The following is a 56854-nucleotide window of genomic DNA, read 5'->3' on the forward strand; positions in this document are numbered from 1 at the left end:
TCGATCGCCGGCCCAGCCTGAACATCACCAAGGACGCCACCGTCCCCGGAGGCACGGCCGACGCGGCGGGCGAGCAGATCAGCTACGTCATCACCGTGGCCAACACCGGCAACACCACGCTGGACGGCGTGACGGTCACCGACCCCTATGCCGACGCCGGCTCGATCATGCGCGGCGCCGACGTCGTGGGCGACAACGACGGCCTGCTGGAGGTCGGGGAAACCTGGGGCTACACGGCCAAGCACACCGTCACCCAAGCCGAGATCGACTCCAACGGCGGCGGCGACGGCGCCCTGGAGAACACGGCCACGGCCGACTCCAACCAGACGGGTCCCGACACCGACGACGCCAGCGTGCCCGTCGATCGCCGGCCCAGCCTGAACATCACCAAGGACGCCACCGTCCCTGGCGGCACGGCTGACGCAGCCGGCGAGCAGATCAGCTACGTCATCACCGTGGCCAACACCGGCAACACCACCCTAGACGGCGTGACCGTCACCGACCCCTATGCCGACGCGGGCTCGATCATGCGCGGCGCCGATGTGGTCGGCGACAACGACGGCCTGCTGGAGGTCGGCGAAACCTGGGGCTACACGGCCAAGCACACCGTCACCCAGGCAGAACTGGACTCCAACGGCGGCGGCGATGGACAGTTGGAGAACGTCGCCACGGCCGACTCCAACCAGACCGGACCCGACACCGACGACGCCAGCGTCCCGGTCGCCCCGCGGCCCAGCCTGAACATCACCAAGGACGCCACCGTCCCCGGTGGTACGGCCGACGCGGCTGGTGAACAGATCAGCTACGTCATCACCGTGGCCAACACCGGTAACACCACGCTGGACGGCGTGACCGTCACCGACCCCTATGCCGACGCCGGCTCGATCATGCGCGGCGCGGATGTGGTCGGCGACAATGACGCCTTGCTCGAGGTCGGCGAGACCTGGGGCTACACGGCCAAGCACACGGTCACCCAGGCAGAGATCGACTCCAACGGCGGCGGCGACGGCGCCCTGGAGAACGTCGCGACCGCCGACTCCAACCAGACCGGACCGGATACCGACGACGCCAACGTGCCCGTCGATCGCCGGCCCAGCCTGAACATCACCAAGGACGCCACCGTCCCCGGAGGCACCGCCGACGCGGCCGGCGAGCAGATCAGCTACGTCATCACCGTGGCCAACACCGGCAACACCACGCTCGACGGCGTGACGGTGACGGACCCCTATGCCGACGCCGGCTCGATCACGCGCGGCGCCGACGTGGTGGGCGACAACGACGGCCTGCTGGAGGTCGGCGAGACCTGGGGCTACACCGCCAAGCACACGGTCACGCAAGGAGAGATCGACTCCAACGGTGGCGGCGACGGCCAACTGGAAAATGTCGCGACCGCCGACTCCAACCAGACCGGACCCGACACCGATGACGCCAGCGTGCCCGTCGATCGCCGGCCCAGCCTGAACATCACTAAGGACGCCACCGTCCCCGGAGGCACGGCCGACGCAGCCGGCGAGCAGATCAGCTACGTCATCACCGTGGCCAACACCGGTAATACCACGCTGGACGGCGTGACGGTCACCGACCCCTATGCCGACGCCGGCTCGATCACGCGCGGCGCCGATGTGGTGGGCGACAACGACGGCCTGCTGGAGGTCGGCGAAACCTGGGGCTACACGGCCAAGCACACGGTCACCCAGGCAGAACTGGACTCGAACGGCGGCGGCGATGGACTGCTGGAGAATGTCGCCACGGCCGACTCCAACCAGACGGGTCCCGACACCGACGACGCCAACGTGCCCGTGCAACAGCGCGCCAGCATCGATATCGAGAAGTACGTCTCGATCGACGGCGGCGCGACCTGGAGCGACGCGGACGACCCCATGGGGCCGATCGCCACCTCCGGCGCCAGCATCGCCTTCAAGTTCGTGGTCGCCAACACCGGCAACGTGACCCTGACCAACGCCACGGTCACGGACTCGGTGTTCGACCTGAACGGCGCGGCGGCGGGCACGGCCCGGGCGCTCGGAACCCTGGCGGTCGGCGCCAGCACCGAGTTCCAGATCACCGCACCCTGGACCGTCGGCCAGCACGTCAACGACGCCACCGCGTCGGGGACCTATTCGGGCGGCACGGCCAGCGACCACGACCTGGCCTACTACTACGGTCTGATCGACTGCGTCGGCACCCGCACCCCGGGCTTCTGGCTGTCGCCCAACGGGCTGAAGTTCTGGGACGGCACCGTGGGCAACGAAACCAAGTCGGGCCCGGACTTCCCGAACGGCGAGCTGCTGGCCTTCAACAACAGCATCACCGACGGCCCCGACCCGGGGACCAGCAACAAGGAGGAACGCTACATCCTGCTGGGCGACTACAACGGCAACGGCGTCACCGACGTGGGCGAGGACACCCTGAAGATGTCGCTGGCCCTGGCGCTCAAGGTCATCGACGCTTCGCAGAAGCCCTCGCAGGACGCCCGCTACGTCCTGGGTCGCGACGTCATCGCCGCCTGGCTGAACTTCGAGGCCGGCAACGGGGCGGGCGGCGCGCTCGATCCCAACAGTCCGACCTACAAGATGAACCAGGCCATCGACTGGCTGCAGCAGTACGCCGACGCCAACCATGACGGCGTCGCCGACTTCAACGGCCCGGCGATCAAGCAGAACACCGCGGCCTGGCAAGGGTCTGGCGCGGGGCTGCACACGGCGCTCGACGAATACAACAACCACGGCACCATTAATGGCGTGGCCTACTCGTGCAGCGCCGACGACCACCTGTTCGTCACCATGCTGACCCGCTTCCACGAGGACACCCTCGCATGAGCGGCCGGGGCGGCGCGAACAGGGCGAGAGGCTCGGGACGGCGCGTCCTTCCCGAGCCGCTGGCCGACGCCTTCAGGACCTGCCGGCGGCATCTGCTGATCGCCGCCGGCTTCAGCGCCCTGGTCAACATCCTCTATCTCGCGCCGACCCTCTACATGCTGCAGATCTACGACAGGGTCCTGCCGACCAGCGGGCTCCTGTCGCTTGCGTTTCTGACAGTGGCTGTCGTCTTCGCCCTGGCCACCCTGGCCGTGCTGGACAGCCTTCGCCAGCGCATCCTGGTGCGGCTGGGCCTGCGCCTCGACCGCCTGCTGGCGCCCGAGGTGCTGACCCGCCTGACCGGGGGTCTTGGCCCCGACGCCGGACCGCGGCTGCGCCAGGCCATGCGCGAGTTCGACGCCTTCCGCAACGTCGTCTCCGGCTCGGCCGCCACGGCGATGCTCGACGCGCCCTGGACCCCGATCTACTTGGCGCTCTGCTTCGTGCTGCACCCCTTGCTCGGCGTGATTTCGGTGATCGGGGCAGGGGCCCTGCTGATCCTGGCGATCCTCAACGAGCAGGCCACCCGCGGCAAGCTGGAAGCCCTCAACGAGGCCTCGGCCCAGGCCTATGCGACCCAGGAGGCGATCGCCAGCCAGGGCGGCCTGGTCAAGGCGCTTGGCATGCGCGAGCCGCTGATCGTGCGCCAGCTGCTCGACCGGCGCGACGCCGTCGGCCTGCAGGCCGACGCCCAGTTCACTGGTGGGATCTATACCGGCCTGATCCGCTTCCTGCGGCTGACCCTGCAGTCGCTGGCGCTGGGCACGGGCGCCTGGCTGGCCGTGCGCCACGAGATCTCGGCCGGCGGCGTGATCGCCGCCTCGATCCTGCTCAGCCGCAGCCTGGCGCCCGTCGAGCAGATCGTCGGCGCCTGGAAGAGCGTGATCCAGGCCCGCGACGGCCTGCGCACGCTCGTCGACCTCTTCGAACGCGCCCCGGCCGCGCCGGCCCGCACGCTTCTGCCCGAACCCAAGGGCCGGCTGCGCGCCGAGCAGGCCAGCGTGCGCACGCCCGACGGCTCGGGCATGATCCTGCGCGGCGTCTCCTTCGACCTCAACCCCGGCGAGATCATCGGCGTGGTCGGCCCCTCGGGGGCCGGCAAGACCACCCTGGCCAGGGTTCTGGTCGGGGCGCTGACGCCGGATCTCGGCTGCGTGCGCATCGACGGCGCGGACCTGGCCGACTGGCAGTCCGAGCGCCTGGCCGCTCACATAGGCTACCTGCCGCAGAACTGCGGCCTCTTCGCCGGCACGGTGAAGGAGAACATCGCCCGCTTCGCCAGCATCATCGAGAGCGACCCGCGCGAGATCGACGAGCGTGCGGTGGCCGCGGCCACCGCGGCCGGCGCGCACGAGATGATCCTGCGCCTGCCGCAGGCCTACGACACGCAACTGGGACCGGGCGGGGCAGGGGTGTCGGCCGGCCAGGCCCAACGACTGGCCCTGGCCCGGGCTCTCTACGGCTCGCCGCAGGTGTTCGTCCTGGACGAGCCCAATTCCAACCTCGACTTCGAGGGCGAGACGGCGCTGGAGCACGCGATCGCGGCCCAGAAGGCGAGGGGAGCGGCCCTGGTGGTCATCGCCCACCGCCTCAACATCCTGGGCGTGGCCGACAAGCTGCTGGTGCTGCGCGAGGGCGCCGTGGACCTCTACGGGCCGCGCCGCGAGGTGCTGCAGGCGCTGGAGGCGAGGGTGGCGGGCCTGCCGCGCCCGGCCAACGCCTCGTCCGATCTTCGGGTTTCGGGGTGATCTCATGACCGGTTCGCTCGCCATCCACAAACCCGGCGCCCTGGTAACGGTCGACGCCTACAAGGAGCAGGGCCCGGCCGACGGCGCCCACTGGGAGCTTCGTGTCGGCCTGGCCGTCGCCGGCGCGTTCTTCGTCGGCTTCATGGGCTGGGCGGCCTTCGCGCCGCTGGACGCCGGCGCCTATGCGCAAGGGGTCGTCGTGGTGTCCGGCAGCCGCCAGGCCGTGCAGCACCGTGAGGGCGGAGTGATCTCGGCCTTGCGCGTGCAGGAGGGCGACAAGGTCCGCCAGGGCCAGGTGCTGCTGGAGCTCAACGTCCAGGAGGTCAGGGCGCAGGAGCGGGCGCTGGCCGCTCGCGTGTTCGCGGTCGAGGCGCGCCGGGCGCGGCTGATCGCCGAGCGCGACGGCCTGGCCGCGCCGGTCACGCCGGTCGCCTTCGCCGGCCTGTCGGCCGAGGACCGCGCGCTGGCCGACGAGGCCATGGGGCTGGAGCGACGGCAACTGGCCGCCCAGCGCGCGGCCCTGGCGTCGCGTCGCGGCGTGCTGGGCGAGCGCGCCAGCCAGCTCTCCGAGCAGATCAATGGCTACAACCGCCAGTTGGCCGCCAATCGCGAGCAGCAGCGGCTGATCGGCGAGGAACTGGAGGGCATGCGCAAGCTGGCCGCCCAGGGCTATGCGCCGTTGACGCGGGTGAGGGCGCTAGAACGGGCCGCGGCCGACCTGGTGGGGACCGACGGCGCCTATCGCGCCCAGGCCGCCAGCGCCCGCGAAGGCATCGGCGAGACCCGCATGCAGGCCCTGCAGGGCGATCGTGAGCACATGGACGAGGTCATCGCTGACCTGCGCCAGTCCGAAGTCGAGCTCAACGACCTCAAGCCCCGGCTGGCCGCCGCGCGCGACCAGCTGTCACGCGGCATGGTTCGGGCGCCGGCCTCGGGCCAGGTGGTGGGCCTCAAGGTGTTCACGGTCGGCGGCGTCGCCGCGCCCGGCGACGTCCTGATGGAGATCGTGCCCCAGCGCGCGCCGCTGGTCATCGAGGCTCGCGTGTCGCCGAACGACGCCGACGACGTCCATGTGGGCCAGAGCGCCGACGTCAAGCTGACCGCGTTCCACGACCGCCACCTGCCGCTGCTGCAGGGCACGGTCACCAAGCTGTCGGCCGACGGCTTCACCGACGAGAAGACCGGCGCGCGCTACTTCCGCGCCGAGGTCGCCGTGCCGCCTGAAGAACTGGCCGCGCTCAAGCAGCCCGGCCGCGAGGCGCCGGCGCTGAAGGCCGGCCTGCCGGTCGAGGTCGTCGCGCCGCTGCGCAAGCGCACGGCGCTGCAGTACCTGCTGGAACCGCTGCAACAGCGACTGTTCAGGAGCTTCCGCGAGCAGTGAGGCGGCGGGAATAGGAATATTTTCCTGAACCGCGATGCGCGCCGCTTCGCATCAACATACATCGCCTAAGGAATATTATCGGAAATAGTATATCGCGCGGACGCCTTCGACGAAACTTCGAGCGCCCCCTGTAGTTTCCTCATAATCAGATCGGTCTGAGCGAAGACCAACGCGACCCTAAAGCGGTTAGCGATTTTCGGAACATAAACTCCGCCCCGCAACAGCTACGTCCACATCACTTACGATCAAGATCGCCTAACTGATCGAAATTTACCTCGAGATAGTCCTCAAAGGCCTCAAATCCCTTCCTATCCAGAATGGAAATCTCACGTTTGCTAATGGGAAGCACCCATATCACCTGGGCCTCGCCGCCTTTGACGCGACGGAAAGACCACAGGTCATTCGGAAGAAAAATCGGCAACGTGAAGTAGAACCCGAAATACTTCGAGCCATCGATGACCGGTTCAGAGAACTCCGCATAGCTGCCCCTCAGAATGGCAGCCCCGGAGCCAGTGGCGAAGGCCACGGCGCGGTTCAGCATTTGGAGGGCGCTCTGGCTGTCAACCTTGGAGGAAAGGCGCGTCACGAACTCCGCATGGAGCTTCGACGCCCCACCCGAAGCAGGTAGATCGATGTTCGCGAGGCCTTCCGTCGCGTAGGCTACAAGCCCGCCGGATGGGGCAAAGCCTGCAGCATTTACCGCGAGGGGCAAGCTGAGGCTCCACGACCCCGTTCTCGGCGCCAGATGCTCGTAAAAATTCCTAATACTCATGTCCGAATAAGCCTTTGAAGCGAGCGTCGTTGGCTCCTCCGCTTCGATTGCAACCTATGCATTCGAGTCGCGTGCCTGTCTGATAGTTATCTATCACCTGCTGACGTGTCGTGCCGGGCGGGAAGTAGCGGTTGAACCAGGACGGATAGTGGCTGACGTCCCAGCCGCGTCGACCGCTCCCAGGGGCCCCGAACACTTCCGTGTTGCAACTGGGGCACAGTCGCCCGCCCCCCGGCCCCGGGGTGGCCGTGTTCCAACTGTCGCGCACCACGCTGGCCCGGAACGTGCTGCGGCTTCCCAACTGGCCTCGAGCATTTGTTCCGCCGAACCATCCTTGATAACGGGCTCCGGGCTGGTCCGGCGCCAGGGTGGCGCCGCGGCTGTTGGCTTGGCTGGCTTGGAACATGGCGAACCGTTCCTCCGCCGCCCGCACCGCCAGGTGGTCTGGATCACTGCCAATGTACGTGTAGCCTGCGTAACGCGAGTTGAGTGCGCGGCCGCGAGCATTCCAATTCGCAATCTGAGCCGCATTCGCAGCGCCCCAGACGGTTCGCGGCAACTGAGGCGGCGGCGCGGTCCGCGCCCTGTTCGTTCCCGTGGGATCGCTGTGGTTGACCGGGTCCCCCCCCACATAGGCATAGAGGTTCAGGTCATCCTTATCGCCGATCGGATCGGTCTGCAGGAACCAGCCGCGCTCGGGCTCATAGGCGCGGGCCTTGTAGTGATAGAGGCGAGCTTCCGGCAGGGCGATCTGCCCGGTGTATCGGAAGCGGCTGCCCGAGCCCCAGCGGTCGCCGGGCTCACCATAGGGGCCGTAGGTGTAGACGGCCTCGCGGGCGCCCGAGAGGTTGCTCCAGGCGACGATCGAGCCCTGCCCGTCGGCATGAAGCCAACGAGCATCGCCCGTCGTCGAGCCCTCATACCAGATGAGCGGATCGTCGGCGCCCGGGCCGTGCACGTAGCGGCGCAGCAGATTGCCGCTGGCGTCCATTTCAGCGACGAGCTGGTCAGCGCTGTAGAGGAAGCGCGTGACCTGACCGCTGTTGGTCACCTGCGCCAGACGCCCCGTCGGATCGTACGACAGCTGCAGGCCGCCGGCCGAGATCAGCCGGTTTTCCGCATCGTAGCCATAGCGACGGAAACCGTCGTTGGTCAGGTTGCCGTTGCAATCGTAACCCGCTCCGGCGACGCCGCAGGTCGTGGTCAGCGACGCGATGCCGGAGTCGCGATTGAGGCCATCCGCCGAAGCCGACAGCGTCAGGTTGGTGCCGACCCAGGCATAGTCCGCGTTCGAGATCGCGCGTGACATGACCTGCCCGGCCGGATTGTGTTCCGGCGTCCCGAACTTCACGCCTCGACCGTCGGTCAGGGCATGCTCCAGGCTCGTCATCCGCCCGGCGGCGTCATAAAGCGCCGTACTGTTGGCGCCGTTGCCGCGGTTCAGACCGGAAACGCGGCCGCTGGCGTCGTAGGTCGGCGCGAAGAGGCTTCGGCCGGTGCTCTCATAAACTGCAGTCAGGCGTTCGGCGGCGTCATAGTCGTATTGGACCGTCAGCCCGCCGGGCCACGCCATCGAGGTGAGGTTGTTGGCCTTGTCGTACGCATGGGTAACCGACTTGCCGTAGGTGGTCTCCTTGGTCGCGCGCCCGATATTGTCACGCTCGTACACGACCGACTGATCGTCGGACGCATTGGACGCGCCGTAGGAAACCTTGATGACCGCGCCGGTAAGATCGTAGCGGGTGAACACATCGTCGGCGAGCCCGGAGGTCGGGCAGCCCGCGACGTCGCGCCTGAAGCGGGCGATCTCCCGGTTGAGAGCGTCGTAGCAGCTCGTGAGCTTGGAGTTGTCGCGCTTCTTGAAGCTGGTCCGGTTGCCGTTGGCGTCGTAGCCATACTCCTCGTAGTCGGAGGTGCTGGCCTGGCCGACGCCGCGCGCGGTCACCGGATAGAACAGCCGCCACAGGCGATCGAGCTTGTCGTAGGCGAATTCGGTCCGGTTGCCGACGGCGTCGGTCACGGCCTTCTTCTTGCCGTTGGCGGTGTATTCGTAGGTCGCGTAGGTCCGCGAAAGGCTGGCGCCGCCGGCGTCGACCGCGCCGAACGCCTCGATGGTCTGCTCGACGTTGCCGGCCTTGTCGTAGATCGTCTTCACGATCCGGTCCGGCCCGAACGCCCCCGCGGCCGTGAGCTGGCATGCGTCCGGCGGCGTCGCCGCAGCGTGGATGGTCGCGAAGGAGTCGGGGTTCATCCGCGTCGCGACGCAGACTGCCCTCCCCTCAGCGTCATAGCTGGTCTGAACCAGCGAGGCGGCCTTGGTCAGTTCCGCGCCGCTCGTCTTGCTCGGATCGCTGGCGGCCACCGAGGTTGGCACGGTGTAGACCATCGTCTTGTTGCCGACGACGTCATAGCGCGTGTGGACCGTGTGCAGCAGCGTGAAGCCGGCGCCGGTTCCGTCGTTGACGAGGCCGACTTCCGTGCGGATCAGCTGGGCGTCCAGATCGTAGAAGTAGTGCTCCGCGGGCCGTCGGGCCGTGGTCAGCCCGCCATCGGGGTCAGGGCCGATCTTCCATTCGAGCAGATGCGCGGCGTTCCACTTGTAATAGTTGGTGAAATCGCTTCCCGACTGGGAGAATGCGGGCTGAGCCGCGGCGGTGCAGAGCGCCAATCCGGCGCCGACGAGGAGGCGACGCTTCCAGCCGCGCGGGAAGACTCGCTTGTTGGCGACGGTCATCAGCACACACCCCCACGCGGACCGGTGGTCTCGATCAGGCGACCGGAACTATCGAACTTGAAACAGGTCTTCGCCGCCGTATCGGCGGTGTCGACCGTCGCCGACTTCAGGACGAACTTCTGGGCGGTGTCGTACTCGTAGAGCGTTCTCTGCTCACGTCCGTCCGCGACCGTCTGCGACTTGCTCTTGAGCATCTTGAAGGTCGTGCCGCCCGTTCCGGCGAAGTCGTAGTAGTCCAGGCTGGTCCTGGCCTCGCCGCCCTGGGCGTCGAGGGGCGACTTCACCCATTCCAGCAAGCCGGTGGTGGTGTTCCAGCTGTAGGTCGTCGTCGCGTCCCTGGCGTCCGTTTCCGACGCGGGCTTGTTGCAACTGGCCGGATTGATGCAGATGCGCACCTTCGGACCTTCCTTGAAGGTCGCCGTTATCTCCGGATCCACGCTCGTGTCGCAGCCTCGCGGCGCGGCCTGCGGATCAGTCGGCTTGCCGATGTGGCAGGTCGAGATGACGTTGCTGCGCACGTCGTAGGCCGTGACGACCGCGTCGCCTTCCGGCGTCTGCGCACGCGAAACCCGCCCCGCGGCGTCGTAGGTGTTGACCGCCGTGTAGCCCAAGGGCGAGGTCACCCGCACCGGATTGTTGCGCCAGTCGAAGATGCTGGTGGTCGCCACGAAGACGTCCTGCCGCGGCGAGACGATCACCGCGCGGTTCCATTCCTCGCCGCCGGAGACCCCGCTCGAATAGACCCTGGCGACGTTGCTGGCGCGGTCGGTCAGCGACTTCACGCGATAGAGGTCGTCGTACTGGATGACGGCCTGCGGCGCGGTGGCCGAGGACGGCGCGTAGATCTTGCGCAAGCGGTAGGACGGTCGGGAGGACGACGCCGGGTTCGGCGAGACGCTGTCTGCCGCGTACGAGTAGGTGATCACGCGAGCGGCGCTGGACTCCGAAGGCAGGGTCACCTTCAGGGTGTCGCACAGCATCTTCTTGGAATTCATGCAGTTGGAGACGTCGTACTTCACCCGGTTGCCGGCGGCGTCACTGACGGCTTCGATCCGCCACATCGTGCCGGCGGCGTCTATCGTCTCGCCCCTGCTGTCGAAGCCGAGCCTCTGGCCCAGATTGTTGCTGACCGAATTCAGGAAATACTTCTTCGTGTCGTTGTAGATGTTGCTGTCGTATCCGAATGTGATCTTCACCCCATTGGGGAAGTCCCAGTTCAGCGGCCGGAACTGACGCAGATAGATCAGCTTGCTGCTGTTGGTGTAATAGGTCTGAGGGCCGAACTTCATGACGTCGCCGCCACGCTGCGTATACTCGATCCCCATGTTTTCGTAGTTGTAGACGACACCCTTGTCGACGCTGATCGGCCCGACGCGGCTGCCGGTGATCTTTACGCTGGAGCCCGACCCCATGGGCGGCACGTAGGTTCCGGACGGCGCCTTCACGAAGACTTCCGAACCCGTCGGGCTCGCCACGGCCACGGCGTTGGCGTTGATCTGGTCGTTCAACCAGTTGCTCACGAACAGCGCGGTCAGCCGTCGGTCGAAGTTGGGGCTTGTTCTGAGGTCGAACAGCGCGGCCAGGCCCGTGATCAGCGGCGTGGCGGCCAGGGCGCCGTTCCGCCCCAGAGCGCCGTCAAGGCTGGTCGTGAACGACGCCGAGTACGCGTAGTTGTGCGTCCAGCCGTTCGGCATGCGCAACCACAGGCTCGCATCCGGGCCTTCATAGGTCCAGCTGTTCACGCTGACCTGCGCCTCGTATGCGGGATTGTCCGTCGAATAGAAGCGCTGGAACGGCAGGCTGTAGGGAAACTCCCCCGCGCCCCCGGCGAGATCGGTGGCCGAGATCCGCAAGGAGCCGCTCGCCGCGTCGATGTCGCCGATCTTGACCTGACCTCGGTCGCCGTTGCCCGACTGCAGCGTGCGCATGGCGCTCGCCGTCGGCTCTCCGCTGAGGCTGGATCCGCCGCCCTTCATGGACGCCGCCACGAGAAGGGCGATCGCGCCGCTGTCGCCGACCGCGGGGCCGCGATAGCCGTAATACCCGGCCACTACTGTGGCTACCGTGCCGTTGTTGATCGAGATGTTGCCGCTGTCGGTGTTGCCCGGAAGGATGAAATCGTACCCTTCGGTGACGCGCTTCTGTATCCAGCCCTTGGCGTTGGGGTTGTATTTCAAGGCATTGGCGATGCTGTTCGCGACGCCGTTGGGGGCGTCGATGAACATGCGTCCATTACGGTTCAGGAGCGAGGTCAGGCCGGCGGGAGACGACGGCGTCCAGGCGTCTTCCGCGTACTGGATCGGACCGCTCTCGAAGAGCGACGCCAGCATTGTCGAGACTTCGAAACTGTTGGCGCGCTGCTCTTCGCTTGCGTTCACGGCCTGCGAACTCAGAGCCGTATGCAGATTGATGTTGGTGTTGCCGGAGCTGCCGCGAACCGGCATCACCGACCCGATGACGTAGTGCCGAGTGGTCGCGGAGCCCGCCAGGGTGTCGACGAAGTCGTTGGCCCGGCGCTGAGCATGCAGGACATCGGCGGCCAGACCGTGCAGGGTGGCGCCGCAGCCTGCGACGCAAGATTCCGACTGAACCGTATTGGGCCAGTCGGTGAAGAGCATAAGCCCGGCCGGCTTCGCTCTCTGCAGGTTCGTGTAATGATTGGCGCTGTGACTTCCGACGCCGCCGTACTGAATGGTCAGGTTGTAGGTAGCGGGGTTGTTAATGTCGATTTCGTTATTGGTATAGAGCTTGTTGCCCAGGAAGATCGCGTCGTCGCCATACGTGCCGGAATTGGAGGCGTACGGCGCATCGATTGTGATGGTGATGTCGCAGGTGTCCCAACCTCCGCACGCGCCGTCGGGATAGAGCGATTTGGGCGTCAGGATTCCAGCGTCCGCCTTCAGCGAGCTGGCCACCATCCACAGTCTCTGCCCGCCGATCTCGTCGCCGAACATCACGTAGGTCTTGCTGCCCATCGGGATGGAAAGTTTGGAGCGGAAGGCGTCGGGGATCTGACCGCCCCAGCTGTAGGTCGTCGAAAACGGGCGCAGCGAGCTCGCCGATGCGGTCGGACCGAACGACAGATCGATCTTGCGCTCGCCGATGATGTCTCCGAGCTCGGCCTCGGGCATGTTGGTCGCGATGTAGGTCTCGAGCGCCGTGGCCTGGGCCGTCAGGTTGGCGTTCAACGCCGTTTCGTTCAGCTTCTTGTAGTAGGTCTGGCCCTGATAGGTGCCGGTTTCGGCCGGGAGCGAAGTGTTGCGGATCAGGGCGGTGACGGCCTGCGCGCCGCAGCCCGTCCCGCAGCCAGGAACGGTGGTCAGGTTGATGCCGCTCTTGAATGACAGGCGCTTGAAGCTGGGGTCCAGGATCAGGCCGGCCGCCTCGACGACGATATGGCCGATCGTGACGCTGTCGCCGGCCCCGAGATCGCCGCTGAGCGCGTTGCAGTCGGTGACCCCCGAGCCGCCGACGTTCATCTGAAGCGGAATGGCGCCGTCGGCGAGGAAGCGGCAGACGGCCTTGGCGTTGACCGTGACGGCCTGCACGCCGTTGGCGTCGGCCGGCGAGAAACCGCTGACGACGCCCGTCCAGCGACCGAGATCCTGGGCGCCCACCTGCATGGAGCCGACCTTGTAGGTGGCCGCCACCCCGGCCTCGCGCAGAAGCGAGACTACCAGTTCGGCTTGGTCGAAGGGCGTCCCGGACTGATCGATGAGCGCGCCGCGCGCGCCCTTGCCCAGGCCGAATCTGAACTCGGTGGAGATGTTGTTGCGGACGTAGTCGACCACCGTCTGGGCGTAGGTCGCCGGGCTGATCTGCCCGGGTCCCGTCGCGAGCTGCTCCGCCCCGAGCGCTCGCGCGAGCGCCTTGATCTCAGGCGCGGTTCCCGGAATCGCTGCGGAACTGGTCGTCCGGGAGTTCAGCGACGGCTGGGCGTTGTAGTATTGCCAGGCTTGGTCGGGCGAGATCGCCGGCGCGCTCATCAGGCGTGTCGTGGGCAGCGTCGCATGGGCGGGAAGCGCCGTTGCGCTGATCGCGACGACAGACACGCTGGCGAAGAGGCCTGCGATGACGTGCTGGCTTCTGAATGACATCGACTGGGGCCCCGCTAAGCTTGTACGGAGCACGCACCGGGTCCGGCATCGGTCCCAGCGCGACCAGGGGCGCAGAGCGCCCATCACATCGCGTGAACCGTCCCAGATTCGCCCCAAGGCTGTGCTCGCAAGCTGCGCTTTAGAGGAGCCGCCTCAACTATCAATAGCAAAGTTTGTCTTCCGGCCATCCTGCGGTTTGTTGATGTCGTCGTGCGCCCGAATGGCTGCCCGCGACGCGTCTACAGGCCCCGACACATGAGGACGACGACCAGCGTTCGCGCTCAGACCCGCTGGGTGGTCAGCGACACGCGAAGACCCGGCGCGTTGTCGTCCAGCCGTAGCTCCGAGAAATGCGCCCGCGCCACCGCAGACGCGAGGCTGAGACCCAGTCCATGCCCGGCCGTGCTGCGGCTCTGCTCGAGACGCGAGAACCGTCGCAGCACGAAATCCCGGCGATCCGACGGGATGCCGGGACCGTCGTCAGCGACCTCCAGCGTGACCTGGCCTGCGACGGCGCGCAGTTCGACCACGATCCTGCTGCCGGCCGGCGTATGACGCGCGGCGTTCTCGATCAGATTGACCAGCAGCTGGGACAGAAGATGACGGTCGCCCTCGATCCTGACATCGGGCGCGATCTCGACGTCCAGCCCATAGCCGGCCGCCTCGACATCAGGCCGCAGCGCATCGACGCAGCGCTCGGCCAGCGCCGACAGGTCGAGCGGCTGGAAGCCGGCGCGGACCTGGAAGGTTTCGACCTCGGAAATGCGCAGCAGGGCCGTGAAAAGGTCCAGCAGGTCCTCGGCATGGGTCGAGGCCCGCGCCAGGGCGTCTTGCGCTCGCTCGGCGTCGAGGTCCTGGCGCATCGCCGCGTCCAGCACGTTGCGCAGCCGGGCCAGCGGCGTGCGCATGTCGTGGGCGATGTCGCTGGAGACCTGCTGGAGGTTCTCCATCAGCTCCTCGATACGGTCGAGCATCAGGTTGAGAGTGGCGGCCAGCTCGTCGAACTCGCGCGAGGCCGGATCGCGGGGCATGCGGCGCTTGAGATCGCCGTCGATGATCCCCTGTGCGGCGGCGTTGATCCGCGACACGCGGCCGCGAAGCACCGAGCCCAGCAGCCAGGCGCTGCCGACGCCCAGGACCAGCATCACCGAAAACGCCCCGGCGAAGACCGAGAGGATGGCCAGGTCGGCCTCGTCGATCGGCGTACGGTCGGCGGCGACCACCAGCAGGCCGCCGTCGGGCAACCGCGTCGTCAACGCCTGGGATACGCCACGGCGGCCGCCAGGCTCCTTCGAATATAGGAATTCCAGCCAGCCCGGCTCTGGGGGCTGCGCGCGCAGCGCCCCGGCCAGGCGACGCCCTGCGCGGTCGAGCAGGATGTAGCCCATGCCATCGCCCGCCCCCCTCGCCTCTCGCAGGCGGATAGCTTCGGCCACGGCGGCGTCGCCGGACTGCTGGCGGATCGACAGCAGCCCCTGGGTCTCGACCGAGATCCGATGATCCAGCTGCTTTTCCAGCGCCTCGTGCGAGACGCGGTAGACGATCAGGCCCAGGATCACCGTCGTCGCCGACAGGACCGCGGCGACCAGATAGACGAGGCCCGAGGTCGAGCGGGGCAGCAGCCGCATCATTCGCCGCGGATCATGTAGCCGGCGCCGCGCACGGTGACGATCGCATCCTCGGTGAAGCCTGAGTTCAGCTTGGCCCGCAGGCGGCTGATATGGGTCTCGACGATATTGGTGCGCGGATCGAAGTCGAAGTCCCAGACCTGCTCCAGCAGCATGGTGCGGGTCATGACGCGATGGGCGTTGCGCATCAGCACTTCCAGCATCGTGAACTCGCGCGGCTGCAGATCGAGGCGCCTGCCGCCGCGACGAGCGACGCGCTTTTGCACGTCGAGCTCGATGTCGAGCACGGTGAGCAACCGCTCAGGCTCGGCCGGCGCGGTACGCCGCGCGATCACGTTGAGGCGGGCGTGCAGTTCGGAAAAGGCGAACGGCTTGATCAGGTAGTCGTCGGCGCCGTTCTCCAGCGCGTCCACCCGATCGGCGATCCGGCTCTTGGCGGTCAGCATCAGGGCGGGCGTATGCACGCCGCCGGCGCGCAGCATCTTCAGCACCGACAGGCCGTCCAGCCCGGGCAGCATGCGGTCGAGCACCATCACGTCGAAGGTCTCGCTGGTGGCCAGGAACAGGGCGTCGTTGCCGCTGGCGGCGCGCGAGACCACGTGGCCCATCTCGCGCAGGCTCTGCAGCAGGTAGCCGGCGGTCTCTTCGTCGTCTTCGGCGATGAGGATCTTCATGACGATACTCTAGCGCTCCGCGACGGCGGCGCCATCCGCGACGGCCTCCCAGCCGCCGCCGAGCGCCCGAAACAGAGCCACCTGTGTGCGGGCGATGGCGACCTCCGCCGCGAGCGCCTGCACGGCGGCGGCGTTGCGGGTGCGCTCGGCGTCGATGACCACGAGATAGCTGTCGGCGCCGAGGCGATGGCGGGCCTGGGCGCGGCGTGCGGCTTCCTGGCTGGATCGCGCGGCGGCGGCCAGAGCGTTTTGGCGCCGGGTCTGGGCCTGAAGATCGGACAGCGCGGCCTCGACCTCCTCCAGGGCCCGCAGCACCGTGCCGTCCCAGGTCGCCAGGGCCGCGCGCTGGCCGGCTTGCGCCGCCGCCATCCTGGCGCGGGGGCCGGCCTGGTTGGGGAAGGCCCAGGTGACCAGGGGCGTGACGAAGGTGTCTGTCCCGCCGCCGATCAGGCCGCCCGAACCGCCCAGCTGGATGCGGGGATAGAGGTCGGCGCGGGCCACGCCGGTCCGCCAGGCCGCCGCGGCGATCCTGCGCTCGGCCGCCCGCACGTCCGGACGCCGGGCCAGTAGCGCTGCGCCGTCGCCGACCGGAAACGGCGCGGCGACGCGCGGCAGGCGCACGCAGGCGGCGTCGAAGCCAGCCACCGCAGCCGGCGGCCTGCCCTCAAGCGTGGCGAGCCGCAGCAGCGCCCGCCGCCGATCGGCCTCGAATCCGGGCACGGCGGCGGCGGCCTGGTCGCGCAAAGTGGCGGCCTGAGCCCGTTCCAGCGGCGAGGTCTCGCCGGCCTTCAGCTGTTCGTCGACCAGGGCGTAGGCGCGCTCCTGGGTGGCCATAAGCCCACGGGCCAGATCGAGATTGGCCCCGGCCGCGCAGAGGTCGAGATAGGCGGCGACGGTGTCGGCCGCGACCGTCACGGCGGCGGCGTCGCGGGCGGCCTGCACGGCTTCCGCGTCGGCTCCGGCGGCCAGGGCGGCCTGGCGCAGGCGGCCGAAGAGATCGACCTCGAAGGCGACCGTCGCGCCCAGTTCGTAGCCGCTCTTGGGCACGGCCGAGGTGCTGGGCTGGCGATCAGCCCGCTGCGGGCCCGCGCCGCTTTCCAGCACCGTGGCTGGCAGCCGGGCCGCGTCCGCCTGCCTGGCGACCGCCCTGGAGGATTCGAGATTGGCGAAGGCCACGCGCAGGTCGGTATTGGCAGCCAGCGCCCGCTCGACATGCGCGTCGAGCGCCGGGTCGTCGAACAGCCGCCACCAAAGGCTAGGCGCCTTGCCGGGAAGCCCGCCCGCCCCCTGCCCGCCCAGGAAGCCGCCGAGGGCTTCCGGAGGCGGCGTCGGCGGCTTGGCCACAGTGCCGGCGCAGCCCGACAGGGCCAGCGTCGAGATAAGAGCGAGGACGCGGGTCTTCATCGGGCGACCTCCCGGGTTTGCGGACGGCCGAAGCGGCCGTACAGCGTGGGCATCAGAAGCAGATTGAGCAGGGTCGAGCTGACAAGCCCGCCCAGGATGACGAGCGCCATCGGATGCTCGATCTCGTGGCCTGGCCGGTCGCCGCGCACCACCAGCGGCAGCAGGGCGAGCGCCGCGCACGACGCCGTCATCAGGATCGGAACCAGCCGCTCCTCGGCGCCGCGCAGGATCAAGGCCGGGCCGAAGCTCTCCCCTTCCTCGCGCTCCAGGTGCTGGAAGTGGCTCAGCATCATGATGCCGTTGCGGGCCGAGATGCCCAGCACCGTGACGAAGCCGACCAGCGAACCCAGCGACATGGTCCCACCCGACAGCAGCACGGCGGCCACTCCGCCCAGCAGGGCGAATGGCAGGCTGACGGCCACCAGGGCGGTGATCCGCAGCGACCGGAACTCCAGCCAGACCAACAGCAGTACGCCCACAAAGCACAGAGCCCCCAGCACCAGCAGCCGCTGCGACGAGGCCTGGCGCTCGGCGTACTCGCCCAGCACCTCGGGATGGTAGCCCTGGGCGAAGGTCACCTGCCCCACCCTGGCCTCGACGGCGCGGGCCACCTTGCCCAGGTCGCCGCCGGCCACGTTGAGGGTGACGTCGATCCGGCGCGAGCCGTTCTCGCGCTTGATCTCGTTGGCGGCCGGAACGATCCGCACTTGCGCAACCTGCGACAGTCGCACCTGGGCGCCCGCCGGGGTGGCGATCAGGATGTCGCCGATGGCGTGCAGGTCGCCACGCGCCGCAGGAACGCCCCAGACGGCGACGTCATTGACCACCTGGTCGCGATAGACCTCGCCGACCTTGGTCCCGGCGATCACGGTGGCGGCCGTGCGGCGCACCTCACCCGCCGACAGGCCGTAGGCGGCCAGGGCCTCGGGCTTGGGACGGATCTGGATCTGCGGGATCAGGGTCTGCTGCTCGACCTTCAACTCGGTCACACCCGGCACGTCGGCCAGGGCCGCGCGGACGGTCTCGGCGGTGGCGCGCAGGCCGTCGACCTCGGGACCGTAGATGCGCACCACGATGCTGGCGCCGGCGCCGGTCAGCACCTCCTTGATGCGCTCGCGCAGATAGGTTAGCACGTCGCGATAGAGGCCTGGATAGCCGTCGATGACCTCCTGGATCTTGGCCACGCTGCCATCGTAGTCGGCTTTCTCGTCGAGGCTGATCCACAGTTCGGTGAAGTGCGGGCCGTAGACCTCGTCGCCGCCTTCGGCGCGGCCGATATGGGCGCCGAAGTTGCGCACGCCGGGAATGGCGCGCAGTTCGCGGCTGGCCTGGATCGTCACCCGGTCCATGGCCTCGATCGAGGTTCCGGGCTTCTCGACGAAGTGCATCAGGAAGTCGGTCTCGCGGAAGTTCGGCAGGAACTGGTCCTTGGTGAACAGCGAGCCCAGGCCCGCCAGCAGCAGGCCGCCGGCGACGATGCCCACCGCCAGGCGGGGCCGATGCAGGACGGTCGGCAGGAAGGCGCGGTAGCGGGCCTTCAGCACACGCACCAGGCCGGGCTCATGCTCGCGCTGCGGGGCCTTGGGCAGCAGGAACAGGCACAGGGCCGGCGTCACGGTCAGGGCGACCAGCAGCGAGGTCCCGATGGCCAGGATGTAGGCCATGGCCAGCGGCCGGAAGAACGAGCCCGACACCCCTTCCAGGAAGAAGATCGGCAGGAACACCAGCATCACGATCAGGCTGGCGAAGACGACGGCGCTGCGCACCTCCAGCGAGGCCTTCAGCACCACCTTCAGCCAGGGCGAGGGCTTGTCCTTGAGACGCTCCAGGCGGATGCGGCGGCCGATGTTCTCCACGTCGATGATGGCGTCGTCGACGATCTCGCCCAGCGCAATCACCAGGCCGGCAATGACCATGGTGTTGATGCTGGCGCCGCTCCAGGACAGCACCAGGGCCGCGCCGAGCAGGGAGAGCGGGATGGCGACCAGGCTGATCGTGGCCGCCCGCCAGTCGCGGGTGAAGACGATCAGCACCATGGCCACCAGCGCGCAGCCCAGCCACAGGGCCTGCGTCAGGTTGCCGATCGAGCGCTCGATGAAGGTGGCGGGGCGGAAGATGGTGGAGTCGAGCTCGACGCCCGACAGCCCAGGCTTCAGCTCGGCCAGGGCCGCCTCGACGCCGCGCGTGACCTCCAGTGTGTTGCCGCCCTGCTGCTTCTCGACGATCAGCAGCAGACCCGGACCGTCGTTGATGATGGCGCTGCCGATCGGCGGGGCGTGGCCGCGCACGACCAGCGCCACGCCGCCCAGCCGCACCGGCGCGCCGCCCGACAGCTTGACCACCGTGCGGGCCAGGTCGTCCGGCGTCACGGCCGGCGCCAGATGGCGAACGGCCAGGCGCTGGTTGGCGGTGTCGACGAAGCCGCCGCCGCCCACGACCGCGGCGTCGCCCGCCGCGCGCTGCACCTCGGCCAATGTGACGCCGGCGGCGTTCAGGCGGGCCGGGTCGACCAGCACCTGCAGCTGCGGATCACGCTGCCCCCAGACGGCGACGTTGGCCACGCCGGGCACGGCCATCAGGCGCGGCTTGATGGTCCAGCGGACCAGCTCCGAAAGGGCCATCTGGTCCATGGACTTGGAGGAGAGGCCGATCTTCATCGCCCGGCTGGTCGCAGACAGCGGCGGCAGCATGACGGGCGGCCGAACGCTGGCCGGCAGGCGCGGCGCGACCATCGCCACACGCTCCTGCACCAACTGGCGGGCGCGGACCACGTCCGTACCCTCCTTGAAGATCAGCACCACGGACGACAGGCCCAGCACCGACTTGGAGCGCAGGAAGGCAAGGCCCGGCACGCCGTTGACGCCGGCCTCCAACGGCACGGTGACCAGGTTCTCCATCTCCTCGGTCGACAGGCCGGGTCCTTCGGTCTGCACCTCGACCATCGGCGGGGCGAACTCGGGAAAGACGTCCAGCGGCACGTCGCGGGTGGCCCGCACGCCCAGCAGGACCATGATGGCGGCGATGGCGATCACCAGCACACGCTGGCGCAGCGCGCTTCGAACAAGCCAGGTCAGCATTCTACTTGGCTCCGAATTCCGTGCCGAACAGTTCGGCGGCGCCGGCCGAGACCACCGACATGCCGGGCTCCAGGCCGCGGGCGAGAACGACCTGGCCGTTGCGCTCGGTCGCGGACTCGATGCGGCGGCGCTCATAGGCGTGCGGCCCGGTGCGGGCGTAGACCCACTCGCCCCCGTAGATGTCGCGCAGCACCGCCGAGGCGGGTACGACAAGGCCGCTGTCCTCGCCCCGCACGGGCAAGGCGACGGCGACCCGCTCGCCCACCCGCAGGCGGCCGCCCGGGTTGGCGACGGCGTAATAGAGATCCACCGTGCCGCCGGTCGGATTGGCCGACGGCGGACCGGAGACCGGCCGCCCGGCCAGGCTCCCTCCCCCTTCGCCCAGCGCCCGGATCGTCGCCGGCGCGGCGCGGTCCAGGGCGGGCAGGTCGGCGACGAACACCGCCGCTCTCACCCACACCATGGACGCCTCGCCCAGGCCCGACATCTTCGGGCCGAGCAGAGCGCGTTGCTGGCGGGCGGCCTGCAGGTTGGCGCGCGCCGCGCCCAGCGCCGACTCCGCCTCGTCCTGGGCCCGCTGGCTGCCGGCCTCCTCGCGCACCAGGGCCTGGGCGCGGACCAGGGCCTTCTGCGCCACCTCGACCTCGGCCTGCAGCCGGCCGACCTCGCCGTCGGCCCGAGCCTGGGCGGCCGCCAAGGCGCCCAGATCCCCTGTCGAGGCGACCGGCAGGCCGCCGGCCGATGGCGCGGCCATCACCTCGCCATGCACGTCGCGGCTGCGGCGCGCCGAGCCCGAGCCCACCTGCGCCACCTGAAGACCCAGACGCGTCTCGGCCTGTGGCGTCAGGGTCAGGCGAAGCAGCTCGCTTTCGTGGCCGATGACCTCGGTCTTGGCCGGCTTCGTGGCGGGCGCGGCGGGCTTGTCGGCCGAGCAGGCCGCGAGCGCGACGCCCGCGCCCAGGGCGAGCGCCGCGGCGATCGAGCGCTTGCGGGAAGCAGGGCGGGAAACGGGAGAGAGGATCACCGGGACGCGGCCTCCTTGGCTATCAGATGCCCGCTTGATGACCGCCGAGGGCTTCTCCGCGCATGGCCCTCGCTATACGATCCGCGAAGGTTGGGACGGCGCCTCATCGTCGCCGCTTCGAGCCGCCTTCGCCCGCCGGCGATAGACCGCGAGGTTGCGCTCGACGCCCGACAGCGCCGCAAGCACCGGCTCGGACGGGGCGCCGGACTGTTCTTCACGGGCTTGCAGCCAGGCGACCGTGGCGGCCGCCGCATCGGCGTCTCGCCGCAGGCCGCCGTGATTGCGGGATGCGGAACTGGGCGCGCTCAGCACCGCCCGGTGCGGCAGGATCACCCCGGCCGCGAGGGCGGCCGCCGCGCTCCAACGCAACGGATCCAGCAGCACGGGGGCGACCGGCGAGACCACGTCGTTGCGCACGCGCTGGGCCTGGGCCAGCCCGCCCAGGATCATCCGCTCGTCATCGCCCAGCAGCAGCGCCGCCGGCGGCAGGATCTCGAGCCCGGCCGCCAGCACCACCTGCGCCAAAGCCGCGAAGGCGTCGCGGCAGACCGGGTCGTCGACGGCGCCTGGACCCGGGCTTCCGCCGTGAACCTGCTGGCGCAGCAGGCCCACGAGCTGGCGTTCCGGACGGCTGCGCCGGGCCAGCCGCATGGCGGGAGACGCAGCCGTCGTCATCGACGTCAGAAACTCGCCGACAGACCCACCTTCACCGCCGTGGGCGAGCCGGGGGTGATGTTGGTGTTGCTGTGCGCGAACAGAGCGTAGCGCGCGCCAAGTAGGTTCTCGACATTGACCTGGGCGGTCACCCGATCGCTGACCTTGTAGTAGGCGGCTGCGTCCACCCGCGTGTAGCCGGGAAGCTCCACGAGGTTGTCGGTCGAAGCGAAACGGCTGCCCTGGTAGAGCACGCCGGCGGCGAGGCCCAGGCGCGCGGTCGGATCGAAGCGGGTCCACAGCGACGCGCTGTGCTTGGGCATGTTGGCCAGCTGGTTGCCGGCCTTCACCGTGCCCGAGACGTTGTCCAGGAACGTACCGTCCGAATAGGTGTAGGCGCCGACGATGCTGATCTTGTCGGTCACTTCGCCCGCCGCGCTCAGCTCGACGCCCTTGGTCCGCTGGCGGCCGATCGGGATGGTCGCCGAGGTGGCGTCGTTGGGATTGCTGAGCGCCAGCACGTTGCTGCGATCCAGCTGGAACACAGCCGCCGAGAGGTTGAACCCCGGCAGCACGTCCCACTTGGCGCCCAGTTCGTAATTCTCGAACGCTTCGGGATCCAGGTTCTGGTTGCTGATCGACAGGCCGGCCAGCTGTTCGCCGCCGCGCGGCAGGAAGGTCTTGGAATAGCTGGCGTAGATCGAGGCGCCGGCCAGCGGCTTGTAGATCACGCCCACGCGCGGCGACCACAGCTCGTCGGTGACGTCGAAATCGCGCTGCTGGCCGGCCGGGAAGCCGACTGTGCGGCGATCGGTGACCTGGGTGTTGAAGTGCTCGAAGCGAACGCCCGCCACCAGTTCCAGCCGGTCGGTGATCGCCACCTGGTCCTGCACGTAGAAGGCGGCCAGCTTGGTGACGCCGGCGTTGTTGGCGCTGCTGGCGATGGCCGTCCAGGTGATCGGCTGGCTGATGGTCGGCGAGGACACCGGCACGATGACCGAGCTGGCCCCGCCGGCGAAGCGGCCCTCCAGGCGGATGTTGTCGGACTCCTGCCGGCCGAACTCGGCGCCGGCCAGCAGCTTGTGCTGCATGCCGCCAACCGTCAGGTCGGCGTTCAGGTCGGTCTGGTTGATGTAGTTGGTGCGCTTGTTGGCGGCGTTGTAGGCCGAGATCGGCACGGTGGTCTCGGCGGCGTTCACCGCGCCGGTGAAGACGTTCTGGTAGAACTTGTCGTAGTCGGCATAGCGCGTGCGGTTACGAACCGACACCCGGTCGTTGATCTGGTGGGCGATGAACAGGTTCACCGCATTGGTGTCGGTCCAGGTCGGGCTGGCGTTCGGGTCGCCGAAGAAGCGGCCGCGCGGCGTGCGCAGCGGCTTGACCGCCTTGGTGGCGCCCGGTGCGAGGTAGCGGGCCGGCACGCCGCGGTCGGCGATGCGGTCGTCCTCGAAGTGCTCGACGCTCAGCTGGACCAAGGTGTCGGGCGACAGGCGCCAGGCCAGGGTCGGATTGACGCCCCAGCGCTCCAGCGTGACGCCGTCGCGATAGCTGCCGCTGTCCTGGTAGACCGCCGCCACGCGCGCGGCGACCTTGTTGTCGATGGCGTCGCCCAGGTCGAGCTGGATGCGCTTGTGGTCGAAGCTGCCGCCCTCGAGGCGCACGTTGCGCACGCGCTGCCAGTCGGCGGCCTTGGTGACGCGGTTGACCACGCCCCCGACGCCGCCGCGGCCGAAGATCATGGCGTTGGGGCCGCGGAAGACCTCCAGGCGCTCGATGTTGTAGAGGTCGCGATAGGTCTGGACGTCGTCGCGCACGCCGTCGACGAAAAAGTCGCCGGTCGACGAGTTGCCCCGGAACACCAGGGTCTCGCGGTTGCCCTCGCCCTGGGCCGAGAACACCCCCGGCAGGTAGCGGATGGCCTCGCCGATATTGCCGGCGGCCTGGTCGTCGATCTGCTTGATCGAGACGATGCTGACCGATTGCGGCACGTCGATCAGGTCGGTGTCGGTCTTCATCGCCGACAGGGTCTTGCTGACCTTGTAGCCCTCGCGGCTCTCGGTTTGGCCGGTGACGGTGACCCCGCTCAGTTCGGAGGCTTCCTGAGCCGCGGCCGAACCGGCGACGAGCGCCGCGCCGCTGGCGGCGAGCAGGAGGAGGTGCTGGATGCGCATGGAGAAGGAGCCCCGTCTGATTGCGAATGCAATTGCGAACGAATTGTAATTGGGGCGTTTGTCGGCCGGCGGCGGCGAAGTCCAGGCGTCCGGCGCCAACCTTCGCGACTTGTATAGAAGCGGCAATGTGCTGGTGATGAACCGCCGCTCTAGGTGCCAGATCGGATCCACTTGGGAGGAAATGCCGATGCAGGTTCCCTGGCAGGTCTGGGCGCTGGGCTCTGCGGGCTTTGCCGCCCTGACGGCGGTGCTAGCCAAGGCGGGCCTGGAAAGCGTCGCTCCGGCCTATGCGACGATGGTGCGCACCGGCGTCATCATGATCGTCGTCATCGCGCTGTGGTTGGCCGCCGGCGCGCCCCAGGCGGGCGTGCTTCCCCCGGCCAGGGCTGTGGCGTCACTCGTCCTGTCGGGCCTCGCCACAGGCCTCTCCTGGTGGTGCTACATGAACGCGCTAAAGACCGGCGAAGCCTCCCGCGTGGCGCCGCTGGACAAGCTCAGCGTCGTCTTCGTCGCGGTGTTCGCGGTAGTATTTCTGGGCGAGCATCTGGATTTCCGAAGCTGGGCAGGTGTTGGCCTGATCGCCGTCGGCGCGCTCCTGGTGGCGCTCAAATAGAGCTGTCGCACTGGCCCCCGACGATCCGCCGGCCGACCGGAACGGGCTGCCGTGCGCCACAGGCGCATTTTCCTTGCCTGCGATGTCGGCGCACGGCTCGTTACGGCGTCCTTGGCTCACGGCGCTGCGGCCGTGGGAGCTTGTCGGATGCTGTACGCCATTCTCTGCTATCACATGGAAGACGTCGTCGGCGCATGGAGTCCGGCGCATGATGAGGCTGTGATGGCGCGACTGGCGGCCGTGCGCGACGATCTGGCCGGCCAAGGCCGCCTGAGCCTCGCGGCGCGCCTGCTGCCGACCACGACGGCCGTGACGCTGCGCAAGGACCGCGAGCCGCCGCTGCTGGTCGACGGACCGTTCGCGGAAACCAAGGAACAGTTGCTGGGCTTCTATCTGGTCGATTGCATGGATCTTGCCGAGGCCACGGCGGCCGCGCGTGAACTTGCGGCGGCAAATCCGGGCGGCTGCTACGAAATTCGCCCCGTCGCGACCGCATGGAAATCGACCGACGGTCACGGAGCACGCCCGTGAACGACCCCGACTGGATCGACGCCGCGCTGGTTTCGGCGCGCCCGCGGGCCATGGCCGCGCTGCTGCGCTATTTCCGCGATCTCGACACGGCCGAGGAAGCCTATCAGGACGCCTGCCTGCGGGCGCTGAAATCCTGGCCGGAGAACGGCCCGCCGCGCGATCCCACCGCCTGGCTGATCCTGGTGGGCCGCAACAGCGGCGTCGACGCCGGCCGCAGGAAAAGCCGCCAGACCGCCCTGCCGTCCGACGAGGTGCTGACCGACCTGGCCGCCGGCCTCGAGGACGCCGAGACCGCCCTGGCCGAACGACTGGACGGCGCCGACTATCGCGACGACATCCTGCGGCTGCTGTTCGTCTGCTGCCACCCGGACCTGCCCGCCACCCAGCAGATCGCCCTGGCGCTGCGGATCGTCTCAGGCTTGTCCGTGCGCCAGGTCGCCCGCGCCTTCCTGGTCGGCGAAAGCGCCATGGAGCAGCGGATCACCCGCGCCAAGGCCCGTGTGGCCAAGGGCGACACGCCCTTCGAAGCCCCCAGCCCCACCGAACGCGCCGAGCGGCTGCTGACGGTGATGGCCATGGTCTATCTGGTGTTCAACGAGGGCTATTCGGCTGGCGGCGCCGAGGCCGACGCACGGCGGCCGCTGTGCCACGAGGCCCTGCGGCTGTCGCGCCTGCTGCTGCGCCTGTTTCCCGCCGAGCCGGAGGTCATGGGCCTGGCGGCGCTGATGCTGCTGCAACACGCCCGAACGCCTGCCCGGCTGGACGCCGACGGCCTGATCGTGCTGCTCGAGGACCAGGATCGCGGCCTTTGGGACGCAGCGATGATCGCCGAAGGCCTGGCCCAGATCGACAAGGCCATGCGCCACCGCCGGCCCGGCCCCTACCAGGTGCAGGCCGCCATCGCCGCTCTCCACGCCCGCGCCGAACGCGCCGAAGACACCGACTGGGCCCAGATCGATCACCTCTACGCCGCCCTGGAGCGCATGACCCCCTCTCCGGTCGTCAGTCTCAACCGGGCCGTGGCGGTCTCGAAGGTCGCCGGCCCGCAAGCCGCGCTGGACATGATCGCGCCGCTGGAAGAGCGCCTGGCCGGCTACTTCCATTTCCATGGACTGCGGGGCGCGTTGAACCTGCAACTGGGCCAGGACGAGGCCGCCCGTGAGGCCTTCCATCGAGCCATCGCCCTGGCCGGCGGCGCCGCCGAGGCCGCCCATATCCGCCAGCACCTCGATCGGCTGCAGGCCGAAGGCGAGAAAAATCACGCGGCGGTGTCGGAAGGCTGAGACGTCGCGCGTCCTTGTGGCGAACGGCCCGCAACGGGCCACGCTCAAGGGAACCGCCCGATGTTGAAGATCCTCGCCGCCGTCGTCGTCCTGGCCGTGTCCGGCCTGCTGGTCGCCGCCGCCCTGCGCCCGCCCGTCTTCCGGGTCGAGCGCTCGGTGCTGGTCAACGCCCCGCCCGAGGCGGTGCTGGCCCACGTCGCCGACTTCAAGGCCTGGCGCGCCTGGTCGCCCTACGAGACGCTCGACGCCGACCTTTCGCGCACCTATGGCGGGGCCCAGCGGGGCGTCGGCGCGACCTATGCCTGGGCCGGCAGGAAGGCCGGGACCGGCCGCATGCGCATCATCTCGGCGACCGGTCGCGAGATCGCCATCGCGCTGGATTTCGAAAAGCCCTTCAAGGCCAGCAACACCGCCGCCTTCACCGCCGAGCCGGCCGGCGAGGCCACCCGCGTCACCTGGGCGATGTCAGGACCCGCGCCCTACGCCTCGCGGCTGATGGGCCTGGTGTTCAACATGGACAAGATGATCGGCCGCGATTTCGAGACGGGTCTGTCCAATCTGAAATCCGTCGCCGAGCGTAACTAGGTTCCCCTTCCCCACGAGCTTTAGAGGAAACCCGCATGGCCCGCTTCCTTCTCCTGAAGTTCGAACCCGCCCCAGCGGCGCGGGTCTCGCCCGCCTCCGCCGAACGCAAGGACGACGCCGGCGACGTGCGATCGGCTTCGTCGAGAAAAGCTGCGCCCGCCCGCAAGCGCGATGGCGAGCATCACACACATCATTAGCCGGACCAAGCTGACGACGGCTTCAGAAAAACTGGGGCGATCGAATCCATACCAATCCAGTAGTAATTCATCAGCGCCGTCTTCCTCCCCTTTGGCGGCGCCGAGGCGAGCGCCGCCCCGCCAGGACGATACCGACGGCTCCGGTGTCCTGGTCTGGTCCTTCGGGGGAAGGATCGGGACGGCGCTCGCCCTTGACCTCGCCGCGCGACGCCCCGCCCGAAACCGCGTCAGGCCCCGCGAAGATTGACTTTGCGGTGATTGCGCCTATTTATCCGCACCTTCGGAGCAGGTCTGGCGAATCCGCGCCGCCCGCTCGCCCAAGCACGGGCGGCTCCGAGTCCAGACCAGCGTGACATGACCGAATTTTCCGACCTCGGGCTTTCGCCCACGACCCTTCAAGCGGTCGCCGACACCGGCTATACGACCGCTACGCCGATCCAGGCCCAGGCGATCCCCGTCGCCCTCGCCGGCCAGGACGTCCTGGGCATCGCCCAGACCGGCACCGGCAAGACCGCCGCCTTCACCCTGCCCCTGATCGACAAGCTCGCCTCGGGCCGAGCCAAGGCCCGCATGCCGCGCGCCCTGGTCATCGCCCCGACCCGCGAGCTGGCCGACCAGGTCGCCTCCAGCTTCGAGAAGTACGCCAAGGGCACCAAGCTCTCGTGGGCGCTGCTGATCGGCGGCGTCTCGTTCGGCGACCAGGAGAAGAAGCTCGATCGCGGCGTCGATGTGCTGATCGCCACCCCGGGCCGCCTGCTCGACCACTTCGAGCGCGGCAAGCTGCTGATGACCGGCGTGCAGTTCCTGGTCGTCGACGAAGCCGACCGCATGCTCGACATGGGCTTCATCCCCGACATCGAGCGCATCTTCAAGCTGACGCCGCCCAAGAAGCAGACCCTGTTCTTCTCGGCGACCATGCCGCCGGAAATCACGCGCCTGACCAAGCAGTTCCTGCGCGATCCGGTTCGTATCGAGGTGGCCAAGCCGGCCACCACCAACGCCAACATCACCCAACTGCTGGTCAAGGTCCCCTCCTCCGACCCCAAGGCCAAGCGTCTGGCTCTGCGCACCATCGTGGAGAAGGCGGCGCCGGAAACCGGCATCGTCTTCTGCAACCGCAAGACCGAGGTCGACATCGTCGCCAAGTCGCTGAAGGTGCACGGCTTCGACGCCGCCGCCATCCACGGCGACCTCGACCAGAGCCAGCGCATGAAGACCCTGGCGGACTTCCGCTCGGGCGCGCTGAAGATCCTGGTGGCCTCGGACGTGGCCGCGCGCGGCCTCGACATCCCGGCCGTCAGCCACGTCTTCAACTACGACGTGCCGCACCACGCCGACGACTACGTGCACCGGATCGGCCGCACGGGTCGCGCCGGCCGTTCGGGCGTGGCCTACATGCTGGTCACCCCCGCCGACGACAAGGGCTTCGACAAGGTCGTCAAGCTGATCGGCTCGACGCCCGACGAAGAAGTCATCGACGTCGACTACACCAACGCCGTCACCGTGCCGCGCGAAGGCGACCGCCGCCGCGGCCGTGGCGAGCGCCCGGGTCGTGAGCGCGGCGAACGCAGCGAACGTCCGGGCCGCGGCCGTCGCGAGCGCGCCGAGGCGGCTCCGGAAGCCGAAGTCGTGGAAACCGTCGCCGTCGAGGCCGCGCCGGAAGCCCCCGCCGAACGCGCCGAGCGCCCGGAACGCGAGCGCAAGCCCCGCCGTGAACGCACGCGCGACCGCGCCGCCGCCCAGACGGTCGAAGCCACCCCGGTCGAGGAAGCCGCTCCCGTCGCCCGTCCGTCGCGCGAACGCCCGCCGATGCCGGTTCGCGGCGTCCAGCCGGTCCGTGGCCGCGAGGACGACGATGATCGTCGCGTGGTCGGCTTCGGCAACGACATCCCCGCCTTCCTGCTTCGCGCGCCGCCGAAGCTGGCCAAGGTCGAGGACTGATCGACCAGGACTGACGAACGCCTGAAAACGGCGTAGATTGGCCGGCGTGCTCCCACGGAGCCGCCGGCTTTTTCTTGGCCGACAGCCGCGTCGCCAAGGCGGTTCCGCGCGTTTTTCCCGAAGCCTTCGGAGGAACCGCCATGGCCGACTTCATGCCGCAGCAATCTGATCCCGAACTGCTGGTGCACGAGCGCACCTATCACGCCTTCAGCGTCTTCGTGCGCTGGTCGATCGTCGGCGTCGCCGTCGCCCTGACGGTGCTGACCCTGTGGTTCGCCACGCCGGCGGGCTTCATCGGCGGCGCGATCGCCGGGATCCTGCTGGGCGTCGCCGGCTATTTCGCCGTCATCCGCCACGAGCAACACCAGCCGCTGGATCTGTGGACCGAGGGGCGGTGACCAGACCCTCCCCCTTCGGGGATAGGGTTTCGCCCCCTACCGCTTGATCTGCCCCGCCAGGTACTTGCGGATGCCCTCGCCATAGGGCGGACGCAGGGCCAGCATCGGCCCTATGTCCTTCTTCAGCTGGTGGAACACCGCCTTGCGGTGACTGAACTCGCGGAAGCCGTCGTGGCCGTGATAGGCGCCCATGCCGGCCGGGCCGACGCCGCCGAACGGCAGGTCCTCCTGGGCGACATGGAAGATCACGTCGTTGACCGTGGCCCCGCCGCTGGTCGTGGCGGCCAGCACCCGCTCGCGCTCGGCCTCGTCGGTTCCGAACCAGTAGAGCGCCAGGGGGCGATCCCGCCCGTTGACGTAGTCGATGGCGTCCTCGATGCGGTCATAGGCCTTCACGGGCAGCAGCGGGCCGAAAATCTCCTCCTGCATGACCGCCATGTCGTCGGTCGGCTTGAGGATCAGGGTCGGCGGGATCTTGCGATGCTGCTGCTGGGAGAAGTCCTCGCCCGCCGGGTTCAGCTCGACCACCTTGCCGCCCTTGGCCCTGGCGTCGTCGACATAGTCCTTGACCCGATCGTAGTGCCTCTGGGCCACCAGGGCGGTGTAGTCGCCGTTGTCGCGCAGGGTCGGGAAGCTTCGCGCCACCGCCGCACGGGCGGCCTCGACGAAGCGGTCGACGTCCTCGGCGGGGGCCAGCACGTAGTCGGGCGCCAGGCAGATCTGGCCGGCGTTCAGCGTCTTGCCCGCCATCACCCGCGCCGCGGCGGTTTCGAGATCGGCCCCGCGCGACAGGATCACCGGGCTCTTGCCGCCTAGTTCCAGGGTCACCGGCACCAGGTTCTCGGCCGCGGCCCGCATCACGTGCCTGGCCACCGAGGTCGCGCCCGTGAACAGCAGGTGGTCGAAGGCCAGCCCTGCGAAGGCCTGGCCGATCTCGGGGCCGCCGGTGACGACGGCGATCTCGTCCTCGTCGAACGACTTGGCGAACATCGCCTTCAGCAGCTCGGACGTCGCGGGCGTATATTCCGACGGCTTGACCATGGCGCGGTTGCCGGCCGAAAGCACCCCGGCCAGCGGCGCGAAGGTCAGGTTGACCGGAAAGTTCCAGGGGCTGATCACGCCCACGACGCCCTTGGGCTGCCAGCGCACCTCGGCCTTGGCGCCGAACAGGCCCAGTAGCGCCGGCGTCGTACGCCGCTTCTCGGTCTTCATCCATTTGCGCACGTGGTCGCGGGCGTGCTTGAGCGGGCCGATCGAGCCGGCGACGTCGGTCAGGGCCGTGGCGTCCTTCGATCGCACGCCGAAGTCGTCGCTGACCGCCTGGGCGATCTGCGCCTCGTGATCGACCAGCAAGGCGATGCAGCGGTTCAGCCAGTCGATCCGGCGCTCGACGGGCGGCGCGCCGTCGCGCAGATGCGCGGCCTTCTGACGCTGGAGCAGGATCTCGAGGCCGGCCTTGGCGGCCTCGTGGCCGAGATTGGCGGGGGCGTTCATGCGGCGTCTCTCCCGAAAACGGCCTCTCGGCTCATCTTATCAGCGTTCAGAATGCTTTGGAGTTGTGACGGGCGCAAGCACCCCCGCGCAGCCTTAACCGCTCGTTTGAACTCTCGTGCCTATGCTCGCCGCGTAAGCGATCGGTCTGGGAGAAGCCCGGATCGGCGGGGGAATGAATGATGTCGGACGTCGAGACCACTCTGCGCGGGCCGGAAGCCTACAAGATCGCCCGTCGGGCCCTCGATCTGATGGAACGTCACCAGATCTGGCCGACCGCGCTGAACTTCGAACTCTGGACCCACTACGTGGCCGATCCCGACGGCGCCCTGGCGCGCGAGATCACCCGCCTGATCTCGATGGGCGAGCCCATCACCGAGATGCTGAGCGAGGAACTCGCCGCGGCCTACCTGCCCAAGGCTCGCCTCAACGAACAGATCCGCGACGCCGGCGACCTGCTCTCCAAGGAGCTGGAGTCGGTCTCCAAGGCCATCCAGAACGCCCAGAAGACCAACGCCGCCTTCGGCAAGACCCTGGCCGGGGTCTCCAAGGACCTCGACGCCCCGACCGGCGTCGAAGGCATCAAGGCCGTTGTCTCCAGCCTGGCCGACGCCACGCGCCGCGTCGCCAAGGAGAACAAGGCCCTTGAGACCCGCCTGGCCGAATCCACCGCCGAAGTCGACCGGCTGCGCGAACACCTCGAGCAGGTGCGCCGCGACGCCACCACCGACGGCCTGACCAACCTCGCCAACCGCAAGGCCTTCGACGAAGAGCTGGAGCGCGCCTGCGCCGAGGCCGACGAGGCCGGCTCGGCCATCTGCCTGGCCGTGCTCGACATTGACCACTTCAAGGGCTTCAACGACACCTGGGGCCACCAGACCGGCGACCAGGTGATCCGCTACGTCGCCAGCGTCATCGGCCGCGTCGCCGCCCTGCCCCGCTTCGCCGCCCGCTACGGCGGCGAGGAGTTCGCGATGATCTTCCCGGGCGAAGCGGCCGCCGTCGTCGGCGCCACGCTGGAAGAGATCCGCGTCGAGGTTTCCTCGCGCATGCTCAAGCGTCGCTCCACCAACGAGGACCTGGGCGCCATCACCCTGTCGTCGGGCTTCGCCGAGCGTCGCAAGGGCGAGACCGGCCATTCGGTCATGGAACGCGCCGACGCGGCGCTCTACGCCTCCAAGCGCAGCGGCCGCAACCGCGTCACCGCCGCCGAAACGCAGAACGAGTCGGCCAACGCCGCCTGAGGGATACCCGTTCTTCTCCAGAGAACCGGGTTTGAGAGAGCCGTCGGCGCTTATGGCGCCGGCGGCTCTTGCGTTCCGCAGGGACAGTCGCGCCTAGCTGGCGTCCAGGCGCGCAAAGACGCCCGGAGGAGCTGACCCGATGGCTTACGAAAAGATCCGGCTGGAAACCCAGGACGGCGTGGCTGTCGTCACCCTGTCCGATCCGGCCACGCTGAACGCCGCCAGCCCCGAGGTCGCCCGCGAACTGGCCCAGGCCTTCGGCGCGATCGCGGCCGGAAAGGTCGAGGCCCGGGCGGTGATCCTGACCGGCGAAGGGCGCGGGTTCTGCTCGGGCGCCAACCTGTCGGCAGGCGCGACCGCGGGCCGCCCCATGGATCCCGACGGCAAACCCGACGCCGGCGCGGCTCTGGAAAGCGTCTACAATCCGCTGGTCACCCTGCTGCGCGACTTCCCGCTGCCGATCGTCACCGCCGTCAACGGCCCGGCTGCCGGCATCGGCTGCTCGCTCGCCCTGCTGGGCGACATCGTGGTCGCGGCCGACAGCGCCTACTTCCTGCAGGCCTTTCGCCGCATCGGCCTCGTGCCGGACGGCGGCTCGACCTATCTGCTGCCGCGCCTGGTGGGCAAGGCCCGGGCCATGGAGATGATGCTGCTGGGCGACAAGATCCCCGCCGCCACGGCGCTGGACTGGGGCCTGATCAACCGCTGCGTCCCCGACGCCGAACTGATGCCCAAGGCCCTGGAGCTGGCCCGCGCCCTGGCCGACGGCCCCGCCTCGCTCGGCGAGATCCGCCGCCTGGTCTGGAACAGCCTCGACGCCGACTGGGTGGGCCAGCTGCACGCCGAACGCCACGCCCAGCGCGCCAGCGGCAAGACCGAGGACTTCATCGAAGGGGTCAGCGCCTTCCTGCAGAAGCGCCCGGCCGCCTTCAAGGGGCGATGAAGCCAAGCTAGACTGCGGCGATGAACGTGCTTTTCGTCTGCAGCCAGAACAAGCTTCGCAGCCCCACCGCCGAGCAAGTGTTTTCGCGCTGGCCGGGGATCGAGGTCGACTCGGCCGGCCTCAACAACGACGCCGAGAACCCCGTGACGCCCGAGAACGTCGCCTGGGCCGACGTCATCTTCGTCATGGAGAAGACGCATCGCAGCAAGCTTTCCAAGGCGTACCGCAAGCATCTTCGCGCCAAGGTAGTATGCCTTGGTATTCCCGACGAGTACGACTTCATGGACGAAGCCCTGGTGGCGCTCCTCCAGGCCCGTGTTCCGCCGTTCCTGCCTTCTGCGCGTTGACGGTCCGGACGCAAGACGAAGGGGCGATCGCTCGACGCGGTCGCCCCTTATGTTTTCCAGTCAGATATCTGATTTTCCTGAAAAATCAGTACGGCTTGTAACTCTTTTCCTCGACGATGTCCGAGCCCGTCAGGGCGTTGATCTGGCGCTTCACGGCCGCGCGCTTGTCGTTGTCCTTGTAGACGCGGCGCGCCAGCTCGACGAACTCCGGACCGAAGGTCTGGTTGCGCTCGCAGGCGCGCTTGCCGTCCTCGATGTCCCACAGGGCCGCGTTGATAGCGGTCAGTTCTACCGTCAGGGCGTCCAGTTCGGCGCTCGGCGTCAGGGCGCCCGCGGCGATGCCTTCCAGCAGGGCCAGCTCCTTGCGGACATTGGCCTCCTTGGCCGCGTCGCCGATGCGCTCGGCCTTCACGCGCAGGATGGTGATCTTGTCGACGAGCTCGCCGGCGGAGATGGGGGCGAGGATGGACATCAGGAAACTCCGGCGATCAGGGTGTCGAGGGCGGTCTTCACCGCCTGGGGCGGCAGGGCGGCCATGCCCTCTCCGTAGTCCTCGGCGCACAGCATCTCAAGGCGCTGCGCGGCCGGCTTGAACTTCACGGCCTTGCGGCGATTGAGCTGCAGCGACAGCAGCGGCGCGCCGCCAGCGGCCAGCATGTGCCCCGGTCCGGCGTCGTTGGCCACGGCCGCGGCAAGGCGTCCAGCCAGGGCGATGGCCAGGATCGGGCCCTTCACGCCGGCGAAGCCGTCGGTGCGGTCGGCCTCAGGAAACAGGGCTCCGGGAACCTCCGTCCGGGCGATCGCCGCATCGGCCGCCTCGTCGGGACCGAAGAAGAACACCGGCGTGCGCCCGGCCACCTGCTGGGCGCGGGCCAGGTCAAGATAGCTTTCCAGCGGCCAGCGCTTCTCCTGGCCGCCGGCGCCGGGGGCCAGGCCGACATAGGTCGGACCATCCGGCAGCAGCGCAGCGGCGGCCGCCGTGGCGTCGGTTTCGGTCAGGGCCAGCGGCCGCAGTGCGCCCTGCCCGTCCGTGGCCAGGGCCAGCAGCCGCGCCAGCCGATCGACGACGGCCGGCGGCCAGTCGGATCTGCGGGCCTGCATGGCGGCCGAGACGAACCGCCCCCTGGCCGCGCGGCGGGCCACCAGGCTGCGACGCAGGTTTTCCTGGGTGTCGATAATCAGGTCGAAGGTGCGGCCGCCGAACGGCTTGACCCACGGCAGCACGTCCAGCGCGGCCGCGCCGGTGACGCCGTCCTTGAGGATCTCGTCGACATAGCCGGCCACCACGCGCTTCAGCGGGCCGTCATAGACCGTGGTCCCCTTGGCCGCGCACCAGGTGATGCGCGCCTCGGGAAAGGCCGCGCGCAGGCCGGCGATGAAGGGCAGCTTGATCAGGCCGTCGCCGATCACCTCGCCCATCGAATAGATCAGAACCGTCTGGACCATGGCCGTGAATGGCCGCGCCCGCCGTCTGCGTCAATCTCCCCAAACGGTATGTGAGCATTTACTTGCACATCGGCGCATTTACGGTAACGTCGGGTCCATGAGCGCCAAGCCACGCATCGAACGCGCCGCCCTCGAGGTTTTCGCCGCCCATGGCGTCGACGGCGCCACGACCAAGCTGATCGCCGCCCGCGCCGAAGTCTCGGAGGGCGCGATCTATCGCCACTGGAAGAGCAAGGACGAGCTGGCCATCGGCCTGTTCATGGCCGCCCACAAGCGCCTGTCCGACCTGATCGAGACCGAGGCCGGCGCCGTGCACGGCGTCGCCGCCAAGGCCGCCGCTCTGGTCAAGGCCTACTGCACGGCCGCCGACGAGGACTGGACCCTGTTCTCGTTCCACCTGCTGCAGTTGCACCACTTCCTGCCCTACTACCAGGACGACGGCCGCGACCCGGTCACCCTGGTCGAGACCATCATCAAGTACGCCATGCTGAAGATGGAGCTGCCGCCGGGCGATCCGCGCGTGGTGGCCGCCATGGCCATCGGCGTCATCACCCAGACCGCCCAGAACAAGGCCTACGGCCGCCTGGGCGACGACGCCCTCTCAGCCCATGCTTCGCTGATGACGGCGGCCGTCCTGGCCGTGCTCAAGGCCCGCTGATCCCAACCCGCCCAAGCCCTTCAAAGGACCGAACGATGCGCAGCGCGCTGTTCAACGCCTACTACTGGGTTCTGTCGATCTTCTACGGCCTGTCGGCCGCGCTGTCGGCCCTGCTGCCGGGCCGCCGCCCGGTGACCTTCGCCCTGCGGCTCTATTCCAGGCGCATGCTGTGGGCGCTGCGCGTCTTCGCCGGGATCCAGGTCGAGCTGAAGGGCCAGGAAAACCTGCCCAAGGGCGCCTTCATCATCGCCGCCAAGCACCACAGCTGGGGCGACGGGTTCGTGATGTTCGCCAATGTCGACAACCTTTCCTTCGTCACCGGCGACCACCTGGAGAAGTTCCCGCTGCTGGGAAACATCCTCAGGAAGTTCGGCGCCATCGTCGTCGACAGCTGCGGCGGTCCCGAGGCCCGCGCCGCCCTGTCCAAGAGCGCCGCCCAGGTCGCCGCCGAGGGGCGCCGCATCCTGATCTATCCGGAAGGCCACCTGGCCGCCCCGGGCGAGCGCTTCCGCTACCGCACCGGCGTCTATCACATGAGCCAGGACTTCGGCCTGCCGGTGGTGCCGGTTGCCACCAACCTCGGCTGCTTCTGGAAGCAGCAGGAGGCCAGGAAGACCCCCGGCCGCGCGACGGTCGAGTTCCTGCCCGCCCTGCCCCAGGGCCTGCAGAAGGCCGAGTTCATGAAGCTGCTGGAAACCACGGTCGAGACCCGCACCAACGAACTGATCGCCCAGGCCACGGGCGAGCCGGTCAAGGCCTCGGTGCTGGTCGATCCGCCGAAGAAGAAGCCGGCCGAGGCCGAGCCTCTGTCGGCCTGATATCATGTGGGGCCTTGCAAGTTTCCTGCTTATCGAAGGCCTGGCGACCCTGGCCGCGATCCTGATCGCCCGCGGCCAGGGCGCGGACAGGACGCGATCCCTGTTGCTGGTCGCCCTTTCAGCGCCGGCGCTGATCTGCCTGGCCTGGGGCTTCGCCTTCCAGGCCAGGCCCACCTCTGACTTCCCGCGCCCTCAATGGATGATCGACACCGCCTTCCTCATCGCCTTGTCGATCCTGCCAGCGACAGTCGCCGTGACGGTCTTCGCCCGAAAGTTTCGCGTGCTGGCGGCCATATTCGGCGCGATGCAGACCCCCATCACCCTCATCATCGGCTTTCTCGCGGTCGTCATGGTCAGCGGCGTCTCGCCATGACTCACCGCCCACGGAGGCAAGAATGGCCGCCAACCTGCTGACCGCCTTGCGCATCCTGGCGCTGCCCTTCCTGGCCTGGGCGGTGCTGGCCGGCGCCGGCTGGATGGCCGTGGCGTTGTTTCTCGGCGCAGGCCTGACCGACGTGCTCGACGGCTGGATCGCCCGGCGCTTCGGCCTGGCCTCCAGCTTCGGGGCGATGTTCGACCTGCTGGCCGATCGGCTGCTGACCCTGGTCAGCCTCGGCGCCCTGATGGCGGCCGAGGCCTTTCCCGGCGCCTGGATCGCCGTTCCGCTGGTGCTGGTCGGGCGCAACTTCGTCGTCGCCGGACTGCAGCAGGCCCTGCCGGGGCAGGACTTCAACTACCCGCCGATTGAGCATCCGAAGATCGCGCTGAACTTCCTGGGCGTTGGCCTGTTGCTCGCGCCGATTGGCGCGCAGACGGCCGGGCTATGGATGCTGGCGGCCAGCGCCGCGCTGTCGGTCGTGACGATAGCGCTCTATGGGCGCCGGGCGGCGCCCGGCTTCCAGATCAATCCAGCGCCTCGGGCGCAGGCTGGATCGTGACGCTCTCGCCGCAGCCGCAGGCGTCGGTTTCGTTCGGATTATGGAACACGAACTTCGACGACAGCTTGCTGATCTCGTAGTCGATCTCGGTCCCGATCAGGAACAGCACGGCCTTCGGCTCGATCAGGATGGTGACGCCCTTGTCCTCGACGACCTCGTCGATGGGGCCCTTCTCCTTGGCGTACTCGAAGACGTATTCCTGGCCCGCGCAGCCGCCGTTCTTCACGCCTACGCGTAAGCCGGCATAGGGCTGGTCCGCCCTATCCATGATCTCCTTCACACGCGCGGCGGCGGCGTCGGTCAGGGTGACGACCTTGGGACGCGGGCGGCGAGGACGGGGGCTGACGGCGGCTTCCATGGCGGGCTCCTGCCTTAGAACATGTTCAGCTGCAGCTTGGCCTCGTCGCTCATGCGCGAGGAGTCCCACGGCGGATCGAAGGTCAGGTCGACATTGCACGACCGGATGCCCTCGATCTCCATGATGGCGTCCTTGACCCAGCCGGGCATGTCGCCAGCCACCGGGCAGCCCGGCGCGGTCAGGGTCATGTCGATGGCCACGTCCTTGTCGTCGCTGACGTCGACCTTGTAGATCAGGCCAAGCTCGTAAATGTCGACCGGGATCTCCGGGTCGTACACCGTCTTCAGCTTCTCGATCAGCTGGTCGGTCAGGCGGTTCAGCTCGTCCTGGGACAGGGCCGTCGCGGCGGGGGCTTGGTCGGTCATCGGCTCAACTGAAGAAGCTACGGGCCTTGTCCAGCGCGTCCACGAACGCGTCGGCCTCGGCAGGCGTATTATATAGGGCGAAGGAAGCGCGGGCGCTCGACGTCATCCCGAACCTTTTCATCAGGGGCTCGGCGCAGTGCGTGCCGGCGCGCACGGCCACGCCGTACCGGTCCAGCACCTGGGCCACGTCGTGGGCGTGGGCGCCCTCGACGACGAAGCTCATCACCGCGCCCTTGCCAGGCGCCGTGCCCAGGATCCGCACGCCGTTGACGCCTTCCAGCCGCTGCGCCACGCGCTCGTAAAGCGCATGCTCGTGGGCCAGGGCCGCGTCGCGGTCGATGGTGTTCAGCCACTCGATGGCCGCGCCCAGACCGACGGCCTCCAGGATCGCTGGCGTACCGGCCTCGAAGCGGTGCGGCGGGTCGGCATAGGTGATCTTGTCGAGACTGACCGAGCCGATCATCTCGCCGCCGCCCTGGTACGGCGGAAGCGCGGCCAGGCGCTCGGCCTTGCCGTACAGCACGCCGATGCCGGTGGGACCGTAGAGCTTGTGGCCGCTGAAGACGTAGAAATCGACGTCGAGCGCCTTCACATCCACCTTGGTGTGGACAATGCCCTGGCAGCCGTCGAGCAGCACCGGCGCGCCGGCCGCGTGGGCCAGCCGCACGATCTGCGCCACGTCATTGACCGTGCCCAGCACGTTCGACATGTGGGTGACGGCGACCATCCTGGTCTTCTCCGACAGCAGGCCTGCATAGGCCTCCATGTCGAGCCGGCCGTCGTCGAGCACCGGAACGAACTTCAGCACGACGCCGTAGCGCTCGCGCAGGAAGTGCCAGGGCACGATGTTGGCGTGGTGCTCCATCTCCGAGAGCACGATCTCGTCGCCGGCCTTCAAGGATCGCCCGAAGGTGTCGGCCACCAGGTTCACCGCCTCGGTGGCGCTCTTGGTGTAGACGATTTCGCCCACGTCGGCGTTGATGAAGCGCGCGATGGTTTCACGCGCCTTTTCATAGGCTTCCGTCGTTTCGTTGGCGAGCGTGTGCAGGCCGCGATGGACGTTGGCGTACGAGGTGCGGGCCAGGCCGGTCATGGCGTCCAGCACCACGTCGGGCTTCTGGGCGCTGGCGGCGCTGTCCAGATAGATCAGCGGCTTGCCGTGCACCGTGCGCGACAGGATCGGGAACTGGGCGCGGATCGCGTCGAGGTCGAAAGCGGCGGTCATTCTTCACGCCCCAGCTGCTGGGCCACCCAGGCGGCGGCGATCTGGCGGGCGCCGTCGTGCTCGATGCGCTCGACCACCTCGCCGACGAAGGCCTGCGTCAGCATCGCACGGGCTTCCAGCTCGGGAATGCCGCGCTGGCGGGCGTAGAACACCGCTTCCTCGTCCAGGGCGCCGATGGTGTTGCCGTGGGCGCAGGAGACGTCGTCGGCGAAGATCAAGAGTTCCGGCTTGGCGTCGATCTCGGCCTTGTCCGACAGGATCAGGGCGTGGTGGCCCATGCGCGCGTCGGTCTGGTCGGCGCCTTCGGCGACGATGATGCGGCCCTGGAACACGCCGCGGGCCTGATCGGCGACCATGCCCTTGGTCAGCTGGCTGGTGACGCCGTCGACGCCGCCGTGGGTAACCACGGTGGTCTGGTCGGCGTGACGCTGGGCGTTCAGCAGATAGATCCCGTCCAGGCGCACCTGGGCGTGGGCGCCGGGATGCGCCACCTGGGTCTCGACCCGCTGGCGACGGGCGCCGCTGGTCAGGACGGTCTGGTTGAAGGTCGCGCCGGCGCCGAGCTCCACACGGGCGGTGACGACGTCCACGGCCTCGGCGTCATCCTCGACCAGCACGATGCGGGTCAGGCTCGCGCCCTCGCCCACCGCAATGTCCAGCGCCACGTCGGAGATGTAGCCGGCCGCGCGCCCCTCGTGGCTTTCCAGCAGGGTCAGGCTCGCGCCCGGCTCGACCATCAGGGCGTAGGACGCGCTTTGCGAAGCCTTGTCCGTCGCCGCGACGAAGCGCAGGCCCATGACCTCGCCCTGCCCGCTGGTGGCCACGTGGCGGCCGTTGACGAACAGGATCTCGCCGTCCGTCAGGCCCGCGAACGGACCGGCCGGAACCTCGCCATCGAACTTGGGCGCAGGCTCGGGCAGCACGCGGATCAGGCCGCGCAGGTCGGTCCAGCGCCAGTCCTCGTCGCGCCGCGACGGCAGAACGGTGACGTCGCCGGTCTTGAGTGCGGTAGCCAGGCTCATCAGGCGGCGGCCCCGACGTACTTGTCGTAGCCCTCGGCTTCCAGCTGCAGGGCCAGTTCCGGTCCGCCCGAGGCGACGATGCGGCCGGCGGCCAGCACGTGCACGCGGTCGGGTTTGATGTAGTCGAGCAGGCGCTGGTAGTGGGTGATCACCAGCATGCCGCGCTCGGGGCTACGCAGGGCGTTGACGCCTTCCGAGACGATCTTCAGGGCGTCGATGTCCAGGCCCGAGTCCGTCTCGTCGAGGATCAGGAACTTCGGCGACAGCATCGCCATCTGGAAGATTTCCATCCGCTTCTTCTCGCCGCCCGAGAAGCCGACGTTCAGGCCGCGCTTGAGCATCTCGAAGTCGATCTTCAGCGAGGCGGCCTTTTCCTTGGCCAGCTTCAGGAAGGCCGGGGCGGCGATCTCGTCCTCGCCGCGCGCGCGGCGCTGGGCGTTGACGGCCGTGCGGATGAAGGTCAGGGCCGGCACGCCCGGGATTTCCAGCGGATACTGGAACGACAGGAACACGCCCTTGGCGGCCCGCTCGTTGGGCTCCAGCTCCAGCAGATCCTCGCCATTCAGGCTGGCCGAACCCTCGGTCACTTCATAGCCGCCGCGACCCGACAGAACGTAGGACAGCGTCGACTTGCCGGCGCCGTTCGGACCCATGATGGCGTGCACCTCGCCGGCCGGCACTTCGAGCGTGACGCCCTTCAGGATCGGCTTGTCTTCGACGCGGGCGTGGAGATTGTTGATCGAAAGCATTTAACCGACGGATCCTTCGAGAGAAATCGCCACGAGCTTCTGGGCCTCGACGGCGAACTCCATGGGCAGTTGTTGCAGCACGTCGCGGACGAAGCCGTTGACCAGCAGGGCCACGGCCTCCTCCTGGCTAAGCCCGCGCTGCTGGCAATAGAACAGCTGGTCGTCCGACAGGCGCGTCGTGGTCGCCTCGTGCTCGAACACCGACTGGCCGTTGCGAGCCTCGATGTAGGGCACGGTGTGGGCCGCGCAGGTCTTGCCGATAAGCAAGCTGTCGCACTGGGTGAAGTTGCGCGCGCCCTTGGCCTTGGGGTGGGCCGAGACCAGGCCGCGATAGGTGCTGGTCGACTTGCCCGCGCTGATGCCCTTGGCGACGATCCGCGACTTCGTATTGGCGCCCAGGTGGATCATCTTGGTGCCGGTGTCGGCCTGCTGATGGCCGTTGGTCACGGCGATCGAGTAGAACTCGCCCGACGAGCCTTCACCGCGCAGAACGCAGGACGGATACTTCCAGGTGATGGCCGAACCGGTCTCCACCTGGGTCCACGACACCTTCGAACGATCCCCGCGGCAGTCGGCGCGCTTGGTGACGAAGTTGTAGATGCCGCCCTTGCCGGTCTCCGGATCGCCCGGGTACCAGTTCTGGACGGTGGAATACTTGATCTCGGCGTCGTCCAGCAGGACGAGCTCGACCACGGCCGCGTGCAGCTGGTTCTCGTCGCGCATCGGGGCCGTGCAGCCCTCCAGGTACGAGACGTAGGCGCCCTTGTCGGCGATGATCAGGGTGCGCTCGAACTGGCCGGAATCCTTGGCGTTGATCCGGAAATAGGTCGACAGTTCCATCGGGCAGCGCACGCCCGGCGGCACGTAGACGAACGAGCCGTCCGAGAACACCGCGCTGTTGAGGCAGGCGAAATAGTTGTCCGAGGTCGGCACGACGCTGCCCAGGTACTGCTTGACCAGTTCCGGGTGCTCGCGGATCGCCTCGCTCATCGAGCAGAAGATGACCCCGGCCTGGGCCAGCTCCTTCTTGAAGGTCGTGACGACGCTGACGCTGTCGAACACCGCGTCCACGGCGTAGCGAGGCGCGCCCTCGACGCCGGCCAGCACCGCCTGCTCCTTCAGCGGGATGCCCAGCTTCTCGTAGACGGCCAGCAGCTCGGGATCGACCTCGTCCAGGCTCTTGGGCCCTTCCTTGGTCTTCGGCGCGGCGTAGTAGTAGGTGTCCTGGTAGTCGATCTTCGGATAGCTGACCTTGGCCCAGTCCGGCTCTTCAAGCTCGAGCCAGCGGCGATAGGCCTCCAGACGCCATTCCAGCATCCACTCCGGCTCGTCCTTCTTGGCCGAGATGAAGCGCACGATGTCCTCGGAGAGGCCCTTGGGGGCGAACTCCTGGTCGATATCGGTCGTAAAGCCGTGCTCGTACTTCTCGAGCGCTGCGACGGTGTCGATCGTTTCCTTGACCGCGGCCATCAAGCCACCTCCCGGCGCCGTGCGCCGATACGCTTCCAGGCGGCGAGCCAGGCGTCGCCGCACACAATCCAATCCGCTTCCGTGCTCGCCCAGCCGCCGCTGACACGCAGCGCGAAGGGGGCGAGATCGGTACGGCCCATGGCCAGGGCCACGCGACTGGCCTTGACCTTGCCCGACGAGCAGGCGCTGCCGGCGCTGACCATCACCCCGGCGAGATCCAGGTTCATGACCTGGACCTGCGAGGCGAAGCCTTCGGCGGCCAGACAGAGAGTTTGAGGCAGGCGATCAGCGCCCTCCCCGAGCACCACGCCGCCAGCGTCCTTGACCCGCTGGGCCAAGGCGTCGCGCCAAATGCCCTGATCGGCCGCCAGGGGCAAGTCCCGCAGAGCCGCCGAGGCGGCCGCGCCGAACCCGGAAATCCCGGCGACGTTCTCGGTGCCCGCACGGCGGCCACGCTCCTGGCCGCCGCCATGCTGGCGACGCACCACATTGGCCCGCGTGCCGGCGACCAGGGCGCCCACGCCCTGCGGCCCGCCGATCTTGTGAGCCGAAAGCGCCAGGGTGTCGGCGCCCAGGGCGGAGAAATCGATACCGATCTTGCCGGCCGCCTGCACGGCGTCGACATGCAGCAGGCCGTCGGCCGCGCGGACGATCGCGCTGGCTTCGGCGATCGGCTGGATCACGCCGGTCTCGTTGTTGGCCAGCATCAGGCAGACCAGCGTCCGCCCTTCGCCCGCCAGCAGGTCGGGAAGCTTGGAAAGGTCGGCCACGCCGTGCGCGTCGACCGGCAGCACCGCGACGGAAACACCGCTGGCGGCGGCCGTCTCGACCACGGCGTCGTGCTCGATGGCGCTGACCACGAGGCGCTTCACGCCCGAGGCGACGGCGCTTTCGATGGCGAGCGCATTGGCTTCCGTGCCGCCGCTGACGAAGGTGACCGAGCCGGCGACCACGCCGACCAGCTCGCCCACCTGCTTGCGGGCGCTCTCGACCACGTCGCGGGCGGCGCGGCCGAAGGCGTGCACCGAACTTGGATTGCCGGCCAGCTCGAAGGCGCGCAGCACCGCCTCACGCGCCTCGGGGCGGATCGGGGCGGTGGCGTTGTAGTCCAGATAGATGGCGGGCTTGCTGGTCACGCCGCGACCTTCGCCTCCGGCCGCAGGCGCCCTTCCAGCACGTCGGCGATGGTCACCGAGGCCAGGTACGAATGGATCTGCCGGCCCATTTCCTCCCAGAGGTCGTGGGTCAGGCACTTGGCGCCGCCGGCCATGCAGCCCTTGTGGCCGCTCTTGCCGACGCCGCAGCGGGTGGCGCGCAGCGGCTCGTCCACAGCCATGACGATGTCGGAGATGCGGGTGGCGCGCGCCTCGGCCGCCAGGCGATAGCCGCCGCCGGGCCCGCGGGCGCTGACCACCAGGCCCTTGCGGCGCAGGCGGGCGAAAAGCTGTTCGAGATAGGAGAGCGAGATCTGCTGGCGGGCGGCGATCTCGGCCAAAGCCACCGCGCGACCTTCCGCCTCGTCCTGCTTACGGGCGAGGTCGGTCATGGCCATCACGGCGTAACGTCCCTTCGTGCTCAGGCGCATCCGGCGCTCTCCCTTGCAGATTCCCCGCGCAACCGCATTTGCGTATGCTACAAGCCGCGACTTCGCGCCGCGCCCGGCAAGGGCGCTGCGCGCGATGCGGATGTAAGAAGACCAAGCGCGGCGGTCAAGTATTCCATGCGCCCTTCGCGGCGAATGGCGTGGCCCCCGACGCCCCAACTCGTGACGGGGATCTGAATGCCTGACGTTATTTTGACTGGCGCCGCGGGCCGTATCGAAGGCCGCTATTCGCCGGGCAAGACCGACAATGCGCCCATCGCGCTGATCCTGCACCCGCACCCCAAGGCCGGCGGCCACATGAATCACCCGGTGTCGGTGCAGCTGTACCACCTGTTCATGAAGCGTGGTTTCGCGACCCTGCGCTTCAACTTCCGCGGCGTCGGCCGCAGCCAGGGCGAATTCGACAGCGGCATCGGCGAACTGGCCGACGCGGCCACCGCGCTCGACTGGCTGCAGGCCAACAACCCGGCCGCCGCCCAGACCTGGGTCGCCGGCTACAGCTTCGGCGCCTATATCGGCATGCAGCTGCTGATGCGTCGCCCCGAAACCGACGGCTTCATCTCGGTGTCGCCGCCGACCAACATGTACGACTTCAGCTTCCTGGCCCCCTGCCCGGCCTCGGGCCTGATCCTGACCGGCGGCGCCGACACCGTCGTGCCGCCCGTCGAGGTCGAGCGCGTGGTCTCCAAGCTGCGCACCCAGAAGGGCATCGTCATCGACTACGAAGTCGTCGACAAGGCCACCCACTTCTGGGCTGAGCACCTGCCCTTCGTCGAGCAGACGGTCGGCGGCTACATCGACAAGCGCCTGGAAGCCAACCCGATCCCGTAGGGATTGGAGGCTATCGGTTTCGAAGAGCCCGCTCTCGGCGACGAGGGCGGGCTTTTTGTTTGGGGCGCCGGACTTCGCCCCACTCCCAGCCGACACCCTACTTTGCTTTCCTCGGCCTTGTGCCGAGGACCCATCGTTCCGCCGCTCAGGCCCAGAAGGCACACCCACGATCTGAGCCGCCGCCGACATGGGCCCTAGGCACAAGGCCTAGGGAAGCAACTGAGGAGAGGCCGACAACAAATCCGCCCCCAGGGACACCTCCCCCTTCGCAACTGCGAGACAGCCCCGCCGCAAAGTTCTAAGACCGCAGGTATCGCTATCAGCGGAGATCGCCGGCCATGCACTACGACATCGTGATCGTCGGCGGCGGCGCGGGCGGACTGGAGCTGGCCGCCCAGCTGGGTCGCAAGCTCGGCCGTCGCGCGGGCAAGGAGCGGATCCTGCTGATCGACCGCTCCGGCTTCCACATCTGGAAGCCCAGCCTGCACGAAGTGGCCGCCGGCACGCTCGACGTTCACCAGGAGGGGCTCTCCTACCCGATCCTGGGCCGCGCCAATCATTTCAGCTTCCACCTGGGCGAGTTGTCGGGCCTGGACCCCGTCGCCAAGCGCCTGACGCTGAAGGCCATCACCACCAAGGACGGCGCGGTGCTGGTGCCCGAGCGCTCGATCACCTTCACCTGGGGCGTGATCGCCATCGGCAGCGGCTCCAACCTGTTCGGCACGCCGGGCGCCGAGACCGCCCACCTGCTGGAGCGCACCGAGGACGCCGAAGCGTTCCACACCCGACTGCTGGCCGCCTTCATGAAGGCCTCGTTCGCGCCCGAACGCACCATGGGCGTGGCCATCGTCGGCGGCGGGGCCACGGGCGTGGAGCTGTCGGCCGAACTGCTGGAGGCCCATCGCGAACTGCTGGAAAGCCTGGGCGTCGAGCAGCGCTTCCGCCTCGACATCACCATTGTCGAGGCCGCCCCGCGCATCCTCGGCGGCTTGCCCGAAAAGACCTCGGCCCAGGCGACCGTCGCCCTGGAGCGCAAGGGCGTGCGCGTGCGCACCGGCGCCAAGGTCATCGCCGTCCATCCCGACCGGCTGGAGACCAGCGTCGGCGAGGTCCCCGCCGACCTGATCGTCTGGGCCGCCGGCGTGAAGGCCGCCGACAGCAATGTCGAGCTCGGCCTGGAGACCAATCGCCTCAACCAGTTCGTGGTCGACGACCACCTGGAGACGTCCGCCCCGGGGATCTGGGCCCTGGGCGACTGCGCCGCCTGCCCGTGGAAGGACGGCAAGCTGGTGCCCGCCCGCGCCCAGGCCGCCCACCAGCAGGCCAGCTACCTGGCCAAGGTGCTGCTGGCCCGCCTGCGCCAGGCGCGAGTCGAGGAGCCCTACGTCTACAAGGACTTCGGCTCGCTGGTGTCGCTGGGCGAGAACAAGGGCGTCGGCGCCCTGATGGGCGGGCTGGGCGGTCCCAACTTCTTCATCGAGGGCCTGGTGGCCAAGTGGTTTTACGTCTCGCTGCACCTGGCCCACCACAAGGCCATCCTCGGCGTCGGCAAGACCATCACCCTGGCCCTGGCGCGGCTGCTGCAGCAGCGCGTGGCGGGGCGGCTGAAGCTGCACTAGCGCTGGCGCTCGCGCTCGCGCCCGCTCTTTGCCTTCCGTAAAATCCCCGCGAAAGCGGGGACCCAGGTGTTTTATCGTCGAGCGCGGCGGGTTGCAGAAAAAGCCTGGGTCCCCGCTTTCGCGGGGATTTTACGGTTATGGGGATCGCCCCTCCCGTAGGATCAAGGAACCACGATCCTCCCGCCCGTCATCGGCGCCTTCACCCCCGTCGTCCCCGGAAAGCTGATCGGCAGCCCCCGCGCCGTGCGGGCCGCGAGATACGCGAAGGCCTCGGCCTCGATGGCGTCGCCGCGCCAGCCGTAGTCCTCGGCCGCCTTCACCGGTACGGGAACCCGCTGCGCCAGCGCCGCCATGATCCGCGGATTGTGCCGCCCGCCGCCGCAGACGATCAGGGCGCTGGGCGGAGCGTCGTTCTTGTCGAAGGCCTTGAGCACGGCCGCCGCCGTGAAGGCCACCAGGGTCGCGGCCGCGTCCTGCGCCGACAGGTGGGCCACGGCCTCCAGCGAGAAGTCGTAGCGGTCCAGCGACTTGGGCGCCGGGGCGGCGAAATAGGCGCTGGCCAGAAGGCCGCTCAGCGCCGCCTCGTCCACCCGCCCCGCCGCCGCCAGCCTGCCGCCCTCGTCGAAACGGCCAAGCCCGCGCTCCTGCAGCATCAGGTCGATCATGCCGTTGCCAGGGCCGGTGTCGAAGGCCAGCAGGGTTCCGTCCGCGCCGATCAGGGTGATGTTGGCCACCCCGCCGATGTTCAGCGCCGCCACCGGCGCGGCCAGGCCCGAGGCGCGGGCCCGAGCCTCGTGATAGATCGGCGCCAGCGGCGCCCCCTCCCCGCCGGCCGCCACGTCGGCGGTGCGGAAGTCGAAGGCCACCGGCCGGCCGCTCAGGGCCGCCAGGCGCTCGGCGTCGAGCAGTTGCACAGTCCTGCCAACACGCTCAGCCGTGGGGCGCTCGTGCAGCACGGTCTGGCCATGCACGCCCAAAAGGTCGAACTCGCCCCAGGCCAGGCCATGCTCGGCCAGGAAGCTCTCGGCGGCGTGGAAATGCTCTTCCGCCACCGCTCGGCGGGCTTCGTCGAAGATGGCCGGCTCGGCCTCGCCGCGCTTCCAGGCCAGGGCCTGGCGCGTGGTTTCCAGCAGCAGCGTGCGGGTTTCCTCGCGCAGCTTGCGCTCGCCCGATGGGCCAAAGCCCTGGATCGCCTCGCCGTCGGTGTCGAGCACCGCCATGTCGACGGCGTCGAGCGAGGTGCCGGTCATGAATCCGAGAATGCGCATGGCGACGTTGACTGCCACGGCCCGCCTCGGGTAGCTAGGCCCCATGACCGCCAAGGCCCTCCAAACCCGAGCCTATTACCGCCCGCTGATCTAGCGGGCGCACGACCGGTCATGTCGACGCACCGCCACCTGGCCGGCGATGCGTCCCTCTCCCTTCAAGACGACGTCTCCGGCGCACAGCCTTCAAGGAGACTATCGATGAAACCCTCGCCACAGACCGCCCCGCCCGTGCTAGACGCGCGGACCAGCGATACAGAGAGTCGAGCCATGTCCGCGCCGCAGAGCTTCAAGTCCGAATTCCTCAAGACCCTGCAGGCGCGCGGCTACATCCACCAGATCACCCACCCGGACGAACTGGACGCGGCGGCCGCCGGCGGCGTGGTCACCGCCTACATCGGCTTCGACGCCACCGCGCCCAGCCTGCACGTCGGCAGCTTGATCCAGATCATGATGCTGCGCCGCCTGCAGCAGGCCGGCCACAAGCCGATCGTCCTGATGGGCGGCGGCACGACCAAGGTCGGCGACCCCACCGGCAAGGACGAAAGCCGCAAGCTGCTCTCCGACGCCGACATCCAGGCCAACATCGCCGGCATCAAGCAGGTGTTCGCCAGGTTCCTGACCTTCGGCGACGGTCCCACCGACGCCATCATGGTCGACAACGACGAGTGGCTGTCGAAGTTCGGCTACGTGCAGTTCCTGCGCGACTACGGCGTGCACTTCACGGTCAACCGGATGCTGGCCTTCGACTCGGTCAAGCTGCGGCTCGAGCGCGAGCAGCCGATGACCTTCCTCGAATTCAACTACATGCTGATGCAGGCCACCGACTTCCTGGAGCTGAACCGCAAGTACGGCTGCGTGCTGCAGATGGGCGGCTCGGACCAGTGGGGCAACATCCTCAACGGCGTCGAACTGACCCGCCGCGTCGACCAGAAGGCCGCCTTCGGCCTGACGACGCCGCTGCTGGCCACGGCCTCGGGCGCCAAGATGGGCAAGACCATGTCGGGCGCCGTCTGGCTGAACGCCGAGCAGCTGTCGCCGTACGACTACTGGCAGTTCTGGCGCAACACCGAGGACGCCGACGTGGGCCGCTTCCTGAAGCTGTTCACCGACCTGCCGCTGGACAAGATCGCCGAGCTGGAAGCCCTGCCGGGCGCCCAGATCAACGACGCCAAGAAGGTGCTGGCCGACGAAGCCACCCGCATGGCCCACGGCGAGGAGGCCGCCAAGGCCGCCCGCGACGCCGCCGAGAAGGCCTTCGAACAGGGCGCGCTGTCGGCCGACCTGCCGACGGTCGAGGTCGCCGCTTCGGTCCTGGCCGAAGGCGTCGCCCTGGCCGTGCTGGCCACCGACATCGGCCTGACCGCCTCGCGCGGCGAGGCCCGACGCCTGGCCCAGGGCGGCGGCCTGCGCCTCAACGACGCCCAGGAAAAGGACGGCGACCGCCTGGTGACCAACGCCGACCTGATCGACGGCGTGGTCAAGCTCAGCCAAGGCAAGAAGAAGATCGTGCTCGTCAAACCGGTTTAACCGGACGGCGAAGCTATTAAGTATCGTCCTCCCGAAGCGGCCTCGGTCGCTTCGGGAGGACGCGTTCTACGCCCTGACGCTGGGCCCGTGATGTTGGAGAAAGTTCGATGCTGAACCCCGGCGACAAGGCACCCGACTTCGACCTGCCCACCGACACCGGCCGCGTCAGCCTGGCCGGCCTGAAGGGCAAGAACGTCGTGCTCTACTTCTATCCGAAGGACGACACGACCGGCTGCACGTCGCAGGCCCTGCAGTTCTCGGCCGAGGTCGAGGAGTTCGCCAAGGCCGGCGCGGTGGTCATCGGCGTCTCCAAGGACAGCGCCGCCAGCCACGGCAAGTTCCGCAAGAAGCACGACCTGACCGTCGAACTGGGCTCCGACACCCTGGGCGAAACCGTCGAGGCCTACGGCTCGTGGGTCGAGAAGAGCATGTACGGCCGCAAGTATATGGGCATCGACCGCTCGACCTTTCTGATCGATGGCGAAGGCGTCGTCCGCGAAATCTGGCGCAAGGTAAAGGTGCCCAACCACGTCAAGGCGGTGCTGAAAGCCGCCCAGGGCCTGAAGGGCTGAAGCCGAGCCTCACTGTGGCGCCGGCGCCGCAAAGCCGCGCTTTTCGGCCACTTCTCCCGTGTCGCGTGTAGCCAGCCCGTTCATGTCGGGTTAATCGACGAAGGTTCATGGTCGAAACTTGGCCATCCGCGCCTTCGCAGGTGCGAAGAGTCTTGCGCATTTCCGCTTTCTCGTTGCATATCCCCCAGACCTTGAAAACTGGGGGGTTTCCTGGGTATGGCGATCGCGCATTTTCACCGCCTACGTAAGACCCTCGAAGGTCTGTTTCCGGAACGCCATCTGTATGTCCGCTCGGGCGGCGAGATGCGCGGCTACGTGCTTTCCACGGGCAAGCAGATGGCCTGCGCCGCCGGTGTCGGCGCCGCGGCGCTGTGGATGGGCGTCTGCACCGCGGCCATGCTGGTCAACACCGTGGCCGTCAGCAACACCGACCAGGTCGTCCTCAAGCAGAAGGCCTATTACGAGCGCCTCAACGCCGACCGCCAGGCGCGCCTGAACAGCGCCGTGGCCCAGCTGTCGGCCACCAGCGGCTCGCTCGACGACCTGGCCATGTCGGTCGAGAAGCGCCACGCGGCCCTGGCCCTGCTGGTCAGCGACTTCAAGGGCGCGCCCGGCGCCGCCCAGGCCCTGGCCGTCAGCAAGCCCGCCATCGGCGACGCCTCGCCCGTCGAGCGCATCCAGGCCACCCGCATGGACCAGGAGCGCCTGATCGACGCCGCCGAGGGCTTCGCCAAGAGCCGGGCCGAGCGCCTGCGCCTGGCCATGCGCATGGCCGGCCTCGACGCCGGCAGCTTCACCGGCCGCGGCGCCTCGCTGGGCGGTCCGCTGATCGAAGCCAAGGACCCGCGCGCCCTGGCCGCCGTGCTGGACGTCGACGAGGAATTCGCCGCCCGCATCCACCGCGCCGCCAGCGACATGTCGGACATGCGCAGCCTCGGCGCCGCGGCCCAGCGCCTGCCGTTCAACCGCCCGACCGCCAACCCGGCCCTGTCGAGCAGCTACGGCGTCCGCTTCGACCCGTTCACGCACCGCCCGGCCTTCCATTCGGGCCTGGACTTCCCCGGCGCCTTCTACACGCCGATCATGGCCACCGCCCCGGGCGTCATCTCGTTCACCGGCGTCCGCTCGGGCTACGGCAACACCGTCGAGATCGACCACGGCGGCGGCTTCAAGACCCGCTACGCCCACCTGCAGGGCATCGCCGTGCGCGTCGGCCAGCGCGTGGTCATCGGCCAGCGCGTCGGCGCCATGGGCTCCACCGGCCGCTCCACCGGCCCGCACCTCCACTACGAGGTCTGGGTCAATGGTCGCGCCCAGAACCCCAACCGCTTCCTCAAGGCAGGCGAGTATGTTCAGCAAGCCGGCTAAGGGGTCCAAGACCCCCGTCCAGATCGAGCCCCTGCCCCTTCCGGCCGCGGCCCCCGCCGATCAGGTCCGCAAGGCCCCGCCGCGCGTGGCCTCGCTGATCTCGGCCGACATCACCATCGAGGGCGGCGTCAGCGGCGACGGCGAACTGCAGATCGACGGCGTGGTGCGCGGCGACGTCCGCGTCGGCCGCCTCACCGTCGGCGAGACCGGCCATGTCGAGGGCGGCGTCTACGCCGAGGCCGTCGAGATCCGCGGCCGCGTCGTCGGCGCGATCACCGCCAAGCAGGTGCGCCTCTACGGCACCGCCTATGTCGACGGCGACATCACCCACGAACAGCTGGCCATGGAAACCGGCGCCTTCTTCCAGGGCCGCAGCCTGAAGTTCCAGCGCCAGGCGCCTCCGCAGGCCGCGCCGGTGGCGGTCGCGCCGGCTCCGGTCGCTGACCTGACGCTTACGGCCAAGCCGGTCGGCTGAGGCCCGGCCGTCCTCGCCCTTCGACAAGCTCAGGGTGAGGACGAGTTACCAAAGCGGCATTCAGAACCTCATCCTGAGCTTGTCGAAGGACGAGGTTCTGCTCCCAGGCCCGCCAAAACGAAAAACGCCCCGGATCACTCCGGGGCGTTCGTCTTTCCAGCATCCGCCGAAGCCTCAAGCCTCAAGCCTCGGCGCTGTCCCGGGTCGCGCCGACCCGCTGGGCCAGCGAGGCGCCCATGAAGGCGTCCAGGTCGCCGTCCAGCACGCCGGCGGTGTCGGAGGTCTCGACGTTGGTCCGCAGGTCCTTGACCATCTGGTACGGCTGCAGGACGTACGACCGGATCTGGTGACCCCAGCCGATGTCGGTCTTCTGGTCGTGCAGCGCCTGCTGGGCGGCTTCGCGCTTCTGCAGTTCGGCCTCGTAGAGGCGCGCGCGCAGCATCTTCCAGGCCTCGTCGCGGTTCTGGTGCTGCGAACGGCCCGACTGGCAGGCCACCACGATCCCGGTCGGGGCGTGCGTCAGGCGCACGGCCGAGTCGGTCTTGTTGATGTGCTGACCGCCGGCGCCCGAGGCGCGATAGGTGTCGGTGCGCACGTCGGCCGGGTTGATCTCGATCTCGATCGTGTCGTCGATCACGGGATAGACCCAGGCCGAGGCGAACGAGGTGTGGCGACGGGCGCTGCTGTCATACGGGCTGATGCGCACCAGCCGGTGCACGCCGGCCTCGGTCTTCAGCCAGCCATAGGCGTTGGGGCCCTTGACCAGCAGCGTGGCCGACTTGATGCCGGCCTGGTCGCCGTCGGTCTCTTCGACCAGCTCGGTGGTCATGCCGTGGGCGTTGGCCCAGCGGGTATACATCCGCAGCAGGATCCCCGCCCAGTCGCACGACTCGGTGCCGCCGGCGCCGGAGTTGATTTCGACATAGGCGTCGTTGCCGTCGGCCTCGCCCGACAGCAGGGCCTCCAGTTCGGCGCGGGCGGCGCGTTCCTTGATGGCCTTGAGCTGGGCGCGGGCGTCGTTCAGCGAGTCCTCGTCGGACTCCATGTCGGCCAGCTCGGCGTATTCGAGCGCGTCCTTGACGTCGCGCTCGATGCTTTGCACGGCCTCGACCTTGGCGGCCAGGTTGGCGCGCTCGCGCGACACGGCCTGGGCTTCGGTCGGACGATCCCACAGCGTCGGGTCTTCGACCCGCGCGTTCAGTTCATCGAGTTTTCTAAGGGCGACATCCCAGTCAAAGACGCCTCCTGAGCAGTCCAACGGACTGCTCGATGTCGGCCGCGGCGGCCTCGACATCCGGTCTCATCACGTAGCTCCGTGACACAAAGTAAGGGCGCGGGAGATAGCCCGCCACCAGATTCAGCGCAACCGCGCCGGCTGCTCGAAAGTGGAAACGGCTGCTCTTCAGCCGAAAACCTCGTCCTTCGACAGGCTCAGGATGAGGTTTTCCAAGGCCCGAAACAGGGTCCTCATCCTGAGCTTGTCGAAGGACGAGGACCCCGCACAGTTCTAGTAAAGCCCGCTGATGTCCGGCGTCTTGGGCTGTTGCTTGGGCTGCGGGTCGGACGGCGAAGGCTGGCCCGTCGGCTGGCCGTTGGGCCAGGCGTCGCCGTAGGAGATCGGCCCGCCGGTCGGCGTCGGCGCGGCGACCTTGGGCTCGGTGCCCGGGCGGAAGGCCTCGCGGATGCCGCGCACCATGGCGAACTTGGCCGTCTTCGGCGGCTTGAAGTCGGTCTTGGGCTTGTCCTTCAGCGCCACCTTCATGAAGTCGATGAACACCGGCACGGCGTCCTGCGAGCCGGTTTCGCCGGCGCCCAGCGAGCGGTTGTCGTCGAAGCCGACGAACACGCCGACGATCAGGTCGGGCGAATAGCCGATGAACCAGGCGCTGCGGTACTCGTTGGTGGTGCCGGTCTTGCCGGCCAGCGGATAGCCCAGCTGGCTGACCGAGGCGGCCGTGCCGCGCTGGACCACGCCCTGCAGCATCGAGGTGATCTGGTAGGCGGTGACCGGGTCCATCACCTGCTCGCCCGGCGCGGTGACGCGCGGGCTCTCGTCGCCGTTGAAGCCGGCGGTGCAGCGCGGGCAGTCGCGCTTGTCGGCGCGGAAGATCACCTTGCCCTCGCGGTCCTGAACCAGCTCGATCAGGTGCGGCTCGATGCGGCGGCCGCCGTTGGCGAACGGCGCATAGGCGGCCGTGATCTTGAACGGCGTCGTCTCGCCGGCCCCGAGCGCCATGGCCAGCACGGGTGCCATGTCGCGCGTCACGCCGGTCTTCTTGGACATCTCGATGATCTTCTTCATGCCCACGCCCTGGGCCAGGCGCACGGTCATGGCGTTGACCGACCGCTCCAGGCCCTTGCGCAGCGGCAGGGCGCCGTAGAACTTCTTCTCGTAGTTCTCCGGGCTCCAGTCCTGGCCGTTGGCGCCCTTGAAGGTGATGGCGCTGTCCAGGATCACGCTGGCCGGCGTGTAGCCGTTCTCCAGCGCCGTGGCGTAGACGAACGGCTTGAACGACGAGCCGGGCTGGCGCATCGCCTGGGTCGCCCGGTTGAAGTTCGACAGCGAGAACGAATAGCCGCCCACCAGGGCCACCACGCGGCCGGTATAGGGTTCGATCGCCACCAGGGCGCCGTTGACGGCGGGCACCTGCTTGAGGCGATAGGACGAGGTCCCGGCCACCTGCTCGACGAACACCAGGTCGCCGACCTTCAGGCCCTTGCCGGCCTTGGCCCAGGCGATGTCTTCACCAGTGAGGCTGCCCTCCCCTTCGTCCTTGACCAGCCGCACGCCGCCGCCGGCCGAGGTGATCACGGCCGCGCGCCAGCCGCGACGCTCCGAGGGCGGACGCTTGGCCTGGGCGGCCTTCTCCCAGCCATCGTCCAGGCTCTCGACATGGCCCCAGGCCCCGCGCCAGCCGTGGCGACGGTCGTACTTCTCCAGGCCGTCCATCAGCGAGGCCCGCGCCGCCGTCTGCAGCGTCGGGTCCAGCGTGGTGCGCATGTAGTAGCCGCCCTCGCTGATCCGGTCGCCCAGCGTGGCCATGCCGCGCTGGCGCACCTCCTCGACGAAGTAGTCGGCGTCGGCATAGGCCGCGCGCTTGGGCGCCGGCTGCACCACCAGGTCCTCGGCCTTGGCCTTCTCGGCCTCGGCGCGGCTGACCCAGCCCAGGTCCGCCATCTGGTCGAGGATCCAGTTGCGGCGGGCGATGGCTTTGCCCTTGTTGCGGATCGGGTGGTAGTTGTCGGGCCCCTTGGGCAGGGCCGCCAGATAGGCGGCTTCCGACAGCGAAAGCTCAGGCAGCGACTTGCCGAAATAGTTGTAGGCGGCCGCGCCGACGCCGAACGAGCGGTAACCCAGCCAGATTTCGTTGAGGTACAGCTCCAGGATCTGCTGCTTGTCGAGCGACTGCTCCAGGCGCCGCGCCAGGATCGCTTCCTTGAACTTGCGGCCGACCGTGGCGTCGCTGGTCAACAGGACGTTCTTGGCCACCTGCTGGGTGATGGTCGAGCCGCCTTCCAGGCGACGGCCGCGCATGGCGTTGCCGACGTTCTTGAGCATGGCGCGCGAAAAGCCGCCCACGTCGACGCCGCCGTGCTTGAAGAAGTTGCGGTCCTCGGCGGCCATGAAGGCCTGGGCCAGTTGCGGCGGGATCTGGTCGTAGGGCACGAAGATCCGGCGCTCTTTCGAGTATTCGCCGATCAGGGTGCCGTCCCAGGCATAGACGCGCGTCGCCGTCGGCGGGCGATAGTCCTGCAGTTCGCCGGCGTCGGGCATGTCGTGGAACAGCCACGCGGCGTAGATGGCGATGGCGAACCCCGCCACCGCGATCGTCGACAGCACCGCGACGCCGGCTATGGCGATCCATCTTTCGGCGGGCTTCAAGTCCACACGGCCTCCGTCGAGCGGCGCAACGCGCGCACGCTCAAATCATCCAGAGGATGGCTGTAACCCGCATCGGGCGAGGCGCCAACTTCGTGCGGTTGGAGTTTCTGCCGACGCCCTGCGTGGTCCTCGTCCCTCGACAGGCTCAGGACGAGGACCAGATACACGCGCAGGCAGGTGAGAAACCTCACCCTGAGCTTGTCGAAGGGCGGGGTTTCCGCCCTGGAAACTCAAGAGTCCCGACCTTAGCGAGCGCTGATCCGGGTCTGGGCGGCGAAGTAGGTTTCGATCGAGCTGGCCACGGCGTTCATCAGCCGCTCGCGACCTTGCGAGCTCTTCAGCAGCTTCTCGTCCTCGAGATTGGTCATGAAGCCCATCTCGAGCAGCACGGCCGGCACGTCCGGGGCCAGAAGCACGATGAAGCCGGCGTCGCGGTGGCTGCGGCGCAGCAGCACGGTCTCGTCGCCGACCTTCTCCAGCAGGGTCTCGGCGAAGGCGGCCGACCGGTTCTTGGTGGCGCGCTGCGACAGGTCCAGCAGGATCTGGCCGACGGCGCGGTCGCGGCCCGGCAGGCTGGCCTTCATCAGCCAGTCGTCCTTTTCCAGCACCCGGGCGGCGCGCTCGGCGCCCTTCTCCGACAGGGTATAGACGCTGGCGCCGCGGGTGCCGACGTCGGGGCCCGAGTCGGCGTGCAGCGAGATGAACAGGTCCGCGTCCGAACGGCGGGCGATCTGCACGCGCGATTCCAGCGGGATGAAGGTGTCGGTGTCGCGGGTCAGCACGACGATGAAGCGGCCGGACTTCTCCAGCTTGGTCTTCAGCGCCTTGGCCGCGGCCAGGGTGACGTCCTTCTCGTTGGTGTTG

At 68.6% G+C, this 56854-nt stretch carries 47 protein-coding genes and 1 pseudogene (1 of these 48 cut by a window edge); 23 read left to right on the plus strand and 25 right to left on the minus strand.

Annotated elements, in window-relative coordinates; translation table 11 throughout:
* The 3 genes from ACODR1_RS19775 to ACODR1_RS19785 form a co-directional block, all read left to right on the plus strand.
* A partial coding sequence (locus ACODR1_RS19775) for a beta strand repeat-containing protein (protein ID WP_488881987.1) occupies positions 1-2819 on the plus strand: 2819 nt, incomplete at its 5' end.
* Positions 2816-4606, plus strand: a complete 1791-nt coding sequence (locus ACODR1_RS19780; RefSeq protein WP_488881988.1) for a type I secretion system permease/ATPase — start codon at positions 2816-2818, stop codon at positions 4604-4606. The genes ACODR1_RS19775 and ACODR1_RS19780, both read left to right, overlap by 4 nt.
* Before the next feature lie 4 nt (positions 4607-4610).
* A complete protein-coding gene (locus ACODR1_RS19785; protein WP_488881989.1) occupies positions 4611-5987 on the plus strand; it encodes an HlyD family type I secretion periplasmic adaptor subunit in 1377 nt (458 codons plus the stop codon).
* Positions 5988-6222: 235 nt separating this feature from the next.
* Here the strand turns inward: ACODR1_RS19785 and ACODR1_RS19790 are convergent, their stop codons facing one another.
* The 10 genes from ACODR1_RS19790 to ACODR1_RS19835 form a co-directional block, all read right to left on the minus strand.
* Complete coding sequence (locus tag ACODR1_RS19790; RefSeq protein WP_488881990.1) at positions 6223-6699, minus strand: suppressor of fused domain protein; 477 nt, start codon at positions 6697-6699, stop codon at positions 6223-6225.
* A 49-nt stretch (positions 6700-6748) separates the two neighbouring features.
* Positions 6749-9493 (minus strand): RHS repeat-associated core domain-containing protein, encoded by a 2745-nt coding sequence (locus ACODR1_RS19795; RefSeq protein WP_488881991.1) that lies wholly within the window; start codon positions 9491-9493, stop codon positions 6749-6751.
* Positions 9493-13590, minus strand: a complete 4098-nt coding sequence (locus ACODR1_RS19800; protein ID WP_488881992.1) for a hypothetical protein — start codon at positions 13588-13590, stop codon at positions 9493-9495. The genes ACODR1_RS19795 and ACODR1_RS19800 overlap by 1 nt, the downstream gene beginning before the upstream one ends.
* Positions 13591-13871: 281 nt before the next feature.
* Positions 13872-15218 (minus strand): sensor histidine kinase, encoded by a 1347-nt coding sequence (locus ACODR1_RS19805; protein WP_488881993.1) that lies wholly within the window; start codon positions 15216-15218, stop codon positions 13872-13874.
* Positions 15218-15892 (minus strand): response regulator transcription factor, encoded by a 675-nt coding sequence (locus ACODR1_RS19810; protein WP_488881994.1) that lies wholly within the window; start codon positions 15890-15892, stop codon positions 15218-15220. The genes ACODR1_RS19805 and ACODR1_RS19810 overlap by 1 nt, the downstream gene beginning before the upstream one ends.
* Before the next feature lie 9 nt (positions 15893-15901).
* Positions 15902-17296: an efflux transporter outer membrane subunit gene (locus ACODR1_RS19815; RefSeq protein WP_488881995.1), complete on the minus strand. Its 1395-nt coding sequence runs from the start codon at positions 17294-17296 to the stop codon at positions 15902-15904.
* Positions 17293-20373 carry an efflux RND transporter permease subunit gene (locus ACODR1_RS19820; protein WP_488881996.1) on the minus strand — a complete coding sequence of 1027 codons (3081 nt, stop codon included), beginning with the start codon at positions 20371-20373 and terminating at the stop codon, positions 17293-17295. Before ACODR1_RS19820 ends, ACODR1_RS19815 begins: the two co-directional genes overlap by 4 nt.
* A 1-nt stretch (position 20374) precedes the next feature.
* A complete protein-coding gene (locus ACODR1_RS19825; RefSeq protein ID WP_488881997.1) occupies positions 20375-21397 on the minus strand; it encodes an efflux RND transporter periplasmic adaptor subunit in 1023 nt (340 codons plus the stop codon).
* A gap of 72 nt (positions 21398-21469) precedes the next feature.
* The gene (locus tag ACODR1_RS19830; RefSeq protein ID WP_488881998.1) at positions 21470-22072 is read right to left on the minus strand and encodes a hypothetical protein; all 603 of its coding nucleotides are present in this window, start codon (positions 22070-22072) and stop codon (positions 21470-21472) included.
* A gap of 5 nt (positions 22073-22077) precedes the next feature.
* Positions 22078-24222, minus strand: a complete 2145-nt coding sequence (locus ACODR1_RS19835) for a TonB-dependent receptor (protein WP_488881999.1) — start codon at positions 24220-24222, stop codon at positions 22078-22080.
* A 187-nt stretch (positions 24223-24409) separates the two neighbouring features.
* On the opposite strand from ACODR1_RS19835, the gene ACODR1_RS19840 reads away from it, so the two are divergent.
* The 6 genes from ACODR1_RS19840 to ACODR1_RS19865 all read left to right on the plus strand — a co-directional run bounded on the left by ACODR1_RS19840 (position 24410) and on the right by ACODR1_RS19865 (position 29770).
* On the plus strand, positions 24410-24835 hold the full coding sequence (locus ACODR1_RS19840; RefSeq protein WP_488882000.1) for an EamA family transporter: 426 nt from the start codon (positions 24410-24412) through the stop codon (positions 24833-24835).
* Positions 24836-24982: 147 nt separating this feature from the next.
* Entirely contained in the window at positions 24983-25366 is a 384-nt protein-coding gene (locus tag ACODR1_RS19845; RefSeq protein WP_488882001.1) for a YciI family protein, read from the plus strand.
* Entirely contained in the window at positions 25363-26649 is a 1287-nt protein-coding gene (locus tag ACODR1_RS19850; protein ID WP_488882002.1) for an RNA polymerase sigma factor, read from the plus strand. Before ACODR1_RS19845 ends, ACODR1_RS19850 begins: the two co-directional genes overlap by 4 nt.
* 60 nt (positions 26650-26709) lie before the next feature.
* A complete protein-coding gene (locus ACODR1_RS19855; RefSeq protein ID WP_488882003.1) occupies positions 26710-27234 on the plus strand; it encodes an SRPBCC family protein in 525 nt (174 codons plus the stop codon).
* A 551-nt stretch (positions 27235-27785) separates the two neighbouring features.
* Positions 27786-29372: a DEAD/DEAH box helicase gene (locus ACODR1_RS19860; protein ID WP_488882004.1), complete on the plus strand. Its 1587-nt coding sequence runs from the start codon at positions 27786-27788 to the stop codon at positions 29370-29372.
* A gap of 140 nt (positions 29373-29512) precedes the next feature.
* Positions 29513-29770, plus strand: a complete 258-nt coding sequence (locus tag ACODR1_RS19865; RefSeq protein ID WP_488882005.1) for a hypothetical protein — start codon at positions 29513-29515, stop codon at positions 29768-29770.
* A 36-nt stretch (positions 29771-29806) separates the two neighbouring features.
* Here the strand turns inward: ACODR1_RS19865 and ACODR1_RS19870 are convergent, their stop codons facing one another.
* Positions 29807-31264 (minus strand): coniferyl aldehyde dehydrogenase, encoded by a 1458-nt coding sequence (locus ACODR1_RS19870; RefSeq protein ID WP_488882006.1) that lies wholly within the window; start codon positions 31262-31264, stop codon positions 29807-29809.
* A gap of 179 nt (positions 31265-31443) precedes the next feature.
* Between ACODR1_RS19870 and ACODR1_RS19875 the strand changes: the two genes are divergently transcribed.
* The 3 genes from ACODR1_RS19875 (at position 31444) to ACODR1_RS19885 (ending at position 33795) form a co-directional block, all read left to right on the plus strand.
* A complete protein-coding gene (locus ACODR1_RS19875; protein ID WP_488882030.1) occupies positions 31444-32505 on the plus strand; it encodes a GGDEF domain-containing protein in 1062 nt (353 codons plus the stop codon).
* Between the two features lie 139 nt (positions 32506-32644).
* A complete protein-coding gene (locus tag ACODR1_RS19880) occupies positions 32645-33448 on the plus strand; it encodes an enoyl-CoA hydratase/isomerase (RefSeq protein WP_488882007.1) in 804 nt (267 codons plus the stop codon).
* A gap of 20 nt (positions 33449-33468) precedes the next feature.
* Positions 33469-33795, plus strand: coding sequence for a low molecular weight protein tyrosine phosphatase family protein (locus ACODR1_RS19885; protein WP_488882008.1), 327 nt, complete (start codon positions 33469-33471; stop codon positions 33793-33795).
* 85 nt (positions 33796-33880) lie between these two features.
* Here ACODR1_RS19885 and ACODR1_RS19890 read toward each other — a convergent pair whose 3' ends face one another.
* The gene (locus tag ACODR1_RS19890) at positions 33881-34267 is read right to left on the minus strand and encodes a DUF6165 family protein (protein ID WP_277795408.1); all 387 of its coding nucleotides are present in this window, start codon (positions 34265-34267) and stop codon (positions 33881-33883) included.
* On the minus strand, positions 34267-35241 hold the full coding sequence (locus ACODR1_RS19895) for a glycosyltransferase family 9 protein (protein ID WP_488882009.1): 975 nt from the start codon (positions 35239-35241) through the stop codon (positions 34267-34269). Before ACODR1_RS19895 ends, ACODR1_RS19890 begins: the two co-directional genes overlap by 1 nt.
* A 97-nt stretch (positions 35242-35338) precedes the next feature.
* Here ACODR1_RS19895 and ACODR1_RS19900 point away from each other — a divergent pair, with 97 nt between their 5' ends.
* From ACODR1_RS19900 to ACODR1_RS19915, 4 genes are all read left to right on the plus strand, one after another.
* Positions 35339-35899 (plus strand): TetR/AcrR family transcriptional regulator, encoded by a 561-nt coding sequence (locus ACODR1_RS19900; RefSeq protein ID WP_488882010.1) that lies wholly within the window; start codon positions 35339-35341, stop codon positions 35897-35899.
* Positions 35900-35934: 35 nt separating this feature from the next.
* Complete coding sequence (locus tag ACODR1_RS19905; protein ID WP_488882011.1) at positions 35935-36717, plus strand: lysophospholipid acyltransferase family protein; 783 nt, start codon at positions 35935-35937, stop codon at positions 36715-36717.
* A gap of 103 nt (positions 36718-36820) precedes the next feature.
* On the plus strand, positions 36821-37090 hold the full coding sequence (locus tag ACODR1_RS19910; protein WP_488882012.1) for a hypothetical protein: 270 nt from the start codon (positions 36821-36823) through the stop codon (positions 37088-37090).
* A 22-nt stretch (positions 37091-37112) separates the two neighbouring features.
* Positions 37113-37655 carry a CDP-alcohol phosphatidyltransferase family protein gene (locus ACODR1_RS19915; protein WP_488882013.1) on the plus strand — a complete coding sequence of 181 codons (543 nt, stop codon included), beginning with the start codon at positions 37113-37115 and terminating at the stop codon, positions 37653-37655.
* Here the strand turns inward: ACODR1_RS19915 and ACODR1_RS19920 are convergent.
* The 8 genes from ACODR1_RS19920 to ACODR1_RS19955 are packed head-to-tail and all read right to left on the minus strand — an operon-like array spanning position 37621 to position 44429.
* The gene (locus tag ACODR1_RS19920; RefSeq protein ID WP_488882014.1) at positions 37621-38013 is read right to left on the minus strand and encodes a HesB/IscA family protein; all 393 of its coding nucleotides are present in this window, start codon (positions 38011-38013) and stop codon (positions 37621-37623) included. The genes ACODR1_RS19915 and ACODR1_RS19920 overlap by 35 nt on opposite strands.
* A gap of 14 nt (positions 38014-38027) precedes the next feature.
* Entirely contained in the window at positions 38028-38378 is a 351-nt protein-coding gene (locus ACODR1_RS19925; RefSeq protein WP_488882015.1) for an SUF system Fe-S cluster assembly protein, read from the minus strand.
* 4 nt (positions 38379-38382) lie between these two features.
* The gene (locus ACODR1_RS19930) at positions 38383-39603 is read right to left on the minus strand and encodes an aminotransferase class V-fold PLP-dependent enzyme (protein WP_488882016.1); all 1221 of its coding nucleotides are present in this window, start codon (positions 39601-39603) and stop codon (positions 38383-38385) included.
* Positions 39600-40625, minus strand: a complete 1026-nt coding sequence (gene sufD / locus ACODR1_RS19935; RefSeq protein WP_488882017.1) for a Fe-S cluster assembly protein SufD — start codon at positions 40623-40625, stop codon at positions 39600-39602. The genes ACODR1_RS19930 and sufD overlap by 4 nt, the downstream gene beginning before the upstream one ends.
* Positions 40625-41374 (minus strand): Fe-S cluster assembly ATPase SufC, encoded by a 750-nt coding sequence (sufC, locus tag ACODR1_RS19940; protein ID WP_101711973.1) that lies wholly within the window; start codon positions 41372-41374, stop codon positions 40625-40627. Before sufC ends, sufD begins: the two co-directional genes overlap by 1 nt.
* Positions 41375-42844, minus strand: a complete 1470-nt coding sequence (gene sufB / locus ACODR1_RS19945; RefSeq protein ID WP_116563600.1) for a Fe-S cluster assembly protein SufB — start codon at positions 42842-42844, stop codon at positions 41375-41377. It abuts the gene before it with no gap.
* Entirely contained in the window at positions 42844-43980 is a 1137-nt protein-coding gene (locus ACODR1_RS19950) for a cysteine desulfurase family protein (RefSeq protein ID WP_488882018.1), read from the minus strand. The genes sufB and ACODR1_RS19950 overlap by 1 nt, the downstream gene beginning before the upstream one ends.
* Positions 43977-44429, minus strand: coding sequence for an Rrf2 family transcriptional regulator (locus ACODR1_RS19955; protein WP_277795398.1), 453 nt, complete (start codon positions 44427-44429; stop codon positions 43977-43979). The genes ACODR1_RS19950 and ACODR1_RS19955 overlap by 4 nt, the downstream gene beginning before the upstream one ends.
* A 195-nt stretch (positions 44430-44624) precedes the next feature.
* Between ACODR1_RS19955 and ACODR1_RS19960 the strand changes: the two genes are divergently transcribed.
* Positions 44625-45278 (plus strand): alpha/beta hydrolase, encoded by a 654-nt coding sequence (locus tag ACODR1_RS19960; RefSeq protein ID WP_058348333.1) that lies wholly within the window; start codon positions 44625-44627, stop codon positions 45276-45278.
* 338 nt (positions 45279-45616) lie between these two features.
* Positions 45617-46897 carry an NAD(P)/FAD-dependent oxidoreductase gene (locus tag ACODR1_RS19965; protein ID WP_488882019.1) on the plus strand — a complete coding sequence of 427 codons (1281 nt, stop codon included), beginning with the start codon at positions 45617-45619 and terminating at the stop codon, positions 46895-46897.
* 161 nt (positions 46898-47058) lie between these two features.
* On the opposite strand, the gene ACODR1_RS19970 is transcribed toward ACODR1_RS19965, so the two are convergent.
* Positions 47059-48165, minus strand: coding sequence for an anhydro-N-acetylmuramic acid kinase (locus ACODR1_RS19970; RefSeq protein WP_488882031.1), 1107 nt, complete (start codon positions 48163-48165; stop codon positions 47059-47061).
* A 198-nt stretch (positions 48166-48363) separates the two neighbouring features.
* Here ACODR1_RS19970 and tyrS point away from each other — a divergent pair, with 198 nt between their 5' ends.
* The 5 genes and pseudogenes from tyrS to ACODR1_RS19995 all read left to right on the plus strand — a co-directional run.
* Positions 48364-49692 carry a tyrosine--tRNA ligase gene (tyrS, locus tag ACODR1_RS19975; RefSeq protein ID WP_488882020.1) on the plus strand — a complete coding sequence of 443 codons (1329 nt, stop codon included), beginning with the start codon at positions 48364-48366 and terminating at the stop codon, positions 49690-49692.
* Between the two features lie 107 nt (positions 49693-49799).
* Positions 49800-50264: a peroxiredoxin gene (locus ACODR1_RS19980; RefSeq protein WP_116491244.1), complete on the plus strand. Its 465-nt coding sequence runs from the start codon at positions 49800-49802 to the stop codon at positions 50262-50264.
* A gap of 216 nt (positions 50265-50480) precedes the next feature.
* Positions 50481-51632 carry a M23 family metallopeptidase gene (locus tag ACODR1_RS19985; protein ID WP_488882021.1) on the plus strand — a complete coding sequence of 384 codons (1152 nt, stop codon included), beginning with the start codon at positions 50481-50483 and terminating at the stop codon, positions 51630-51632.
* On the plus strand, positions 51613-52107 hold the full coding sequence (locus ACODR1_RS19990) for a bactofilin family protein (protein ID WP_101717354.1): 495 nt from the start codon (positions 51613-51615) through the stop codon (positions 52105-52107). Before ACODR1_RS19985 ends, ACODR1_RS19990 begins: the two co-directional genes overlap by 20 nt.
* Positions 52108-52203 (plus strand): annotated as a pseudogene (locus tag ACODR1_RS19995) (hypothetical protein); the annotation flags it as partial. It lies immediately after the preceding gene.
* An 85-nt stretch (positions 52204-52288) separates the two neighbouring features.
* On the opposite strand, the gene prfB reads toward ACODR1_RS19995, so the two are convergent.
* The 3 genes from prfB to ACODR1_RS20010 form a co-directional block, all read right to left on the minus strand.
* Positions 52289-53411, minus strand: a protein-coding gene (gene prfB / locus ACODR1_RS20000; protein ID WP_488882022.1) for a peptide chain release factor 2 whose coding sequence is annotated in 2 segments (ribosomal slippage) — positions 52289-53341 and positions 53343-53411 — 1122 coding nt in all. Because the reading frame shifts where the segments join, the coding sequence is not laid out codon by codon here.
* A gap of 203 nt (positions 53412-53614) precedes the next feature.
* Positions 53615-55996 (minus strand): penicillin-binding protein 1A, encoded by a 2382-nt coding sequence (locus tag ACODR1_RS20005; RefSeq protein ID WP_488882023.1) that lies wholly within the window; start codon positions 55994-55996, stop codon positions 53615-53617.
* Positions 55997-56235: 239 nt separating this feature from the next.
* A protein-coding gene (locus ACODR1_RS20010) for an N-acetylmuramoyl-L-alanine amidase family protein (protein ID WP_488882024.1) crosses the window boundary here: on the minus strand, positions 56236-56854 show its 3' portion. It continues 578 nt past the right edge of the window; the window shows 619 of its 1197 coding nt (coding positions 579-1197); the start codon falls outside the window, past its right edge; its stop codon occupies positions 56236-56238.

Source organism: Caulobacter sp. FG7, assembly GCF_057808875.1.

What these genes read in the sequence shown, in the direction of transcription:
- ACODR1_RS19780 (WP_488881988.1), top strand. Translation starts at nt 2,816, where the DNA reads ATGAGCGGCCGGGGCGGCGCGAACAGGGCGAGAGGCTCGGGACGGCGC.
- ACODR1_RS19785 (WP_488881989.1), top strand. Translation starts at nt 4,611, where the DNA reads ATGACCGGTTCGCTCGCCATCCACAAACCCGGCGCCCTGGTAACGGTC.
- ACODR1_RS19795 (WP_488881991.1), bottom strand. Translation starts at nt 9,493, where the DNA reads ATGACCGTCGCCAACAAGCGAGTCTTCCCGCGCGGCTGGAAGCGTCGC.
- ACODR1_RS19800 (WP_488881992.1), bottom strand. Translation starts at nt 13,590, where the DNA reads ATGTCATTCAGAAGCCAGCACGTCATCGCAGGCCTCTTCGCCAGCGTG.
- ACODR1_RS19805 (WP_488881993.1), bottom strand. Translation starts at nt 15,218, where the DNA reads ATGCGGCTGCTGCCCCGCTCGACCTCGGGCCTCGTCTATCTGGTCGCC.
- ACODR1_RS19810 (WP_488881994.1), bottom strand. Translation starts at nt 15,892, where the DNA reads ATGAAGATCCTCATCGCCGAAGACGACGAAGAGACCGCCGGCTACCTG.
- ACODR1_RS19815 (WP_488881995.1), bottom strand. Translation starts at nt 17,296, where the DNA reads ATGAAGACCCGCGTCCTCGCTCTTATCTCGACGCTGGCCCTGTCGGGC.
- ACODR1_RS19820 (WP_488881996.1), bottom strand. Translation starts at nt 20,373, where the DNA reads ATGCTGACCTGGCTTGTTCGAAGCGCGCTGCGCCAGCGTGTGCTGGTG.
- ACODR1_RS19830 (WP_488881998.1), bottom strand. Translation starts at nt 22,072, where the DNA reads ATGACGACGGCTGCGTCTCCCGCCATGCGGCTGGCCCGGCGCAGCCGT.
- ACODR1_RS19835 (WP_488881999.1), bottom strand. Translation starts at nt 24,222, where the DNA reads ATGCGCATCCAGCACCTCCTCCTGCTCGCCGCCAGCGGCGCGGCGCTC.
- ACODR1_RS19840 (WP_488882000.1), top strand. Translation starts at nt 24,410, where the DNA reads ATGCAGGTTCCCTGGCAGGTCTGGGCGCTGGGCTCTGCGGGCTTTGCC.
- ACODR1_RS19845 (WP_488882001.1), top strand. Translation starts at nt 24,983, where the DNA reads ATGCTGTACGCCATTCTCTGCTATCACATGGAAGACGTCGTCGGCGCA.
- ACODR1_RS19855 (WP_488882003.1), top strand. Translation starts at nt 26,710, where the DNA reads ATGTTGAAGATCCTCGCCGCCGTCGTCGTCCTGGCCGTGTCCGGCCTG.
- ACODR1_RS19860 (WP_488882004.1), top strand. Translation starts at nt 27,786, where the DNA reads ATGACCGAATTTTCCGACCTCGGGCTTTCGCCCACGACCCTTCAAGCG.
- ACODR1_RS19865 (WP_488882005.1), top strand. Translation starts at nt 29,513, where the DNA reads ATGGCCGACTTCATGCCGCAGCAATCTGATCCCGAACTGCTGGTGCAC.
- ACODR1_RS19870 (WP_488882006.1), bottom strand. Translation starts at nt 31,264, where the DNA reads ATGAACGCCCCCGCCAATCTCGGCCACGAGGCCGCCAAGGCCGGCCTC.
- ACODR1_RS19875 (WP_488882030.1), top strand. Translation starts at nt 31,444, where the DNA reads ATGTCGGACGTCGAGACCACTCTGCGCGGGCCGGAAGCCTACAAGATC.
- ACODR1_RS19880 (WP_488882007.1), top strand. Translation starts at nt 32,645, where the DNA reads ATGGCTTACGAAAAGATCCGGCTGGAAACCCAGGACGGCGTGGCTGTC.
- ACODR1_RS19885 (WP_488882008.1), top strand. Translation starts at nt 33,469, where the DNA reads ATGAACGTGCTTTTCGTCTGCAGCCAGAACAAGCTTCGCAGCCCCACC.
- ACODR1_RS19890 (WP_277795408.1), bottom strand. Translation starts at nt 34,267, where the DNA reads ATGTCCATCCTCGCCCCCATCTCCGCCGGCGAGCTCGTCGACAAGATC.
- ACODR1_RS19895 (WP_488882009.1), bottom strand. Translation starts at nt 35,241, where the DNA reads ATGGTCCAGACGGTTCTGATCTATTCGATGGGCGAGGTGATCGGCGAC.
- ACODR1_RS19900 (WP_488882010.1), top strand. Translation starts at nt 35,339, where the DNA reads ATGAGCGCCAAGCCACGCATCGAACGCGCCGCCCTCGAGGTTTTCGCC.
- ACODR1_RS19905 (WP_488882011.1), top strand. Translation starts at nt 35,935, where the DNA reads ATGCGCAGCGCGCTGTTCAACGCCTACTACTGGGTTCTGTCGATCTTC.
- ACODR1_RS19915 (WP_488882013.1), top strand. Translation starts at nt 37,113, where the DNA reads ATGGCCGCCAACCTGCTGACCGCCTTGCGCATCCTGGCGCTGCCCTTC.
- ACODR1_RS19920 (WP_488882014.1), bottom strand. Translation starts at nt 38,013, where the DNA reads ATGGAAGCCGCCGTCAGCCCCCGTCCTCGCCGCCCGCGTCCCAAGGTC.
- ACODR1_RS19925 (WP_488882015.1), bottom strand. Translation starts at nt 38,378, where the DNA reads ATGACCGACCAAGCCCCCGCCGCGACGGCCCTGTCCCAGGACGAGCTG.
- ACODR1_RS19930 (WP_488882016.1), bottom strand. Translation starts at nt 39,603, where the DNA reads ATGACCGCCGCTTTCGACCTCGACGCGATCCGCGCCCAGTTCCCGATC.
- sufD (WP_488882017.1), bottom strand. Translation starts at nt 40,625, where the DNA reads ATGAGCCTGGCTACCGCACTCAAGACCGGCGACGTCACCGTTCTGCCG.
- sufC (WP_101711973.1), bottom strand. Translation starts at nt 41,374, where the DNA reads ATGCTTTCGATCAACAATCTCCACGCCCGCGTCGAAGACAAGCCGATC.
- sufB (WP_116563600.1), bottom strand. Translation starts at nt 42,844, where the DNA reads ATGGCCGCGGTCAAGGAAACGATCGACACCGTCGCAGCGCTCGAGAAG.
- ACODR1_RS19955 (WP_277795398.1), bottom strand. Translation starts at nt 44,429, where the DNA reads ATGCGCCTGAGCACGAAGGGACGTTACGCCGTGATGGCCATGACCGAC.
- ACODR1_RS19960 (WP_058348333.1), top strand. Translation starts at nt 44,625, where the DNA reads ATGCCTGACGTTATTTTGACTGGCGCCGCGGGCCGTATCGAAGGCCGC.
- ACODR1_RS19965 (WP_488882019.1), top strand. Translation starts at nt 45,617, where the DNA reads ATGCACTACGACATCGTGATCGTCGGCGGCGGCGCGGGCGGACTGGAG.
- ACODR1_RS19970 (WP_488882031.1), bottom strand. Translation starts at nt 48,165, where the DNA reads ATGCGCATTCTCGGATTCATGACCGGCACCTCGCTCGACGCCGTCGAC.
- tyrS (WP_488882020.1), top strand. Translation starts at nt 48,364, where the DNA reads ATGAAACCCTCGCCACAGACCGCCCCGCCCGTGCTAGACGCGCGGACC.
- ACODR1_RS19980 (WP_116491244.1), top strand. Translation starts at nt 49,800, where the DNA reads ATGCTGAACCCCGGCGACAAGGCACCCGACTTCGACCTGCCCACCGAC.
- ACODR1_RS19985 (WP_488882021.1), top strand. Translation starts at nt 50,481, where the DNA reads ATGGCGATCGCGCATTTTCACCGCCTACGTAAGACCCTCGAAGGTCTG.
- ACODR1_RS19990 (WP_101717354.1), top strand. Translation starts at nt 51,613, where the DNA reads ATGTTCAGCAAGCCGGCTAAGGGGTCCAAGACCCCCGTCCAGATCGAG.